The 57,671-nt window shown below is 53.7% G+C and carries 53 protein-coding genes, 1 pseudogene and 1 riboswitch (2 of these 55 cut by a window edge); of the genes and pseudogenes, 47 read left to right on the forward strand and 7 right to left on the reverse strand.

The genetic code is table 11. From position 1 onward, the window contains the following. The 3 genes in view from NYE74_RS16505 to NYE74_RS16515 are tightly spaced (at most 25 nt apart) and all read left to right on the forward strand, a layout consistent with a single transcriptional unit that may run on beyond the window. Positions 1–168, forward strand: the final stretch of a protein-coding gene (locus tag NYE74_RS16505; RefSeq protein WP_227872854.1) for a FecCD family ABC transporter permease. 819 nt of this gene lie to the left of the window's left edge; 168 of the gene's 987 nt are visible here — the last part of the coding sequence; its start codon lies off the left edge, out of view; its stop codon occupies positions 166–168. After that, positions 169–1,182: a FecCD family ABC transporter permease gene (locus NYE74_RS16510; RefSeq protein WP_036622042.1), complete on the forward strand. Its 1,014-nt coding sequence runs from the start codon at positions 169–171 to the stop codon at positions 1,180–1,182. 25 nt (positions 1,183–1,207) lie between these two features. Next, positions 1,208–2,200: an iron-hydroxamate ABC transporter substrate-binding protein gene (locus NYE74_RS16515; RefSeq protein ID WP_036622045.1), complete on the forward strand. Its 993-nt coding sequence runs from the start codon at positions 1,208–1,210 to the stop codon at positions 2,198–2,200. A gap of 253 nt (positions 2,201–2,453) precedes the next feature. Here the strand turns inward: NYE74_RS16515 and NYE74_RS16520 are convergent, their stop codons facing one another. Then, positions 2,454–3,614 (reverse strand): asparaginase, encoded by a 1,161-nt coding sequence (locus NYE74_RS16520; RefSeq protein WP_270619981.1) that lies wholly within the window; start codon positions 3,612–3,614, stop codon positions 2,454–2,456. 449 nt (positions 3,615–4,063) lie between these two features. Between NYE74_RS16520 and NYE74_RS16525 the strand changes: the two genes are divergently transcribed. The 16 genes and pseudogenes from NYE74_RS16525 (at position 4,064) to NYE74_RS16600 (ending at position 16,229) form a co-directional block, all read left to right on the forward strand. Further along, positions 4,064–4,564, forward strand: coding sequence for an RNA polymerase sigma factor (locus NYE74_RS16525; protein WP_227872855.1), 501 nt, complete (start codon positions 4,064–4,066; stop codon positions 4,562–4,564). Continuing rightward, a complete protein-coding gene (locus NYE74_RS16530) occupies positions 4,561–5,004 on the forward strand; it encodes a hypothetical protein (RefSeq protein WP_051985389.1) in 444 nt (147 codons plus the stop codon). The genes NYE74_RS16525 and NYE74_RS16530 overlap by 4 nt, the downstream gene beginning before the upstream one ends. A gap of 31 nt (positions 5,005–5,035) precedes the next feature. Beyond that, positions 5,036–6,127: a hypothetical protein gene (locus NYE74_RS16535; RefSeq protein ID WP_036622052.1), complete on the forward strand. Its 1,092-nt coding sequence runs from the start codon at positions 5,036–5,038 to the stop codon at positions 6,125–6,127. Between the two features lie 109 nt (positions 6,128–6,236). After that, a complete protein-coding gene (locus NYE74_RS16540) occupies positions 6,237–6,932 on the forward strand; it encodes a response regulator transcription factor (RefSeq protein WP_036622054.1) in 696 nt (231 codons plus the stop codon). A gap of 3 nt (positions 6,933–6,935) precedes the next feature. Next, on the forward strand, positions 6,936–7,940 hold the full coding sequence (locus NYE74_RS16545) for a HAMP domain-containing histidine kinase (RefSeq protein WP_051985390.1): 1,005 nt from the start codon (positions 6,936–6,938) through the stop codon (positions 7,938–7,940). Positions 7,941–8,023: 83 nt separating this feature from the next. After that, positions 8,024–8,794 (forward strand): ABC transporter ATP-binding protein, encoded by a 771-nt coding sequence (locus NYE74_RS16550; protein WP_036622055.1) that lies wholly within the window; start codon positions 8,024–8,026, stop codon positions 8,792–8,794. Beyond that, the gene (locus tag NYE74_RS16555; RefSeq protein WP_316561321.1) at positions 8,769–10,739 is read left to right on the forward strand and encodes an ABC transporter permease; all 1,971 of its coding nucleotides are present in this window, start codon (positions 8,769–8,771) and stop codon (positions 10,737–10,739) included. The genes NYE74_RS16550 and NYE74_RS16555 overlap by 26 nt, the downstream gene beginning before the upstream one ends. 46 nt (positions 10,740–10,785) lie before the next feature. Then, complete coding sequence (locus tag NYE74_RS16560; RefSeq protein ID WP_036627974.1) at positions 10,786–11,403, forward strand: DedA family protein; 618 nt, start codon at positions 10,786–10,788, stop codon at positions 11,401–11,403. A gap of 84 nt (positions 11,404–11,487) precedes the next feature. Further along, positions 11,488–12,399 carry an undecaprenyl-diphosphate phosphatase gene (locus tag NYE74_RS16565; protein WP_155620375.1) on the forward strand — a complete coding sequence of 304 codons (912 nt, stop codon included), beginning with the start codon at positions 11,488–11,490 and terminating at the stop codon, positions 12,397–12,399. 277 nt (positions 12,400–12,676) lie between these two features. Next, a pseudogene (locus NYE74_RS16570) lies at positions 12,677–12,865 on the forward strand (alcohol dehydrogenase); the annotation flags it as partial. Between the two features lie 234 nt (positions 12,866–13,099). After that, entirely contained in the window at positions 13,100–13,273 is a 174-nt protein-coding gene (locus NYE74_RS16575; RefSeq protein WP_155620374.1) for a hypothetical protein, read from the forward strand. Positions 13,274–13,310: 37 nt separating this feature from the next. Then, positions 13,311–13,832, forward strand: a complete 522-nt coding sequence (locus NYE74_RS16580) for a GNAT family N-acetyltransferase (protein ID WP_316560749.1) — start codon at positions 13,311–13,313, stop codon at positions 13,830–13,832. Positions 13,833–13,895: 63 nt separating this feature from the next. Then, entirely contained in the window at positions 13,896–14,390 is a 495-nt protein-coding gene (locus NYE74_RS16585; protein ID WP_036622061.1) for a GNAT family N-acetyltransferase, read from the forward strand. A 121-nt stretch (positions 14,391–14,511) separates the two neighbouring features. Beyond that, on the forward strand, positions 14,512–15,018 hold the full coding sequence (locus NYE74_RS16590) for a GNAT family N-acetyltransferase (protein ID WP_036622063.1): 507 nt from the start codon (positions 14,512–14,514) through the stop codon (positions 15,016–15,018). Between the two features lie 24 nt (positions 15,019–15,042). Beyond that, positions 15,043–15,438, forward strand: coding sequence for a zinc ribbon domain-containing protein (locus NYE74_RS16595; RefSeq protein WP_082207740.1), 396 nt, complete (start codon positions 15,043–15,045; stop codon positions 15,436–15,438). 368 nt (positions 15,439–15,806) lie between these two features. Then, positions 15,807–16,229, forward strand: coding sequence for an NUDIX hydrolase (locus NYE74_RS16600; RefSeq protein ID WP_036622065.1), 423 nt, complete (start codon positions 15,807–15,809; stop codon positions 16,227–16,229). A 66-nt stretch (positions 16,230–16,295) separates the two neighbouring features. Here the strand turns inward: NYE74_RS16600 and NYE74_RS16605 are convergent, their stop codons facing one another. After that, the gene (locus NYE74_RS16605; RefSeq protein WP_036622068.1) at positions 16,296–17,576 is read right to left on the reverse strand and encodes an APC family permease; all 1,281 of its coding nucleotides are present in this window, start codon (positions 17,574–17,576) and stop codon (positions 16,296–16,298) included. A gap of 126 nt (positions 17,577–17,702) precedes the next feature. Between NYE74_RS16605 and NYE74_RS16610 the strand changes: the two genes are divergently transcribed. From NYE74_RS16610 to NYE74_RS16670, 13 genes are all read left to right on the forward strand, one after another. Continuing rightward, positions 17,703–18,638 (forward strand): LysR family transcriptional regulator, encoded by a 936-nt coding sequence (locus NYE74_RS16610; RefSeq protein ID WP_036622069.1) that lies wholly within the window; start codon positions 17,703–17,705, stop codon positions 18,636–18,638. Positions 18,639–18,758: 120 nt separating this feature from the next. Beyond that, positions 18,759–20,240, forward strand: coding sequence for an amino acid permease (locus tag NYE74_RS16615; protein WP_036622071.1), 1,482 nt, complete (start codon positions 18,759–18,761; stop codon positions 20,238–20,240). Between the two features lie 157 nt (positions 20,241–20,397). Then, entirely contained in the window at positions 20,398–20,916 is a 519-nt protein-coding gene (locus tag NYE74_RS16620; protein WP_036622073.1) for an HXXEE domain-containing protein, read from the forward strand. Between the two features lie 40 nt (positions 20,917–20,956). Continuing rightward, on the forward strand, positions 20,957–21,571 hold the full coding sequence (locus NYE74_RS16625) for a class I SAM-dependent methyltransferase (RefSeq protein ID WP_036622075.1): 615 nt from the start codon (positions 20,957–20,959) through the stop codon (positions 21,569–21,571). Positions 21,572–21,720: 149 nt separating this feature from the next. Beyond that, the gene (locus tag NYE74_RS16630) at positions 21,721–22,224 is read left to right on the forward strand and encodes a GNAT family N-acetyltransferase (RefSeq protein ID WP_036622077.1); all 504 of its coding nucleotides are present in this window, start codon (positions 21,721–21,723) and stop codon (positions 22,222–22,224) included. Positions 22,225–22,268: 44 nt separating this feature from the next. Next, positions 22,269–22,898, forward strand: a complete 630-nt coding sequence (locus NYE74_RS16635; protein WP_036622079.1) for an NUDIX hydrolase — start codon at positions 22,269–22,271, stop codon at positions 22,896–22,898. 36 nt (positions 22,899–22,934) lie between these two features. Further along, complete coding sequence (locus NYE74_RS16640; RefSeq protein ID WP_036622080.1) at positions 22,935–23,246, forward strand: hypothetical protein; 312 nt, start codon at positions 22,935–22,937, stop codon at positions 23,244–23,246. Positions 23,247–23,273: 27 nt separating this feature from the next. After that, on the forward strand, positions 23,274–23,810 hold the full coding sequence (locus tag NYE74_RS16645; protein ID WP_036622081.1) for a GNAT family N-acetyltransferase: 537 nt from the start codon (positions 23,274–23,276) through the stop codon (positions 23,808–23,810). 507 nt (positions 23,811–24,317) lie between these two features. Next, entirely contained in the window at positions 24,318–25,274 is a 957-nt protein-coding gene (locus tag NYE74_RS16650) for an ABC transporter permease (protein ID WP_423804257.1), read from the forward strand. Positions 25,275–25,315: 41 nt separating this feature from the next. Further along, positions 25,316–26,203 carry a carbohydrate ABC transporter permease gene (locus NYE74_RS16655; RefSeq protein ID WP_036622084.1) on the forward strand — a complete coding sequence of 296 codons (888 nt, stop codon included), beginning with the start codon at positions 25,316–25,318 and terminating at the stop codon, positions 26,201–26,203. Positions 26,204–26,297: 94 nt separating this feature from the next. Beyond that, on the forward strand, positions 26,298–27,968 hold the full coding sequence (locus NYE74_RS16660; RefSeq protein WP_316561669.1) for an extracellular solute-binding protein: 1,671 nt from the start codon (positions 26,298–26,300) through the stop codon (positions 27,966–27,968). 100 nt (positions 27,969–28,068) lie between these two features. After that, positions 28,069–29,979 (forward strand): sensor histidine kinase, encoded by a 1,911-nt coding sequence (locus NYE74_RS16665; protein ID WP_124332685.1) that lies wholly within the window; start codon positions 28,069–28,071, stop codon positions 29,977–29,979. After that, positions 29,954–31,528 (forward strand): response regulator transcription factor, encoded by a 1,575-nt coding sequence (locus NYE74_RS16670; protein WP_124332686.1) that lies wholly within the window; start codon positions 29,954–29,956, stop codon positions 31,526–31,528. Before NYE74_RS16665 ends, NYE74_RS16670 begins: the two co-directional genes overlap by 26 nt. Positions 31,529–31,588: 60 nt before the next feature. Here NYE74_RS16670 and NYE74_RS16675 read toward each other — a convergent pair whose 3' ends face one another. Then, positions 31,589–32,440 (reverse strand): helix-turn-helix transcriptional regulator, encoded by an 852-nt coding sequence (locus NYE74_RS16675; RefSeq protein ID WP_036622090.1) that lies wholly within the window; start codon positions 32,438–32,440, stop codon positions 31,589–31,591. A 127-nt stretch (positions 32,441–32,567) separates the two neighbouring features. On the opposite strand from NYE74_RS16675, the gene fabF reads away from it, so the two are divergent. From fabF to splB, 7 genes are all read left to right on the forward strand, one after another. After that, complete coding sequence (gene fabF, locus NYE74_RS16680) at positions 32,568–33,809, forward strand: beta-ketoacyl-ACP synthase II (RefSeq protein WP_036622091.1); 1,242 nt, start codon at positions 32,568–32,570, stop codon at positions 33,807–33,809. Between the two features lie 537 nt (positions 33,810–34,346). Then, entirely contained in the window at positions 34,347–35,543 is a 1,197-nt protein-coding gene (locus NYE74_RS16685; protein WP_115311341.1) for an IS4 family transposase, read from the forward strand. Between the two features lie 499 nt (positions 35,544–36,042). After that, positions 36,043–37,239 (forward strand): IS4 family transposase, encoded by a 1,197-nt coding sequence (locus NYE74_RS16690; protein ID WP_115311341.1) that lies wholly within the window; start codon positions 36,043–36,045, stop codon positions 37,237–37,239. Between the two features lie 499 nt (positions 37,240–37,738). Continuing rightward, positions 37,739–39,115 (forward strand): DUF4349 domain-containing protein, encoded by a 1,377-nt coding sequence (locus tag NYE74_RS16695; RefSeq protein ID WP_316561563.1) that lies wholly within the window; start codon positions 37,739–37,741, stop codon positions 39,113–39,115. A gap of 213 nt (positions 39,116–39,328) precedes the next feature. Further along, positions 39,329–40,474 (forward strand): VanZ family protein, encoded by a 1,146-nt coding sequence (locus NYE74_RS16700; RefSeq protein WP_051985849.1) that lies wholly within the window; start codon positions 39,329–39,331, stop codon positions 40,472–40,474. Positions 40,475–40,588: 114 nt separating this feature from the next. Next, positions 40,589–40,852: a transcriptional regulator SplA domain-containing protein gene (locus NYE74_RS16705; RefSeq protein WP_036622095.1), complete on the forward strand. Its 264-nt coding sequence runs from the start codon at positions 40,589–40,591 to the stop codon at positions 40,850–40,852. Continuing rightward, complete coding sequence (gene splB / locus NYE74_RS16710) at positions 40,849–41,874, forward strand: spore photoproduct lyase (protein ID WP_124332688.1); 1,026 nt, start codon at positions 40,849–40,851, stop codon at positions 41,872–41,874. Before NYE74_RS16705 ends, splB begins: the two co-directional genes overlap by 4 nt. 38 nt (positions 41,875–41,912) lie before the next feature. Here splB and NYE74_RS16715 read toward each other — a convergent pair whose 3' ends face one another. Continuing rightward, positions 41,913–42,803, reverse strand: coding sequence for a LysR family transcriptional regulator (locus NYE74_RS16715; protein WP_124332689.1), 891 nt, complete (start codon positions 42,801–42,803; stop codon positions 41,913–41,915). Between the two features lie 126 nt (positions 42,804–42,929). Between NYE74_RS16715 and NYE74_RS16720 the strand changes: the two genes are divergently transcribed. From NYE74_RS16720 to NYE74_RS16755, 8 genes are all read left to right on the forward strand, one after another. Beyond that, a complete protein-coding gene (locus tag NYE74_RS16720; RefSeq protein ID WP_036622100.1) occupies positions 42,930–44,312 on the forward strand; it encodes an MFS transporter in 1,383 nt (460 codons plus the stop codon). A gap of 106 nt (positions 44,313–44,418) precedes the next feature. After that, positions 44,419–44,501, forward strand: a riboswitch (cyclic di-GMP riboswitch). 16 nt (positions 44,502–44,517) lie between these two features. Beyond that, on the forward strand, positions 44,518–45,324 hold the full coding sequence (locus NYE74_RS16725) for a transglutaminase-like domain-containing protein (protein ID WP_341004961.1): 807 nt from the start codon (positions 44,518–44,520) through the stop codon (positions 45,322–45,324). Positions 45,325–45,455: 131 nt separating this feature from the next. Beyond that, positions 45,456–46,595 (forward strand): response regulator, encoded by a 1,140-nt coding sequence (locus tag NYE74_RS16730; RefSeq protein ID WP_341004963.1) that lies wholly within the window; start codon positions 45,456–45,458, stop codon positions 46,593–46,595. A gap of 173 nt (positions 46,596–46,768) precedes the next feature. Further along, positions 46,769–47,239, forward strand: coding sequence for a hypothetical protein (locus NYE74_RS16735; RefSeq protein ID WP_124332691.1), 471 nt, complete (start codon positions 46,769–46,771; stop codon positions 47,237–47,239). A gap of 168 nt (positions 47,240–47,407) precedes the next feature. Beyond that, positions 47,408–51,223: a collagen binding domain-containing protein gene (locus tag NYE74_RS16740; RefSeq protein ID WP_341004964.1), complete on the forward strand. Its 3,816-nt coding sequence runs from the start codon at positions 47,408–47,410 to the stop codon at positions 51,221–51,223. A 180-nt stretch (positions 51,224–51,403) separates the two neighbouring features. Continuing rightward, on the forward strand, positions 51,404–52,099 hold the full coding sequence (locus NYE74_RS16745; protein ID WP_036622107.1) for a class D sortase: 696 nt from the start codon (positions 51,404–51,406) through the stop codon (positions 52,097–52,099). Then, positions 52,096–52,761, forward strand: coding sequence for a GGDEF domain-containing protein (locus NYE74_RS16750; protein WP_051985392.1), 666 nt, complete (start codon positions 52,096–52,098; stop codon positions 52,759–52,761). The genes NYE74_RS16745 and NYE74_RS16750 overlap by 4 nt, the downstream gene beginning before the upstream one ends. A 122-nt stretch (positions 52,762–52,883) precedes the next feature. After that, positions 52,884–55,076: an alpha-galactosidase gene (locus NYE74_RS16755; RefSeq protein ID WP_124332693.1), complete on the forward strand. Its 2,193-nt coding sequence runs from the start codon at positions 52,884–52,886 to the stop codon at positions 55,074–55,076. 461 nt (positions 55,077–55,537) lie between these two features. On the opposite strand, the gene NYE74_RS16760 is transcribed toward NYE74_RS16755, so the two are convergent. The 3 genes from NYE74_RS16760 to NYE74_RS16770 form a co-directional block, all read right to left on the reverse strand. Then, complete coding sequence (locus NYE74_RS16760) at positions 55,538–56,452, reverse strand: transposase (protein ID WP_213509534.1); 915 nt, start codon at positions 56,450–56,452, stop codon at positions 55,538–55,540. A 441-nt stretch (positions 56,453–56,893) separates the two neighbouring features. Next, positions 56,894–57,340: a carboxymuconolactone decarboxylase family protein gene (locus tag NYE74_RS16765; protein WP_036622111.1), complete on the reverse strand. Its 447-nt coding sequence runs from the start codon at positions 57,338–57,340 to the stop codon at positions 56,894–56,896. 108 nt (positions 57,341–57,448) lie between these two features. Beyond that, positions 57,449–57,671, reverse strand: partial view of a methyl-accepting chemotaxis protein gene (locus NYE74_RS16770; RefSeq protein ID WP_036622112.1) — the 3' portion only. The gene runs 1,028 nt beyond the window's last position; 223 of the gene's 1,251 nt are visible here — the last part of the coding sequence; the start codon falls outside the window, past its right edge; the stop codon is at positions 57,449–57,451.

Here is a 57,671-nt window from a genome sequence, read left to right on the forward strand (position 1 = left end):
AACATTATCGGGTTATCGGCTTTGCTGGGGCCGGTGCTGCTGCTGTGGGCCGATTTCGGAGCCCGCATGATCAATCCGCCGCGCGAGCTGGCGATCGGTATTCTCGTGGCCATCGTCGGCGTGCCCTTCTTTTTGTACCTCGCCCGGCAGGAAAGGAGGGAGCTGTAAATGGCGGCAAACCGTTTGCGGCGCGCTGTGGCGGCGGGCATCGTTTTATTTGGAATCGCGGCCGCGGTGGTGCTGATCAGCATCAATACCGGAACAATCCGCTTGTCTCCCGCGGCGGTGGCGCGAACGCTGTTTGGAGACGGTACGGCGGAGGAAAATTTGATTCTCTTCGATTACAGGCTGCCGCGAATTATCATCACGATCCTGGCGGGAGCGGGGTTGAGCATTGCGGGGGCCGTTCTGCAGGGGATATCGCGCAATGCGCTGGCCGATCCCGGGATCCTCGGCATTCATTCCGGCGCGGCGTTTGGCCTGATGGTGTTCGTTTCTTTTTTTCGGACGATGGAAGGTCCGTTATCGCTGTTTATTCCGCTGTTTGCCTTCGCCGGCGGCCTGGTCGCCGCGCTGGTCATTTTTGCCGTTGCTTACGACCGGCACCGCGGCATCGTCCCGATCCGCTTGATTTTGGTAGGGATTTGCATCGGCGCGGGGCTCAGCGCTTTAACGCTGATGTTGTCGCTTCATCTGGACGAAACGACTTATGCGTTTGCGGCCCGCTGGCTCGCGGGAAGCGTCTGGGGGAGGGAGTGGGTTCATGTCTGGACCCTGCTGCCCTGGATCGCCGTTTTGACGCCGATCGTATATTTAAACTCCCGTACGATGGATGCGTTTGGGTTGGGAGACGAATTGGCGGTCGGCGTCGGCACGAAGCTGACGTTCAAGCGCATGATGCTCTTGCTGCTGGCGGTCGCTTTATCCAGCATCAGCGTCGCCACGGTAGGCGGTATCGGCTTCATCGGCCTGATCGCCCCGCATATCGCCAAGCGGCTGGCCGGTCCGGCGCACCGACATTTCCTGCCTTTGGCCGCGCTGATCGGCGTCATTATCCTGACCGGCGCCGATACGGCCGGAAGGGCGTTGTTTCAGCCGGTTTCCATTCCGGCGGGCGTGGTCGTTTCGCTGATCGGGGGGCCTTATTTTCTTTATTTGCTGTTTCGTTCCAAACATGAATAGATTTATCGGGAGGTCTTCTTGGAAAATGAAAAAAATGTTCAGTATGCTGCTTGCTTTAATGTTCATCATGGGGGTACTTACGGCCTGCGGCGGTGCCGCCAAATCGGCGGCGCATTTGGAGGGCCAGCCGGCCGCAAACGGTTCGGGCAATCGGACAGGCGGAAATCCGAAAGGGGACGGACCGTCTTCGTCGGGCGCCGATCTCGTCATCGATCCTTCGACCGCCAAGATCGCCTCAATGTCCATCCATATTACCAATAATTTGCTGGCTCTGGGGATTAAACCGGCCGGTTCGGTCATCGGCGGAGATGTGAAGGATTTTCTGCCTCATGTGAAGGAGCGGCTGGAAGGGACGGTTAAATACGGCGTCGTTGCCGACCCGGATATGGAAGCGCTGCTGGCCAGCAAACCGGATTATATTTTCATCGATTCCACGTATTCGGGAGCGGACCTCGCCAAGTTCGAAAAAATCGCGCCTACGATCTCCATCAATCTGGATGAGGGCACCTGGCGCGACCATTTAAAGCAAATTGCCGGATACTTCGGCCGCGAGGCGGAAGCGGAGAGCTTTATCGCCGATTATGACGCCAAAGCGCAGCGGGTAAGCGAAAAGATCAAAGCCAAGCTGGGCGAAAACGCCAAGGTGATGGCCGTTCGAATGACCGCCAAGGAATTGCGCGTGATGAGCACCGCCAGACCGCTCGGTCCGATCTTGTTCAAGGATCTGGGGCTAAGCATGGCGGACGGCGTGGACAAAATTTCCGCAGATGAGCCTTATGAAGTGATTTCCAAAGAGGTGTTGCCCGATTTTGACGCCGACGCGATATTTGTTATCGTCAGCAGCGGCAACGAAGCGGCCGCCAATTTTGCGGAACTGGAAAAAAACGCGGTTTGGCAAAATTTAAAAGCGGTGAAGCAAAAACACGTTTACGTGCTGGACGGCCAAAAATGGTTGGATTACTCGTCCCTCGGCCAGACAATGGCTTTGGATAACGCGGAGCAGCTGTTTAACAAATAGCTCCCGGATTTCGATATCGAACGTTTAAGCCAAAAGACCGCCCCGAACGACTTATCGCGTTCAGGGCGGTTTCGTTTACTTCCGGTTGTGCCGTTCCGTCCGGAGCGAGTCATGGACGGCCGCGGGGAGCAGCAGCGCCGCGGCGAGGCTAACGGCCAGCATGATTTTGAGACGGCTCGATTTTTCCCGGCGCATATAGCGATTCCCTCCTTTACAGGCTGCGCGTTCGCCCTCTTGCAGCGGTATGATCCGGTTATTTTTCCGGAAGTTCGATTTGTCCGTAGCCGATCGTTGTAAACCAGTCTTTGACCGTGTCGAAGTCGCTTGTAAAGGACAGGCAGAGCAAGAGCAGGATGCGGGCGTGCGCCGCGTTCAGGTTGTCGCCGGCGATGATGCCGTCGCCGCTCGAGTAATTGCTGCCCGAGCCGGTGCGGGTCGTCGTGACGAATACGACGCCTTTTTCGATCGCGGCTTTACGCTCTTCGCTCATCGCTTTGGAAATGCCGCCGGCGCCCGTTCCGGCGGTGACGATCCCTTTGGCTCCGCCCGCCACAAAACCGCTGATCGCCCCGGGGCCGGCATCCTGATAGGAGTAGGCGATTTCGACCTTGGCCAGATCGGCTTTGGAGATTTTGCCCGGGTCAAACGGCGTGGCCCATTCGCTTGCCGGCTTCAACGCCCGAAAGGGGGCGCGGTACACGCGGATGTTGTTTTCATCGATATATCCAAGCGCCCCGATCTCCGGTGTTACGAAGGTGTCGGTCCGGTAGGAATTCGTTTTGGTCACGTCGCGGGCGGCATGGAATTCGTCGTTCAGCATCAGCACGGTGCCGAAATATTTCGTTTTCCCGCTGGCCGCGAGCTTGATCGCGTTGTACAGGTTGGCCGGAGCATCCGTGCCGATAACGGTCCACGGTCTCATCGATCCGGTGACGACAACCGGTTTCGGACTGCGTACGGTCAGATCAAGGAAATAGGCGATTTCCTCCATGGTGTCCGTTCCGCTCGTTACGACGACGCCGTCCTGGGTTTTAAGCGCTTCGTCAACTTTTAAGGATAGATCGTATAATTGCTCAATCGTATAGGCGCTGGACCCGGAATTGCCGAATTGATAAGTGGTGACTTCGGCGATTTGCTCTTTATTCGGGAGGGAAGCGACCAGATCGGCGATCGGCAGCGAGCCGGCCTTATAGGTCTGAAAGCTCGTTTTATCCGTGGATAATCCGGCGAGCGTTCCGCCGGTGGCGATCACCTGAACTTTGGGCAGTTCTTTGGCCGCTTCGGTTGCCGCTGTGGCGTTTACGGCCGCTTCGGCGGCGGAAGCGGGAGAAAGGTACAGATTAGGCAGCAGAGCGGTTACGGCAAGTCCGGCAACCAATAAATTTTTTAAATTTCGGGAACTCCATTTCTTCATTCGATCAGCCTCCAAGATGTGTGATCAAGTTAATGGCATGTAATGTATAATGACATAATATGTGTTAACTTGAAACGATTATAGATTTATGTCAGGTTTTTTGACAAACTGCTTATGGTTTGAAGTAAGCGGTTAAAATCCGTATTTTTAAGTTAAATCGGCTAATTTACTTTAATTTATGCATGGAGGAATGAATGGTTCAGTTTTAGGGTCGTTTTTTTATGTTAGATAAACTCACATAATAACTAATGCGAATAAGGTTTATTTAGGAAAATTCTTTTGGGGTGCACAGGATATACCTATAAGATTGTAGAAAATCGGCGTTCTTAAACGTTAATTAAAAAAGAGTGCAGGGGCAGAAAGAACGGCCGACGTCTATTGTTAGGGAGGAGGGGAGAGCGATTGACGAAGCGTCGTTTATTTTAAGATTCCGGCAGGGGGATCGCAGCGTGTTCCGCTGGCTGGTTCAGGAGTATGGAACCTACATCTACCGCGTAACTTACTCGGTGCTGCACGATGCCAAAGAAGCGGAGGATGCCGCTCAGGAGACCTTCCTGCAAATCTATAAATCCCTCCCGGAATACCGGTCCCAGGGGCTTAAAACCTGGATGACGCGCATCGCCGTCAACAAGGCGATCGATCTGAAGCGGCGCCGCGACCGCCGCAAGGAAGAGCACTGGGATCCGGCCGATTTGGCTGTAAAGCTTCCCGTTCAGGATGACGAGATTTTGCTTAAATTAATGGATGCGGAACGAAACCTGGAGCTTCGCCGCAAAATCGCCGAGCTTCCGGAGGGACACCGCGAAATCGTGACGGAGTTTTATTTGAAGGGAAAAAGCCATGAACAAATTGCCGCGGACCTGAGCCTTGCGGTAAAAACGGTGGAATCGAGGCTGTACCGGGCCAGGGCATACATACGCCGGCATTGGACAAGGGAGGGATGGGGATGAGCGTGGAGAAGAAAATGGACCGCCGGCTGTGGATCGATTATGTTCGCGGGAACGTGGAAGCCGGGACGGCGGAGCGGATGGAGGCGCTGCTGCTCGGCGATGAGGCGGCTTTTGCCGCTTATGGGGAAGCTTTGTCATCCCTCGAACAGGAGCTGCCGCAACCTGTGGACGAGCGTGCGTTTATGCGAAGCGTGCTCGCGGCGCTGCCGGAAACGGAGCCGCGGTACATGGATAAGCAAGCCAAACGCTGGAGCAGGCATCCTCTGTTTCATTATATGATCGCCGCGTCCGTGACCGTGCTGCTGCTTAGCGGCGGCTTTTTTGACCGGCTTGCCGCCGGCGCAAACCATATGATGGACTTGAACTGTTCGCAGGACGCTTCGATCAGCCGGCAAATGATGGATGCCGCTTCGGGCTGGCTTGACAAATGGAAACGATAAACATTCAGACAGGTAGAAAGGATGAATACACATGCCGTATGAGCGCAATCGGCTGCTCGGTTTGCTGTTGAATTTTATCCCGGGTTTGGGCCATTTATATTGGGGGAACCGGGGGAGAGGAGTTTTTTATTCAGTTTGCTTTTTTGGAGGATCGCTGTTTGGTTTTACAGTGGCGCTCATGACCGGTGCTGAGGATTTGGCACTGTTAACCTTTGTTTTGACGGTAGTTCTTTGGCTGATTTCGATGGCCGATCTGCTCATTTCCATGCTTCGCGAGCCGGCGGAAGTGAAGGCTTATCGCGATCATATGCGGCAGATGTCCGGAGAAGGGCGGGAGTCGGAAAAATTTTTCACGATTCTGCTGTCGTTCGTACCGGGCTTGGGGCATTTTCAGCTTGGGCTGATGCAGCGGGGTTTGTCGTTTCTGGTCGCTTTTTTCGGATTGATTACGGTCTTGATTTTCGTTACGAGCGTTACCCATGAATCGGGATTTCTGCTGTTTTTGGGCCTATTGCCGATCATCTGGCTTTACGCCATGTTTGATGCGGTGCAGTTGGTGCACCGGAAGCTGGCCGGGGAAATAATCGTCGACCGCACTTTGCTGGATGATTGGGAATCCGGGCGGATCGAAGGGCGCCGCAGCAAAGTGCTGGCCACGCTGCTGTCCGCTTTCCCCGGCGCCGGCCAAATGTACCTGGGCCTGCAAAAACGCGGCCTGCAAATGATGGTGCTGTTCATAGGGAGCTTCTACATCATCGACATACTGCGGTTGTCGGTATTTCTGTTCCTTATTCCGATCATTTGGTTTTATTGCTTTTTTGACGGCCTGCAGCAAACGAGCCGCTACGGCATTTTGCCGATGGAGGACAGGCCGCTTATTGAAACCGGGGGAAATCATCAGCATTTGCTGGGCATCGTTCTAATCGTGCTGGGGATCTATTTTATCGGCATGGAGCTGATCGTACCGGCGATCGACGCCCAGTTCCCCGAGCTTAGGCTTCACAGCCGGATTCGCGAATATTTGCGCCCGCTCGTTGTGGCCGTGGTTCTGATCGGCGGCGGATTGAAACTGCTGCTCAAACCGAAGCGGCGAGACCATCTCTGGAGCGGCGAGGATTTGTGATAGATTAGAGAGATTTTTGCCCTAGTGGCGGGAATCTCTCTATTTTCTTTTCATAGTCCGAATTTGTTACAATGCAAAAGTAGGTCCTGCTAAAAAGGAGAATCGAGCGATGTTTAAAATATTTATCGTCGAGGATGACAAACAGCTTGTAGTCTTGTTGGAGCAATATTTGCACAAGTTCGGCTACGGCACTTTTGCGGTAACGGATTTCGGCGCAGTGAAAGAGGAGTTCGAGCGCTACGCTCCCCATCTCGTGCTGCTGGACGTGAACCTGCCGAAATATGACGGGTATTACTGGTGCCGCCAGTTCCGTAACTTATCCACCTGCCCGATCGTGTTTTTATCGGCGAGAGAAGGAAAAATGGATCAAGTGATGGCGCTGGAAAACGGCGGGGACGACTACATCACCAAACCGTTTGATTACGACATCGTTATCGCCAAAATCAAAAGCCAGCTGCGCCGCGCGTACGGAACGTACGCCGGAAACGGGAATGAACGCCACGTCACGGCGGCAGGGTTGCGCCTGGATCGCGACCGGCTGCAGCTCAGCCTGGGCGAGAACCGGGTGGAGCTCAGTTTGACCGAAATGAAAATATTGAATGAATTGATGAGCAAAAGCGAACAGGTGGTCAGCCGCGACCGGCTGCTAGAGAAGATATGGGACGACCAGGCTTTCGTCGACGACAATACGCTGAACGTTTACGTCACCCGGGTGCGCAAAAAGCTGTCCGCGTTAGGCATCGACGATGCGCTGCGAACCGTGCGCGGCCAAGGCTACCGGCTGGCGCCGAACTGGGGGGAATAGGGAATGCGCCTGTTTATGCGGGAGCAGCGTCCGCTGATCGCGGTATATGCGCTGCAGCTCATCGTAATCACGCTCGTATACTGGCTGGACGGCTACCGCCATTGGACGATCAGCTTGTATGCGGCGCTGCTGAGCACTTGCTTGTTGGCCGCCTACCTCGTTTTCCGCTACGTAACGAACCGGTCGTTTTACCGCCGGTTGGAGGATCCGCGCGCGGCGATTCGCGGGTTTGGCGAAGCAGAGCCGGGCTCGCCGTTGTCCGACAGTTTGCAGCAGCTGCTGAAAACGCAGCACCGTTATTATTTGGCGGAAATCAGTGAACAGCAGAGCAAAATCGAGGGACATCGGCATTTTATCAATCAATGGGTGCATCAGATGAAGACGCCTTTGTCCGTGATTCATTTGATGGTGCAAAACGACGACGACCCCAAAGCGGTGGCGATCGGCGACGAGGTGGACCGGCTGCGCAAAGGCTTGGAGATGGTGCTTTATACCGCCCGTTTGGACACGTTTGAGCATGATTTTCTGGTCGAAACGCTTGATTTGGAGCAGCTTGTGAGGTCGGTGGTTTCAGCGCAAAAACGTCTGTTCATCCGGCGCAAAGTGTTTCCGGTGATCGAGATGGAAAAAACGCTAACGATCGCTTCCGACGAAAAATGGCTGTCGTTCGTGCTGACGCAAATCGTAACGAACGCCGTGCGTTATACGACCGAGGAAAACGGCAAAATCCGCTTCCGCGGGTTTGCCCGGGGGCGCGAGGCGGTGCTGGAAATTGCCGACGAAGGCGTGGGCATACCGGAGAGCGATTTGCCGCGGGTGTTTGACGCCTATTTTACCGGGGAAAACGGACGGAGTTTCCAGGAATCCACCGGGATGGGCCTGTACCTCGTCAAACAGGTTTGCGGCAAATTGGGGCACCGGGTGGAGCTGGAGTCCCGGGCCGGCCGTGGAACGACGGTGCGGATCGTGTTTTTCGGAATCGTTCAATCTTACAACCCTGTAAGGTAACTGTAAGATTGAGCCATGGTGCCGGGCGCGGCCGTCTTTATATAATGGAGACATCCCACCGAAGTAAAGGAGTTTAAGGCCGTATGGCGGTGCTGGAAGTGCATGGACTATCCAAAATATATGAAGGCAAAATCGCCACCAAAGCGCTGGACGGCGTCACCTTCCGGATCGATAAGGGGGAATTTGTCGGCATTATGGGGCCGTCGGGCAGCGGCAAAACGACGCTGCTGAACGTCATCTCCACCATCGACGAGCCGACCTCGGGAGAAGTGATCTTGAACGGGCAGGATCCGCACCGGCTGAACAAGGAGCAGACGGCTTTGTTCCGGCGGCGCGAGCTCGGGTTCATTTTTCAACATTTCAACCTGCTCGACACGCTGACGGCGGAGGAAAACATCGTCCTGCCCTTAACGCTGGACGGGGCGCCCGTCCCGGAAATGAAGGCGAAGGCGCGGGAAATGGCGCGCCGGCTCGGCATCGAAGGCGTTCTAAGCAAGCGTACCTATGAAATGTCGGGCGGGCAAATGCAGCGGACGGCGATTGCCCGCGCGCTGATCCATGAGCCGTCGCTGATTTTGGCCGACGAGCCGACGGGCAATCTCGACTCCAAAGCGTCGCGGGACGTGATGGAGGCGTTCGCCGCCATGAACGGGTCGTACGAAGCGACGATCATGATGGTCACGCATGACGCGCTGGCGGCAAGCTACTGTCACCGGGTTATTTTTATCAAAGACGGCAAGCTGTATAACGAGATCTACCGCGGGGACAACCGTCAGGCTTTTTTCCAGAAAATCATCGACATGCTGTCGCTGCTGGGAGGGGACAGCCATGACCTTTCGTCAATTCGCCTTTAACAACGTGCTCCGCAACAAACGGACGTATGCCGCTTATTTCCTGAGCAGCTCGTTTTCCGTGATGATCTTTTTCGTCTGCGCGCTGTTTCTGTTTCATCCCGGCCTGCGCGGGCAGGTCGTGTACAGCTCGGCGCTGCTCGTGCTCGCTGCGGCGGAAGTGGTCATGTATGTGTTCGCTTTTTTCTTTGTGATCTATTCCGTGGGCTCGTTCCTGCGTTCCCGTAAACGGGATTTCGGGATCATGCTGCTGCATGGAATGACGGAAAGGCAGCTTCGCAAGCTCGTATTTCTGGAAAATATGCTGATCGGCGCAAGCTCGATACTGTGCGGGATCGGCGTAGGGCTGCTGACGGCCAAGCTGTTTTTGCTGGCCGGCTCCGAGCTGCTGGGCGTATCTCCGCTGCCGTTTCACGTTCCCTGGCCCAGCCTGCTGCTGACGGTCGCCGCGTTTTTGCTCTTGTTTCTGCTGATCTCGCTCTGCACGACGCTGCTGCTTGGCTCCCATCGGCTGATCGAGCTGTTTCAGGCCGGGATGAAGCCGGCGGGGCCGCCGCAGACGTCGGCCGCCTTATCGCTGCTCGCGGCCGGGCTGCTTGGCGGCGCATATGCGCTGGCGGCGACGGCGACGGCCTCGAGCGTGCTGGTCCGCATGCTTCCGGTAACGGCGATGACGATCGTGGGAACGTATTTTTTCTATACGCAGCTCAGCGTCTTTTTGATCAGGGCGGCGCAAAAACGGCTGCGTTTTTATTGGAAAAAAACGAATATGGTCACGGTGTCGAGCCTGGCCTACCGGATGAAGGAAAACGCGCGGATGTTTTTTCTCGTCACCATCATCGCGACGATGGCGTTTTGCGCGGTAGGAACTTTTGCCTCGATCAACCGGCTGGCGGACGGGTTTGCGGCGGATTATCCGGCCGATATCGGGTATGTCGCCAAGGCGGGAAGCAGCGTGGAGGAGAACCATCTGCGGCGGATTCGCGGCGAATTGGACGCCAAGGGGGTGGCGTATCGTACGGAAAGTTTGCCGATTTTTTATGCCAAAGTCGTATCTTCGACATCCGATTTTCCCGTAGCGTGGATGCCGCTGATTTCGTTTTCCGGTTATAAACGGGCCGTGACGGCGGCGGGGATCGCTTTTGACGAGAAGGAGCCCGCGGACGGGGAAGCGCTGGTGCTGCTCGGCTCGGAGCGGGAATTTCGCCTGCTGGAGCAGCGAAAAACGGCCGGCTATGTGTTTGCCGGAGGGGCGGTGGGCACCCGGGTCCGGGAAAGCGGACTGACGCGGCATGTGGCGATTCCGGAATCTTTGATCGAGCGGGCGGGGAACGATCTGGAGGGCTCCTTTTCCGGCCTGGTCGTAAGCGACGGACTGCTGAAGCGTCTGGAGGCGGCGGCGAAGGATGGGGAGCGGCGGGTCGACCGATTTACCGGCTTCTATGTTGATAAAGTGGAATCGACGCTCGGCGTAGCGGCGGAGTTGACGGATCACGGAAGAATGCGCTACGACATGGATAAGCCCTATGCCTTGACGGTAAGCGGCACGTTATACGAGGTGCAGCGGACAACGTACCGGGCGCTGCTGCTGTTTGCCCTGCTGGTCGGTACGGTGTTTTTCATCGCGGCGGGAAGCTTCCTTTATTTCCGGCTGTACAGCGATCTGGAGTATGACCGGCGGCAGTATGGGGCGCTGGCGAAGCTGGGGCTGACGGAAAAAGAATTGGCCGGCATCGTCACCAGACAGGTGGGCCTGTTGTTTTTCGTGCCGATCGCGCTGGCGATCGTGCACAGCTTATTCGCGTTCAAGGCGATGCAGAGCTTGTTCAGCTTTTCCGTGGCCTGGCAGACGGTTGCGGTTTTGGCCAGCTTTTTGCTTGCGCAAGCCGCCTATTTTCTGCTGATTCGGGCCCGTTATTTGCGCAATGTGAAAAAAGCGATTCGATAAAACGGTTTGGAGGTACGACGTGGAAAATAATTGGATTACGGATTTTATGGAGCAGTATGGGTATTTCGGTATTTTTCTGCTCATCGCCCTGGAAAATGTATTTCCGCCGATTCCATCGGAAGTGATTTTGACGTTCGGCGGATTTATGACCACTTACACCAGCCTGACTCCGGCCGGTGTCATCCTCGCCTCCACCTTGGGTTCGATCTTGGGGGCGGTGATCCTGTACGGGATCGGCTTGCTGGTTAACGTGGACCGGCTGGAAGGCTGGGTTGAACGCTACGGGCGTTTTCTCCGCCTCAAAAAGGAGGACATCCGCAGAGCGGACGCCTGGTTTGACCGCTACGGCTACTGGACGGTGCTGTTCTGCCGCATGATCCCGCTGATCCGCAGCCTGATTTCCGTGCCGGCGGGGATGGCCAAAATGAAGTTCGGACTGTTCCTGCTGTTTACAACGGTCGGCACGTTGATTTGGAACGTAACCCTCGTATTGGTCGGTGCGGCGGTGGGAGGCAACTGGGGAAAAATCGTCGCGTTTATGGACGTTTATTCCCATATCGCCTACGGAGTGATTGCCGCCGCCGCGGCGGCCGTGCTGGTATTTTGGCTGCGCAAAAGAAGGGGCGGCGGCGCTCGCCGGACGCCGGAGAAGTCGGCGGACTGATGGACGAAATCATAGGCGGAATGGTAGAATGGACGAATGGTAGAATGACGGATGGGATGATTGACTAGCAAAGGAGAAGTTGAAATGATTGATTTTTTGCATCTGATCAAAGCAATTATTCTGGGGATGGTGGAAGGACTTACGGAATTTGCCCCCGTCTCGTCGACAGGGCATATGATCATTGTGGACGATATGTGGCTGCGAACCGAACAACTGCTGGGTTCCAAATACGTAGCCAACACGTTTAAAGTTGTGGTCCAGCTCGGCTCGATTTTGGCCGTGGTAGTCGTGTTCTGGAACCGGTTTATGGAACTGCTCGGACTGTCCCGTTTTATGGGAAAGAAAGGGAGCGCTTCGGCGTGGTCTGACGAGATGATCGTGGCGGAGGACGGGTCGTATCGGCCTCGGCAGCTTAAACATGGCGGCGGATCGCGGCTCAAGCTAACCCAGGTCATTGTCGGGCTGATTCCGGCCGGCGTATTGGGCGTCCTGCTTGAGGATTTTATCGATGAGCATCTGTTCTCGACAGCTACGGTATTGATCGGTTTGGTGGTTGGAGCCTTGCTCATGATTGCGGCCGACCGGTTTGCGCCGAAGGGGGCCAAGGTGGAAACCGTCGACCAAATCACTTACAAGCAGGCGTTTGCGATCGGCCTCTTCCAATGCTTGTCGATTTGGCCGGGCTTCTCCCGTTCGGGATCGACGATTTCCGGCGGGGTGCTGCTGGGCTTAAGCCACAAGGCGGCCGCCGATTTCACCTTCATCATGGCAGTGCCGATTATGGCCGGAGCCAGCGCTCTTTCGCTGGTCAAGAACCTGCAATATTTTACGCCGGATGTACTGCCCTTTTTCATCGCCGGGTTTATAAGCGCATTTGTGTTCGCTTTGCTGTCGATTCGCTTTTTCCTGAAGCTGATCAACCGCGTCAAGCTGGTGCCGTTTGCGGTGTACCGGATTTTGCTGGCGATCGTAATCTATTTCGCGTTTTTCTTCTAAGCCGGCCGGATCCGGATTCAAGCCTTGTGTTAAGGCAACTGCCGCGGCTTATAAAAGCAACAGTAAAGCGCCCTGGTTTTTGGGCGTTTTTTGTTTTTTTGCGCGCTCTTTTTCATGTGAGCTTCGCTGAAGATGGTATAATACGGATAGGTTAACTGGATCCGAATTACCAGGTGGTCCGGAGGATAACTTAGGCTTGCCAAGGAGTTTACATGGAACAGAAATCGCTTATTTTGCTCGGGAAACGGCAGCTGAAATGGATCACAAATGAGCTGCCCTGTTAACCATATTGTCTTGCGATGCGGCCAAAGGTGTTTTAAAGCTTCTTCCGGGGGAAAAAGATAAAGTATTAGTTACCGGTATGGGGACCATGGGGCTATTAAGCGTTTATTTTTTGAAGCAATATATGAGAGTTAAGCAAGTGGATGTTTTAGAGCCTAATTCCTCAAGAGGCGTTTTAGCCAAAATATAGTGCAAAAGTGCAGTTGTTTGGCTTGATATCGGTAAAAAATTAGTAGATTTGTTGTGAATGAGCTGCATTTTTGCACTTCATCAGTCTAGGCAGGGGATTTTGGTCGAATCCAACTTCACTTTCCCCACGCATTTCGCGCGATTTCGGGGGGAGCACGCATGACAGGATATTCAGAAAGTACCGAGAATATAGTTATTCAGAAAACCATTGATGGAGGGTGATCCAAGGATGAATGCCGTTGGACCAAGCTTTGGTATGTTCGAGATTCTACCTGTATTGATGCTGCTGGTATACATTGTAGTTGTTTGTTTAGGGATTTATGCCCTTGTCTTGTTTATCAAGCTCGCCCGCCGGGGAATCGAGGCCTTGGATATTTACCTGTACGAAAAGCGGGGAAGGTAATCGCCGTTGAAATCGAGAACGGAGGAGGGGCCGCCCAATGGATATCCGCATAACGGAAATTCTCCCCGAACAAAAAGAACTTTTTCTAAACCTTTATAACCTCTATTTGTACGATTTATCCGCATTTACGGGCGAGGACCCGGCGGAAGACGGAAGATTCGATACGTCGAACAATGCCCTGTATTTGGAGCGAAACGAATTGTTCCCTTACTTTATATACTGTTCCGGCAAAGTAGCGGGTTTTGTCCTTGTCTGTTCGCCTCCGTTTGTTCCGGATGAGGTCGATTATGCGGTGCAGGAGTTGTTTTTGCTGAAAAAATACCGGGGCCGGCAGATCGCGCAAACGGCGGTGGCGGAAGTCATGGGGCGGTTGACGGGACGGGTGAGGGTAGAGCAGCTTAAGAACAATGCAGCAGCCGCAGCGTTCTGGCGGAGTTTCTACAAGCAGCATTCGATCGTTTATACGGAAACCTCCGAAAGCGTGGAAATCGAGGGTTTGCCCGGGGTTCACGAAATGCTGGCGCAGACGTTTGCGTTGAGTCCAAACTTCCTCAAATAGAGTATAATTATGGGGAACGTGTTGCGTCCGTTCAAATCAAAGTGAAGCCAGACGGAGTTGAATATGAACCTGCCAAATCAAGCAATCAGTCTTAGTTTATACGATCAAAAATACCTCGAGGCGCTAGAACGCTTTGAGCTTCCCGAAAATCAGGCCGGTTTCACCGCTTTGCCTTCCGGGGCGTTGGAAATGTCCGTGAACGATCCGGACCGTTACCCGATAGTTATATTGGCCGATGGGAGGGTGCCGGCCGGATTTTTCGTGCTGCATCGAAACTCGGAGTTCGTCCCCCTGGTCGGGAATCCGCGGGCCCTGCTGCTGCGCGCGCTATCGGTCGATTTCAAGCACCAGGGAAAAGGCTACGCCAAAGCGGCAATGCTGCGGCTGCCTTCGTTTGTGCGGAAGCATTTTCCGGAAGCGGATGAGATCGTGCTGGCCGTCAACCATCAAAATTACGCCGCACAGAAGCTGTATGCCGGGGCGGGCTTTGAAGATCGCGGCTTAACCAAGATGGGCCCCAAAGGCCTGCAGCATATTTATCATTTCCGGGTGAGGTGAGCGGACACTTGAAAATATACCCTTTCGGAATCGAAGCGGGGAAAACGGTTGCTGCGTTTGAAAGCCAAAATTTGATCATGTCTAAAATCTTGAGTCAAATACAAATGGAGGCCCATACAAATTGATTACTTATCGGGAAATTAGGGAAGAGGATGCCGAGCGGCATTTGAATTTATGTTTGAAGCTGGATCAGGAAACGAAATTTATGCTGTTGGAACCGGGAGAACGCAAAACGACCGCGGAGACGCATCAAGAACGGATTCGTTCGATTACCGAATCGCCCAATTCCACGATCATCGTGGCTGAAGCTAATGGGGAGTTGGTCGGCTATCTGGCGGTAAATGGCGGGGGCGCCAACAAGATAAAGCATCTCGGCCACATCGTAATCGGCATTTTGAAGGACTACACCGGGAAAGGCGTCGGAACGGCCCTTTTTCAAGCCGCCGAGGCTTGGCGGACTCGTTCCGGTTCCGGCATCACGAAGTTTGAACTTACGGTCATGGTGCCGAATGAATCGGCCATCGCGCTGTACAAAAAGGTGGGTTTTGAAATCGAAGGGACGAAAAAAAATTCCATTCGGATGGACGGAAACTACGTCGACGAGTATTATATGGGCAAGACGTTTTAGTTCATTCCCCGGAAGGAGGCTCTCATGATTCAATGTCCGTGGTGCGGAGAGCGGGTGGTACTGATTGGCGATGTTTGCCCTGAGTGCAAGCATGAGGTGCTGCCTGAGCATTTGGAAGGTCGGGAAAACGCTGCTGACAAAACGCCGGTTGACGCCGGCGGCGATATGGAGTATTTCGATCTGGAGACAGTGCTGGAAAATCGCTTTAAATGCGTAAAATGCGGCAGCCGGGAAGGTTCGGTTAAGGAAGTGACCATGAGCGGCACCGGGATTAGCAAAATCATGGACATCAATTATAACCACTATCTGTTTGTCTCTTGTTTGAATTGCGGCTACGTGGAAATCTATAATCCGGATGTGCTTAGCGGGCATACATCGGGCAAGTTCTCAACGATCCTGGATCTTTTGTTTGGCCGCTAAAGCTTGGTTAACAAAACAATTGAAAAAGCTTGCTTGCGGGAACCAGGCTGCCCGAGAAACGCTGGCGAGAAAAGATAAGGGCAAAAAAGGGCGTTATTCCGGCGATATCTGTGAATTGTAGAGAAATAGAGGAAATTTATGCCGCTATTTCCCACGTCACAAGAAAATGCCCGCGCTCTGCACCATTTTTGGAAAAATAAGGACAAAAAATGCCGCTAATAGGATGAACATGCCTGGCTACGGCGAATAAGCACAAAAAATGCCGCTATTTTGAAGGCCCAGCGGCCAACGGTTCGTCCATCCCGTATCCGGCTGTCGAGCAACCGATTTCTAAGCGGGGTCATAAATTCGAGGAAAGTTGGCCTGTTATGAAACGAACGGATGTCGTGTACCTGCTGATCACAAACGAGGCGAAGACGCAGGTTTTAATGGTGAAAAACGAAAATGAAGCCTGGACGTTGCCGGGAGGCGCGGTGGAAGCGGGCGAAACGCTCCAGACGGCGGCGATCCGCGAAGCGAAGGAAGAAACCGGGCTGGATGTCGACGTGTTTGGCGTTGTCGCCGTCAATGAATTCGTGCATACGGAAAAAATGGAGCACGTCGTACTGCTGACCTTCCGCGCCGAAATCAAAGGCGGCAGACCGGAGATTACCCGGCCCGAGGAGATCCTGGACATCGCCTGGGTGGACGTGAAGCGAGCCGATAAGCTGATGCCTTATTATCCGGAAGGAATCAGCTCCATTGTCGCCAAAGGCGTGGAGGTTGCTTATTTTGATGAAGGAGAAATTTAAGCAGCCCCGATATAAGAAAAAAGGCCTGCCGGGATGATAAGCCGTCACCGGGAGGCCTTTTTCGATCTAGTGCTCCAATGAAGTTGTTTTGCGCCGGCCGGCGCGCAGCCCGATGACTAGGAACAGCAGCGCGATCAGCAGCGGATACAGCATCGCCCAGCCGGTGAACGGAAAAACGGCGGCCGTGGCGATAAAGGAAATCCAGCTGATGATAACGCCGGCGCGGTTGCCTTTTAGCAGCTTGATGCCGGCCGCGCACCCGCCCATATACGTCAAAATGAACGTGGCGTTCGGGAACTGGATCAGCGTAGCCAAAGAGAGCGCCCCGCCGCCGTACAGCAGGATCACCACCGCAAAGCAGAAGGCGAGGAACAGCAGCGCGCCAACCGGCGTGTGAAACCGGGGGGAAAGGCCGCTCCACCATTTGGGCGCTTTTCCTTCCCGCGCCATGGCGTAAGCGACTCGGGCGGCGGCGCCGGTGTACGCGATAATGCCGGCCATGCAGATGAACAGCCCGGTCACCCCGGCGACGATTCCGCCCCAAGCGCCAAGCGGCTGGCTGATGATCCACACCATCGAAGAATCCGAACCGCTTTTTAAATAGCTTTGCGTCCCGACGGTGGCCAGCGCGGACAGGAAGTACAGGATGCCCACGATGATCGCGGCGGCGGTCACGCCTTTAATCGCCGCTTTTTGCGGATCTTTAAATTCTTCGGACATATGCGATACCGCTTCCCAGCCGATAAAGCACCAGAACAGCATGGACGCCGCTTGACCGACACTAAGCCAGCCATGCGGCAAAAACGGCGTAAAGTGGGCGCTCTCCATCCGCGGCAATGCCGCCGCAAAGGAAAAAACCAGCACGGCGGCGATCGCGATCACGACGGCGATTTGGATTTTGCCGGCAAGCTGCATGCCGATCCAGTTCGTGAACAGCCCGATTGCCAGCATAGCCGCGGCTACGGCGATTTTGGCCCCTTCGCCCCAGCCCAGCGCGGCCGTCAGATAGCCGGCCCCCGTCAGAGCGGCCACGGGCGCCCCGATCGGCACCGACATCAGAAAAAACCACCCGACCAGCGTCCCGGCCCGCTCGCCGTAAGCGAGCTTAACGAAGTGGGAGACGCCGCCGGCGTTCGGATATTTGGCGGACAGCAAGCCCATGGACAAAGCCATCGGCAGAATCAGCAAGATCATAAAGCCCCAAGCGAGCAAGGAGGCCGGGCCGGCCAGTTCGGCCGCCAGGCCGGGAACGATCAGCACGCCCGAGCCCAGCACGGCTCCGATATAAAGGGCGATGGCCTGCGGCAGGCCGATCCCCCGTTGTAGTTTGGTTGAGTCTTCTTTCATTCGAGTTATCCTGCTTTCCTTGTGTTTTTTTCTAGCGTATCAGATAATCTATTCATAGGAAAAACAGAATTATTGAATATTATCCATTCGATTTTTCGATGGTTCGATAGAAGGAGGCCGTTATCTATGGAATCCCGCCATTTATTCACGTTTTTGGTCGTGGTGGAAACCGGCAGCTTTACCCGCGCCGCGCAGAAGCTGGATTACGCGCAGTCCAGCATCACGGCGCAAATTCAGGCGCTGGAGTCCGAACTGGGACTGCCTTTGTTCGACCGGATCGGCAAAAAAATCATGCTGACCGATGCCGGACGCCGGCTGCTGCCGTATGCGCAGGAGATCGCCAAAATTCATTCCATGGCCAAGGATGCCCTGCATGCGGAAGCGGAGGTGTCCGGTTCCCTGAAAATCGGCGCCCCCGAATCGCTGGCCGCTTTTCGCTTGCCGGAGATTATTCGCGATTTCCGCCTCCGGTATCCGGAGGTGCAGATCATTTTGCAGCCGGGACAATGCTTGGAATTAAGGGAGCGGGTGCGCTCGGGGGAATTGGACGTGGCTTTTCTGCTGCAGCCGGAGGTGGAGGACCGGGACCTGCATATCGAGACGCTCGTTCAGGAGCCGATGGCGCTGGTGGCTCCGGCCGATCATCCTCTGCAAACGAAGAAGGAGGTCCAGCCTGCGGACCTGAAAGATCAAACGATTTTGCATACCGAAAGCGGCTGCTCCTACCGGACGTTGTTTGAACATTATTTGAACAGCCACGGCGTTTTTCCCGACCCGAACCTCGAATTTTGGAGTATCGAAGCGATCAAGCAGTGCGTCATTTCGGGCCTTGGTTTATCGTTCCTGCCGCTGATTGCCGTCCGCACCGAGCTGCGCGAGGGCAAGCTGGTCAAGTTAAACTGGGACGACGTATCGCAGCGCGTGGCCACACAGCTTGCCTATCATCAGAAAAAGTGGAGATCCCCGGCGCTCGCGGAGTTTTTGGAGTTAATCCAGAATTACGCGAAGCGGTGGCGGAGCGAGGAAGAGACGGACGCGAAGACGGAAAAAAGAGGCGCATAACCTTTAAGGCCAGACGCCGTACCTCAAAAAGGAAACGTCTAACTTGAGGCGATAACATACTTTTGCTGTAATTCGCAAATACTTCCAGTGATCTTAAGTCGGATGCTGGAGGGAGTTATTATGGCAAAGACGGGCGAAGCCAAGGCAGGCTTAACGACCTTTCATTTAACGATGATGGCGCTGGGAACGGTGGTCGGAGGTTCCTTTTTCCTCGGTTCGGGGGTAGGCATTAAAGCGGCGGGGCCTGCGATCCTGCTTGCTTATCTCATTGGCGGCGTGTTGGTATACATCATCTTGTACGCTTTATCGGAAATGACGGTGGCCGATCCGGTTTCCGGCTCTTTCCGGACGTATGCCGAAAGGAGTTATGGAGCGGGGGCCGGGTTCGTCACCGGTTGGGTGTACTGGATCGGCTTGATCTTTGCGATGTCCAGCGAATCGATCGCGGCTTCGACGTTTCTGCGGGTGTGGTTCCCCAACCTTTCGCCGGGGGTTGCCGGGACGGTGATCATTGTTGGCGTTACGCTGCTCAATTTATTGGGCGCCCAACATTTAAGCAAGCTGGAAAGCAGCCTTGCGGCGGTCAAGCTGATCGCCATCGCCGGGTTTATCGCGATCGGCCTGGCGATTATAGCGGGCCTGATGCCCGGCGCTCCCGCCGTCGGGGCCGGCGAGCTGCGCTCCGAACCGTGGCTGCCCGGAGGAATCGCGGGCATTGCCGGCAGCATGCTCACGGTCGTTCTCACCTATGCCGGCTTTGAGGTGATCGGGCTGGCCGCTTCGGAGGTGCGCAATCCCCGGAAAACAATTCCCCGCGCGATTAATTTGACCTTAATCAGCCTGATCGGCCTTTACGTCGGAGCGATTGCGGTCATTTTGCCGCTGTTTCCGAGCCGGGGAATCATCGCGGACGAAAGCCCGCTCGTGCTCTCCCTAACCCGTTGGGGGATGGGGTGGGCCGGCACGCTGATGAACATCGTCATGATCACCGCCATTTTGTCCACGATGCTGGCAGCGATGTTCGGACTGGGCCGGATGATCCGTTCTCTGGCGGGGGAAGGGCATGCTCCAAATTGGCTAAAAGATGAAACGGATGTTCCTTACCGGGGAATTCTTTTTTCGGGCGCGGCCATGTTGGCCGGCTTGGGTCTCGGCTACCTGCTGCCGCAGCAGGTCTATCTGTTCCTGCTCAGCCTCGGGGGATTTTCGCTCCTGTTTTCCTATTTCATGATCCTTGCTGCCCATTATAAGTGGCGCAGGCGCACCCCCTGCTCCCCGGAAGCCGCCTGTCAGCTCCCGGGTTTTCCTTATACCTCCTGGCTGGGGCTGACCGCCTTGGTTGCGATCATCGCCAGCATGCCTTTTATTCCGGGACAGGGGACCGGCTTGATCATCGGCCTCATTCTGGTTGCTTTGCTGGCGGGAACGTACTACTTGAAAACATGGATTGCCGGCCGGCGAGCCCCGGGCATGGGGCAATATTCCGGCAACGCCCCGGGACGAAAAGGCCGAGTTGGCATGCCGCTGGCGCAAATGGAAGCCGCCGAAGAAGTCGCCAACTCGGATCGGCCCTCCCGAAAGGGTCCGGATGAACCAAAGTAACACCTTTCCAAGCCGGAGGTTCTTCGTTAGTAACAATTTCATAGAACAACACAGCTGCAGATGATATAGTAAAAGTCGTACTATCGTTTGCAGCTTTTTTTGCGGCGGATATTGACGGCAAAGCCCGCGTACATACGGAAAGTGAGGAGGATTTCCAATGGATTCGATAAGTCTGCAAACGTTGGTATGGTTGTTTATCGTCGCTTTTGTCATTCATGATTTGGAAGAAATCATTTGGGTGGAACCATGGATGAAAAAAAACGCGCGCCGGGTGGCGCCTGCCCTGCCGCTCCGCATGAGGCCGGCGTTCGAAAAGATGTCGCGGTTGACCAGCAGCCAATTTGCCGTGGCGGTCCTCATGGAGTTCATCATCTTTATTCCCTTTACGTACATAGCAGCGGAGAAAGGCCGCTTTTTCATGTTTTTGGCGTTTAACACCCTGTTCTTTTTGCATGTGTTTACGCATCTCGGACAGTCGCTTTACTTGAGGAAGTACACACCGGGCGTCGTGACCGCGGTATTGGTCGTTCTTCCCTATACCGTATATCTGTTTTCCCGGCTGCTCGGCGAAAAATGGGTCACTTGGGGAGAGATTTTGTTCAGCGTCCCCGTCGGGTTCATCCTGGCCCCCTGCGTCCTGCTTGGGCATGAGTTAGGGAGAAGGATCGTGAAATAGAAGAAGTCCATAAGAAGTCCATAAGGAGGCCTTTTGAAAAATGCAGGATATCTTCAAACAGATTCCCTTATACCGGTTTTTAATGTACTGTCAGGAGACGGAGATGCCCAGGCGGATATTGGATTGCGGGGCCGGCGGCGATATGCCGCCTTTAAGTTTGTTCCGGTCCTATGGTTACACGACTTACGGTATAGACGCTGACCCGAAGCAATGCGAAATTGCCGGCGATTACGCCAAACAAAGAGGGCTGGAGTTGAACATCCGCCAGGGGGATATGAGACGGTTGGAATTTGCCGATGATTCGATGGGGTTCGTTTACTCCTATAACACGATATTTCATATGCGTAAAAAGGATGTCGAACAAGCTTTGAAGGAAATGAAGCGTGTGCTGATGCCCGGGGGCCTTATGTTCGTTAACTTTCTCACCACGAATGATTTCCGCTGCGGTCAAGGTCCTCATCTGGGAAATCATGAATATGAGCAATTTGACGATGACTTGCCGGTGATTCATTCCTATTACGATCCGCAGGAACCCGACAGTTTGTTCGCCGGTATGGAAATCTTATACAAAGAGGACAGGGTGCTTGAGCGCATTTATGAAGGGGAAAAAATCAGGCAGGGCTTCGTGGATTACATTGTTAAAATGCCTAATTGATTTCATCGGATTGGGGTAGCGTTTACCGTAGGCGGCAGTGTATCATAGTTTTGTAAACATAGGTTAAGGCGTAAGGAGCAACGACCCGGCTGGAGATAGGCTTATCTGTCGGCTGGGTCAAGTTATTTACAGAGAAAGGATTGAAGCAGATGGAGGCATTGCAGATCCGTCCGGCACGGCTAAATGATATCGACGGAATTCGCGAGGTTGCGGTCGAAACCTGGAACAGCACTTATGAAACGATTTATCCGGAGCATTTTATCGCCACATTCCTGAATCACGCCTATTCGAAAAGCAGCCTGGAGCACAGCATCACCCGGGATGAAGCGGACCCGGCCCGAAAGTTTTTGGTCGCTGAGCTGGCTGGGGAAATTGTCGGATTCGGACAATTGAGCGATCCCGTGAACGGGGAAAGCGAGCTGACCCGATTGTATATTTTGAAAGAACATCAAAGGAAAGGAATCGGCAAGGCGCTGCTAGGCGAATTGATCCGTCTCAATGCGTCCCTGAAGGAGATATTTGCTTGGTGCGAACGGGAAAACGGAATCGGCACTTTATTTTATAAATCAAACGGGTTTGCATTTACCGAAGAGAGCGAAAAAGTGGAATTCGGCTACCGCATGACGCTGGCCAAATACGTGAAGAAAATTTAACCCGCCGGCGCGAGGCGGGCCGACCAGAAAGGAAGCGATGGGCGATGGCGGATCATGTACCGCAGCCGTTGTGGCTGGAGTGGGCGAAGCAGATCCAGGCGATTAGCCAGGCGGGCTTGGCTTATTCCAAAGATAAGTACGACCTTGAGCGCTTTGAAATGCTGCGAGACCTCAGCGTGGACATCATGAACCGCTACACCGAGGTGGAGACGGAGAAGATCCGGTCGCTGTTTGCCGCTGAAACCGGGTATGCGACCCCAAAGGTGGACGTCCGCGGCGTCGTGTTTCAGGACGATCGGATTCTGCTCGTTAAGGAGCGGATCGACGGGGCGTGGGCTCTGCCCGGCGGCTGGGCCGACATCGGACTGTCGCCGAAAGAGGTCGCCGTCAAAGAGGTGAAGGAAGAGTCGGGGCTGGATGTCGTGCCGGTCCGCTTGATGGCCGTGTTGGACAAAAAATTCCATCAGCATCCCCCGGAGCCTTGGCATGTATATAAGATGTTTATTTTATGCGAGCAGGTCGGAGGCCGGGCGGAAGCCGGGATGGAGACGCTGCAGGTCGGCTTTTTCGGGGAGGACGAACTGCCGCCGTTATCAACGGAAAGAAACACCTTGGAGCAGATTGGGCGCCTGTTTGCTTTGCGCCATCAGCCGAACGAGGTTTGGTTCGATTAGATTTGCGGATAAGAACCTTGGAAAGGGTGGCGAGGGATGGCCAAACGGAAAACGATGCTTTTTCTCATCTTGTCGCAGATCGTATATGTGTTGTTTATGGCCGTTTGGCTCGTCGTGCTGGGCATTTCCGCGTTTCTGTCCGATTCGCCCGGCTCGGCTGGCGACAGGGGAATGAGGAGCTTTTTATATTACCTTGAGGCTTATCCCGGCGGGCTGCTGCTTGCCCTTATATTAAGCTGGTATTTTTTCGCCAAAGGCAAATGGAAGCGCTCGGTATGGTGGAATATGCTCCCCCTGCTGTGGGTGGTCCCTTATATTGGAATTATGATCTATGCCCAGTTTGCTTAATGTTCGGGAGGAAAGAAGGTTTGGAGTATGCCGCATATTCACGGAAACCGGATCACGTTAAGGGAGTACCGGATGGAGGATCTGCCTTATATCCGGCAATGGGTGAACGATGAGGAAATTACCGGCACGCTGAGCGGTATTTTTACGTTTCCGCATACGCTTCACGAAACCGAGTCTTTTCTGAAAATGACGATGGAAGGGAAAACCGGGAGCAAAGGTTTTGTCATTGCGGAAAAAGATACGCTGGAGTACATCGGTCAAATCGATCTGCATAAAATCGACTGGCAAAACCGTTCGGCCGTGCTTGGCATCGTTATCGGACGCAAGGAGCTGCTGGGACAAGGGTATGGCCGGGAAGCGATCGAGCTGATGAAACGGTTCGTGTTCGAACGGCTGAACTTAAACCGGCTGGAGCTGGAGGTTCTTGATTTTAACGAACGGGCTTACCGTTGTTATCTCGGCTGCGGCTTTAAAGAAGAAGGACGGCTGAGGCAAAAAGAGTTCAAAAACGGAAAATACAGCGATTTGATCATCATGAGCGTGCTGGTGGAGGAATTCCGGTAATAGCCGCTCCATGGAAGAATGACGAAACGGTAACCCCGGATCGTCATTCTTTTTTTTAGCCGAAAAATGGGCTTAACCTAGAAATCAGCTTCATGACGGTCGGCCGCCGGAAAGACCGGTTAGCACGGCCTTCAAATTAGCGACATTTTATGTACTTATTATCCGGAGCCCTGGCATGTACATTTCATTAGCGGCATTTTATGTGCTTATTTTCCTATACATGGTCCAGAACACGGACATTTCCTTGCGACGAGGGAAAATAGATACATAAATTGCCGCTATTTCACTCAAATGAATGGATTTCGCCGGAATAACGACATTTTTGGTTCTTATTTTTTTGGGGCTGATTTGGAGCCGAAAAATGAGACCCCCAATACGAAATCTGAAGCCTTACCCTCGCCCTCATCCCCGTTTACAATAAATACAGGGAATTGGAAGTGCTTACATAACTAGCTTTTGAACAGCATGGAGGTCAGAGGAATGGATATAGAACAGATGACGGAACAGATGGCGGAACCGGCGGCCGCTCCGGAAAGAAACAAGCCGCCATCGGTATGGGGCAAACGGTGGGGGCGCCTGTACGCGCAAAGGCATATTCAAATCATGGCGCTGCTGGGCGTCGCCTGGATGATCGTCTTCAACTACGTGCCGATGTACGGCATTATCATCGCTTTTAAGGAGTACAACATCGTGAGGTCGGTCGCCGAGGCGCCGTGGGTGGGCTTTGACCATTTTAAGGAGTTTTTTCAGGACGACAATTTCGTTAATGTGATGAAAAATACGCTGGGCATCAGCCTGATCAAGCTGATCGTCGGTTTTCCGCTGCCGATCGTCTTCGCGTTGTTTCTGAACGAGATGCGTTCGGTCCGGTTCAAAAAGGCGGTGCAAACGATCTCGTATCTGCCGCACTTTCTGTCCTGGGTCGTCCTCGGCGGGATATTGACCACCTGGCTGTCGGACGTCGGGATTATCAACGATCTTTTGCTGGCTTTGCACTTGATTCAAGAGCCGATTTCGTATCTGGCCGAGCCGAGTTATTTCTGGGGCATCGTCGTCGCTTCGGATGTCTGGAAGGAGCTGGGCTGGTCCGCCATCATTTATTTGGCCGCGATCACGAGCATATCGCCGGAAATGTACGAGGCGGCCACGATCGACGGGGCCGGGAGATTTCAGAAAATGTGGTATATTACCCTGCCTTCCATCAAGGCGACGATTTCGATTTTGTTCATTCTTGCGGTGGGCGGCGTGCTGAACTCCAACTTCGATCAAATCCTGGTGCTGCGCAACGCGCTGAACGAAAGCGCCAGCAACGTCATCGACATCTACGTTTACCAAACCGGGATGTTGTCCGGGCGTTATTCCTATTCGACGGCGGTGGGGCTGTTCAAATCGGTGATCGCGCTCATCCTGCTGCTGCTGGCCAACCGGGTGACGAAGAAGCTGAACGACACGTCCCTGTTTTAGCCGGTGAGGCCAAGTCCAATTCATGAAGGAGCCCTGAGAACATGCTGAATCTAAAAAGAAGAACCAAGGGAGAAGCCTTCTTCGACCTGTGCAACAATATCGGAATGCTGCTGATCTGCTTCGTGACGCTTTATCCGGTCTGGTACGTGCTCGTCAATTCCCTCAACGAGGGGATGGACGGGATGCGCGGCGGGATCTATTGGTGGCCCCGCGCGTTCAGCTTCGAGAACTACGGCGCCGTGTTCCAAAGCCCCGGCATCATGCTGGCGATGGGCATCACCGTGGCCAAGACGCTCGTCGGGACGCTGCTGCACGTGCTGTTCACGGCGATGGTGGCGTACGCTTTCTCCCGCAAAGATTTGATCGGCGGGAAATTATATATCCTGCTCGGCACGGTCACGATGTTTTTCGGCGGCGGGTTGATCCCGACGTACCTGCTGATGAGGGACCTCCACCTGTTGGATAATTTCTTGATCTACATCATTCCCGCGTTGTTCAGCTTTTTCGATCTGATCATCTTTATGACCTTTTTCCGCGAAATCCCGGACGGGCTTGAAGAAGCCGCGAAAATCGACGGCGCCAACGACTGGGCGATCTTCCTCCGCGTGGTACTCCCGGTATCAATGCCGGTGGTGGCGACGATCGCGTTATTCCACGGCGTGTATCAATGGAACGACTATTTTACCGGGGTCATTTACCTTAACAATATGGACCTGCAGCCGATCCAAACTTACTTGTACCGGGTCGTGGCCCAGTCCAGCTCCAACCAGATGGCGGCCCAGGTGCCGGGAGGCATTTCCAAGACGGTGACCTCGCAGTCGATCAAACTGGCGACGATGGTCGTCACGACGCTGCCGATCGTGTTCGTCTACCCGTTTTTGCAGCGTTATTTCGTCAAAGGCATGATGATCGGCTCGATCAAGGGATAAAACGTTTTGCCTAATAAGCAAGGTAGCTGCTTCTTGCCTATCCAGGCAGGGGTTCTATATAATCATATTTCTAAACGAGAAAAGGGGAAAACACATGAGCAAGATGCATAAGCCAAAAAGCCTGCTGCTGTTAATATTCGCGCTGGTCATGGTCTTTACGGCGGCATGTTCGTCCGGCGGCGGCAGCAAGGCATCCGTGAAAGGAGGGGAAGAGCAGCCGGCGGCGGAGGAAGTGAAGCTGACCCGGGACGATCCGGGCTGGAAGGTGGATACCTCCCCGATTACGTTCGACTGGTACATCAACTTTGCCTGGTTTCCGAACAAATGGGGCGAGGACATTACTTCCCAATACGTGACGGAGAAAACCGGCGTGAACCTCAACTTAATCGTACCTGCCGGCAACGAGACCGAGAAGATGAACGCGATGATCGCCTCGGGTTCGCTTCCGGATTTCATCACGATCGCCTGGAGCGAGGACGCGGTCAAAAAAATGATCGAAGGCGGTTTGGTGCTGCCGCTGAACGAACTGGCGGACCAATACGATCCGTATTTCCATAAAGTGACCGATCCGGCCAAGGTGTCGTGGTATACTCAGGAGGACGGCAATATCTACGGCTATCCGAACGCGTCTTCTTCACCGAAGGATTACGAGAAATTCGGCGACAATTTCACGTCCACCCAGACGTTTCTCGTGCGCAAGGATATGTACGAAGCGCTTGGCAAGCCGGATATGCGCACGCCTGAAGGGTTTTTGAAAGCGCTTGAAGACGCGAAGAAAATGTTCCCTGACGTGAACGGGCAGCCGCTGATTCCGTTCGGCCTGCACGATTTCCACGAGAAAGGCAATTACTCGCTCGAAGCCTACATCCAGAACTTCCTGGCGATTCCGCAGGAGAAGGACGGCAAGCTGTACGACCGCACCACCGATCCGGAATACGTCAAGTGGCTGAAAACGCTGCGCCAGGCCAATGAGAAGGGGCTGCTGGCCAAAGATATCTTCGTGGATAAACGTCCGCAGATGGAAGAGAAGATTGCGCAAGGCCGCTACTTCGCGATGCTGTATCAGCGCAGCGACATGGCCAACCAGCAAAACGTGCTCTACGCGAACGATCCGAACTCCGTCTATATCGCGGTTGACGGACCGGCGAACGCCGGGCTGGACCAGCCGACGCTGGCCGGACCGTCCATCTCCGGCTGGACGGTGACGCTGATCTCCAAAAACGTCAAGGACAAAGCGCGGGCGATCCGCTTTCTGAGCTATATGATCTCCGAGGAAGGACAACGCGACACGTACCTGGGCAAGCAAGGCGTCACTTGGGACACGATTGACGGCAAAGACCAGTTCCTTCCTGAAGTTGCGGAGCTGCTCAACAGCGACCGCGGCGCGTTCGACAAAAAGTACGGCGCGTCCCACACCTTCTGGATGCTGATGGATACGAACACGACCCTGGCTTGGGCGCCTCCGGCCGTCGAGCCGTTCAAGCAGACGGAAGATTGGACCCGCGGCAAGTCGCATAGCTTCTCGCAATTCGACCAAATCGATCCGCAAGGCAACTCCGAGGAAGGCGTAATGAATACGAAAATTTTGCAGGAATGGGGCAAAGTGGCGCCTAAGCTGCTGTTGGCGAAATCGGATGCCGAGTTCGATCAGATCTGGAACGATTACTTGAAGAAACGCGATGAGCTCGGATATGCCAAAGTGTGGGAGTACAAACAGAAGAAATACGAGGAGAACATGGCGAAGCTCGCCGAGTTCATCAAATGACTATATAAATGAAGCAGGACAATCCTGGGGTTCCTTGGCTGGCGGCTAACCCGCCCGCGAGGTTCCCCTTTGTCCGCATTCCCCGGGAGAAATCGCAGCGATGAAACGATGGATTCAGTCAACCGCGGATCATTTTCTATACTGGCTTGGACGCAGATCGATGCAAAGCCGGCTTGTGACGGCTTATATCGTTATTTTTTTTATTCCGAGCATTATTGTATCGAACTATCTGTTTAACCAGATTCATCAAAACTATATCGCCGATGCGCTCAAGAAAAGCCAATTCACGATCGAGCTGGAAAGCATTCAAATCCAAAAGCAGATCGAGGCGATGGAGCTGGCGGCCCAAATCTCCATATCCCATCAGGATTTGATGGATTATTTGACTCTGGACCGGGAGCCGGAGACCAGCGAGCTGATCGATTGGAATATGGGGAAGTTCGCCGATTTCGGTCTGATTCAATTAGGCACGCCGCAAATCGTTCACTGGCGGATATTTACGAACAACCCGCTGACCCATGAAATCTGGCCGACCGTGTTCCGGGAGAACCGGATCTCCGCCGAGCCGTGGTACCCTGAGGTCAATGAACGGGATGGCGGACAGCTGTGGGTGCTGCAGCAGACCGACCGCGACATCATGAAAAGGTATACGGCCGAACCCGCGGAAAACCAGCCGAAAATCTCGCTGTTTCAAGAGATCAATTCGGGCGGAGCGCATATCGGGATCATCGGCATCGAAATGCTGCTGAAGGATTTTGCGCCCAGGGTGTATACGGGCATTGCGGACGATGAATCCCAGATGGCTTTGCTTGATGCTCATGGCGCGATATATATGGATCGCGGGCAATCTCTGCTCGGCGGCAGCGGCATTATGCGGCAAAAAGTGCGGGAACTGCTCCGGGAACAGCCCGCGGACGCCGCCTTGCAAACCCAATTCGAACTGGAGGGGGCTGAGTTTTTGCTCATCTCCGCCCCGATCGAGCGGATTGACGCGCACCTGCTGTACGTTGTGTCCCTGGAAGGCGTGCTCGATAACATCCTGCGCTCCAAGCAGCAAATCATGGCCGCCAATATCCTGTTGATCGTGCTTTTGTCGACCATTACCTTTTTGCTGAATTCGATTATCCTGAAAAATTTGCGGCGTTTGACCGAAGCGATGAAAAAAATGCGCAAAGGCGATTTCCATATCGACGTCCCGCGCATTAAAGGGGGAGGGGAAGTCGGGGAGCTGGCGCATCATTTCAGCAAGTTGATCCAGACGATAAACGAACTGATCGCCCAAGGGGTCCGCAAGCAGGCGATGACCAAGGAAGCCGAACTAAGGACATTGCATAGTCAGATCGATTCGCACTTTTTGTACAATACGCTGGAAAATATCAAGATGATGGCCGAGATCGAGGGCCAGCGCACGATTTCCGACGCGCTGACCTCCTTGGGCGGCATGATGCGCTATAACTTCAAATGGTCGGGCGAATACGTCAAGCTGCGCGATGAAATCCGCCATATCGAAAATTATTTGGAGGTCATGAACATCCGCTTTGACGAGCCGGTCGCGCTGATCACGGAGATTAGCGACGGCGATCTGGAGCTGGAGGTGCTGAAAATGTCGCTGCAGCCGATCGTGGAAAACGCGGTGAAGCACGCCTGGACGGGGGAGCCCCCGGGAAAGCGGGAACTTCATATCGGCGCTGTCTGCGAGGAAGACCGGATGCAAATTACGGTTACGGACAACGGCTGCGGCATCGAGGCCGCCATGCTGGCCAGATTGAATGCGGAATTGGCCGCGGCCGGGCTAAGAGAAAGGTTAACGGGCACCTTTGAAACGGGCGTCCGCTCCCGCGGCATCGGTCTGCTGAACGTCCAGGAACGGGTGAGGCTGTTTTTTGGCGCGGCTTATGGTCTGAAAGTAATCAGCGAACCGGGGCGCTATACCCGGGTTGTGATGACGATTCCGCGGATGTTATTGACAGGAGGGATGGGCGAACATGCGAACACTCTTGATCGTGGATGATGAGAAAAATATCCGCTTGGGGTTAAAGACGATGATTGAGCGCGAGTATCCGGGCCGGTACCGGCTGATCACCGCCGGCCAGGGCGGGGAAGCGCTGGAACATTACCGCTCCGAAGGAGCCGATATTGTCATCACGGACATCCGGATGCCGGGGATGGACGGGATCGCCTTGATCGGCAAATTGGCCGAGGAACCCCGCGCTTCGGGACACCCTCAGCCGCTGGTCATCATTCTGAGCGGTTATGAGGATTTCGAATACGCCAAAGCGGCGATCCAATACCAGGTGAAGGACTACTTGCTTAAGCCGATCCGCCGGGACGAGCTGTTTGCGGCTTTGCGCAAATGCGAAGAGCATTTGAACCACCTTTCCCGCATGGAGGAGCAAATGGCGATGTCGGAGATGTACCGCGCCGAACTGCAGTCGAGAAGTTTGCAGGAGCTGCTGCAGATCGGGGAAATAGCCGGGGAGGAAACCGGGAAGCTGGGGCAGGAGATCGGGTTTGACCGTTACGCCGTACCGTTTTCGGCGGCAGTGCTGATGTATAAGTACGATGATGGGCGGTGCATGAACAAGGAAGAGCTGAAAGCGCTGGCGGAACACATGCTGCTAACCGTGAACGGCTGCCTGAACGCCGCGGTGTTCGACCGCGAAGGGCGGGTTGTGCTGATCGGGGGGCCGCAAGCCAATTTTGCCGAACTGTCGCGGCTTGCCGCGGAGAAGGAGCTGGAAGGCCTGCTGATGGGCGTCAGCCGGGAAGGCCGCCTTTTGGAGGATATCCCCCGCTGTTATGCGGAGGCCAAAAGATCATTGGAACACACGTTTATCTATCCGGGCACGAGCCTGATTTGCTACAGTGAGCTGCCGGGCGAAAAACGCGTTTTCCCCGTACCGGAGGAGGAACTCCGCAAGCTGGGCAACATCCTCGGCACGAAGCGGGAAAAGGAGATCGGGGCGCTGCTCCGCACGATCTTCCGCGTCGGCGAACTGCCGGATGTCGATGTTTCCTATCTGGAAACGGTTGGCCGGCGCATGAACGAACAGGTGTTGGACGAAGTGTTCCGGTTGTACGGCGAAGCTTCGGTGGAGGTATTGAAGCTGTACCGCCAGGTGGGGACGATGAACAATTTCCGCCATTTCCACGACTATTTTCGCGCGCTGGAGCAGCTGCTGCTAAGTTTGGACGATTACATCCGGGAAATCCGTTCCGCCCACAGCGAGCACGGGGATATGAAGGAGGCCATCGCCTACATCGAAGAAAATTATCACCGGCCGCTGAACATGGCGATGGTCAGCAACCATGTTTCGCTGAATTACTCGTATTTCAGCGAGGCTTTTAAAGCTTATGCCGGAGAAAGCTTCGTGCTGTACTTAAAAAAGGTGCGCATCCGCAAAGCGAAGCAGTTGATCGGCGCCGGGAGCCTGAAATTGTCGGAAATCGGCGCGGCGGTCGGCTTCGAAAATACGAAGCAGTTTTCCCGCGTCTTCAAAGAGCTGGAAGGAATTTCGCCTTTCGAATACCGCGACAAAATGTTTGCCGGCCAGAGATAAACGTTGGGCCGAGCCGTTTCCTTTTGGGGATGCGGCTCGGCCCGATTGTTTCCGAACATTTCAATGTTTCTGGCCCGCTCCCTCGAGCAGCTTCTTCAATTTCGCCTCCGTGGCCGTGCCTTCGATCGGTGTATAGATGCTGCAGCGCAAATCGGCCTCTCCCTGCACCTGTAATGAGGTCAGGTTAAACAGCATTTTTCCGGCTTTGGCGTGGCGGAATTCGATCAGGACTTCGGGAGCGGCCTTGACTTCGCTTTGCTCCCACAAATCGTGAAAATCGGGGTAGCTCTGCGTCATTTTCTCGATAAACCCGGCATACCACGGATCGGCCACGTATTGGCCGTAATACGCGCGAAAAATCGCCAAAAAACCTTTCACGAAATGCGGCCAGTTGACCGCCAGGCTGCGCAGCTCTTTTTTGGCGAATACGAGGTAGATCAGATTCCGCTCTTCGCCTTTAAGATGCTCGAAGTCGACGAATACGTGGGACGCGGCGGCGTTCCAGCCGACGATATGGCAATGGCGATCGGAAATGATCGTGGGACAAAACTTCAGCTCCTGCAGGATTTTATGCAGCGAAGGGCTGATGGCGGTGTTTGGCTCCTGAGTGAAGGAAGGGTGCAAGCCGCTGTCCATCGCCAGATCAAACAAATATTTGCGTTCATCGGCATTCAGTTTGAGCGCCCCGGCGATGGCGTCCAGGACCGAAGCGGACACCTTGATGTCACGGCCCTGTTCCAGCCAGGTGTACCAGGTTGTGCTGACCCCGGCCAACTGGGCGACTTCTTCGCGCCGCAGTCCAGGCGTCCGGCGGCGCCCGCCCGGCGGCAGTCCGACCGCCTGCGGATTCAGCTTGGCCCGCCGGGTTTTTAAAAATTCGGAGAGCGCTTTAAGCCTCGGTTCCGTACTCACTTTGAGATTCTCCTTTAACGTCGCTTATTGTATTACCTATTATACTAGGATAATTAAAAACTTGTAATAGGATAAGAAGCGGATAAAATAGGGGACAACAGATGTTTTTTTGAAGGAGGATTTTGGTATGGAACGGGTTGTCATTACCGGTATGGGCATTTTGTCTCCGCTGGGCAACGATGTGGATACGTTTTGGAACGGACTTAAGGAAGGGAGATCGGGAATTTCCCGGATCGATCGCTTTGATGTTACGGGATTCGGCACCCAAATCGCCGGCCAGGTGCGGGATTTCGATGCGGAGGGGCTGTTCGGCCGGAAGGAAGCGCGGAAAATGGACCGCTTTTGCCAATACGCGATGTATGCCGCCGAACAGGCGTTGCAGGATGCGAGGCTGCAGCCGGAACGGGTTGACCGGGAACGGTTTGGCGTTTACGTCGGATCTGGCATCGGCGGGATCGAGACGCTGGCCGAAAACATGAGGGTCTTGGATAGCCGCGGACCGGGCCGGGTAAGCCCGAGCCTTGTCCCGATGATGATTTCGAATATGGCGGCGGCGCAAATCAGCATCCGCTACGGCGCGCTTGGGCCCACGCTGTCGCCGGTGACGGCCTGTTCGATCGGCAATACGGCGATCGGGGAAGCGTTCCGGCTGATTAAGAGCGGCGAGGCGGATGTTATGATCGCCGGCGGGACGGAGGCGGCGATTCATCCTTTGGCCTTGGCCAGCTTCGGGAACGCTACGGCGCTGTCGAAGCGGAGCGGCGAGCCGGAGCAGGCCAGCCGCCCGTTTGACGCGGCCCGCGACGGCTTCGTGATGGGCGAAGGCGCCGGCATCGTCATCCTGGAATCGCTGGGGCATGCGCTGCGCAGAGGCGCGCGGATTCATGGCGAGGTGATCGGATACGGGGCCAGTTCGGACGCCTATCACGTGGTCGCTTCCCATCCGGAAGGGGAAGGCGCCGCTCAGGCGATGAAGCGGGCGCTGCGGTCCGCCGGGGTGTCCCCGGAGCAGGTTGACGTGATCAGCGCTCATGCCACAAGCACGGAGGTGGGCGACCGCGGGGAGACCCTGGGGATCAAAAAAGCGTTCGGCGAGCGTGCCTGGCAAATTCCGATCACGGCGAACAAATCGATGATCGGCCATATGTTTGGCGCGGCGGGCGGCGCGGAAGCAATCGCTCTGATGCAGACGCTGAACGAAGGGGTGATCCCGCCGACGATCAACCTGACGAATCCCGATCCCGAATGCGATCTGGATTACGTGCCGAACGCTGCGCGAAAGGCCGCGCTTGACATCGGCTTGTCCAACTCGTTCGGGTTCGGCGGACATAACGCGGTCATAGTGCTGAAGAAATATCATGAATCGTGAATTATGAATTATGAATTATGAGACATTTCATTAAACTTTAAACTGATTTTCATCTTGTTTTAAGTATAGCCTTGTAGTATAAAGCCATCCCCCTTAACCATAGATGCGGAGACCCTGACTGTACAGCAGGGTCTCCGTTGTTTTTTTCATACATATGTGATTGATCGTAGGTTCTCCGGACACAACCTGGACATCTGTGCTCGGCAGCCGGCTGCCGGACGACGAACCGTCGGATGCTGGACGACGAACAGCTGCAGGAACAACGAACCGCAGGCTACAGCAGCGATGAACCGTCCGGCGCAGGAAGCGAACAAGTGGCTACAAGTTCGATGACCGTAGGCTACTTGGACGACCAACCGCCGGCCATGAGAATAGCGGCACTTTATGCACTAGCGTTGCATAAAACCTAACGCGAATAATCAAATATTAGTTAAATATGGGTAATTATGATCATTTTTCATGGAAAAAGCATAAAAAATCTCCTATTGTAAAGAGGTAGGTACGTTGTCCATAACTCTCTACAAAAGGAGACCATCCATGGATAACGTTAAAGCTAAAACGGTCATTCGTCAACTGATTTCCTTACTGCCCATCGATGTGCATCAACGTTTACTCTTCGACCATTACACCAAGAAACTTACCACGATGAAAGCGATCATGCTCTTCATCAATGCTCAGTTGAAACAATGGTCATCTTACGGTGAAATGGAAATTGCACTTCGTGCTGAGCCGAAACTTCAGCAGCTTCTACAGTTGGAGAGTATCAGCGGCTCGCAATTATCCCGAAAACTCGATCAGATCCCAACGGAGCTGTTGGAGTGGATGTTTCAGCATCTGGCATCACAAACACAGCAACGTGCTTGCCACCAGGGCCAGAGCGGGAAATTGCACATCATTGATTCTTCCAGCATTCGACTGCCGCTTCAACTTGGAAGTTGGGCCAAGATGTCAAATAAGAGTAGCGGCGTCAAGATGCATCTGCGCCTCGTTGTTACAGCTCCCGACAAGCTATTTCCTGATGCCATGATCCCCAGTTCGCTCAATGTAGGGGATCGTGCGGGGGCCGTTGAACTGGTCGTCCCCTCGGATGCGATTTATGTGATGGATCGCGGTTATGATGATTATGCCCGGATGGATCAATGGGTCCAGGACAACATCCAGTTTGTGATCCGTATGCGAGATCGCGCGCTTGCCACCGTCATTGAGGAGTATCCTGTTCCGGAAGGCTCGAACATCACGCGGGACGCCAAGGTTTGCGTGGGCAGTTCCTTCCGATCCATGGAACATTCCGTTCGTTTGGTGGAGTTTTATGACGAGCAGGAACGGACTTATCGTATTTTTACATCGGTATGGGATAAGACCGCTGAAGAAATCGCGCAGATCTACAAAAATCGCTGGCTCATCGAGTTGTATTTTAAATGGCTGAAGCAACATTTGCGATTGAAGAAGCTGCACAGTCATAAACCACAGGCTATTTGGAACCAGTTATTCTTGGCTTTAATTACTGCCTTGCTCGTGGAGCACATCCGGCACAGCACCCAAACGGCAAAAACAAACTGGCAAGTGCTCCGGATTCTCCGCGAGTATTTGTACCGTTCATGGCGATCCTTTCGAACCGAACTGGATCGGAAACCCAGTCGAAGTAGTCCGGGGAGACGTCCGGGGTCAGGTCCCAAAGCGTTATCGGTGCGCACAATGGTTGGGATAATTAAGCCAAGCAAGTTCAAGGAATAATATCCATTATATACATTTAATGGGACATCGCGACCTACGCATTAGGTAACCTTGGCTTTTTGGTCTTAAGCTTAAAAAATGACTGTAAAAAAATCCATTTATAGTTTCAATAATCCAAATGTGGGTTTTGCTGAAAATTGATGTTAGTGTTCTTGCAACGCTAGTGCACTTTATGTACTTATTATCCGGACCTAGGGATGTTCATCCCCACTAGCGACATTTTATGTCCTTATTTTCCTATAAGTGGTCCGGAATGTGGGCATCTCCTGGTGATCGGGAAAAATAGCGGCATAAATTGCCTTTATTTCTCCTTGAATGGGGGTTATCGCCGGAATAAGGACATTTTTTGCACTAGCGTTGCATAAAACCTAACGCGAATAATCAAATATTAGTTAAATATGGGTAATTATGATCATTTTTCATGGAAAAAGCATAAAAAATCTCCTATTGTAAAGAGGTAGGTACGTTGTCCATAACTCTCTACAAAAGGAGACCATCCATGGATAACGTTAAAGCTAAAACGGTCATTCGTCAACTGATTTCCTTACTGCCCATCGATGTGCATCAACGTTTACTCTTCGACCATTACACCAAGAAACTTACCACGATGAAAGCGATCATGCTCTTCATCAATGCTCAGTTGAAACAATGGTCATCTTACGGTGAAATGGAAATTGCACTTCGTGCTGAGCCGAAACTTCAGCAGCTTCTACAGTTGGAGAGTATCAGCGGCTCGCAATTATCCCGAAAACTCGATCAGATCCCAACGGAGCTGTTGGAGTGGATGTTTCAGCATCTGGCATCACAAACACAGCAACGTGCTTGCCACCAGGGCCAGAGCGGGAAATTGCACATCATTGATTCTTCCAGCATTCGACTGCCGCTTCAACTTGGAAGTTGGGCCAAGATGTCAAATAAGAGTAGCGGCGTCAAGATGCATCTGCGCCTCGTTGTTACAGCTCCCGACAAGCTATTTCCTGATGCCATGATCCCCAGTTCGCTCAATGTAGGGGATCGTGCGGGGGCCGTTGAACTGGTCGTCCCCTCGGATGCGATTTATGTGATGGATCGCGGTTATGATGATTATGCCCGGATGGATCAATGGGTCCAGGACAACATCCAGTTTGTGATCCGTATGCGAGATCGCGCGCTTGCCACCGTCATTGAGGAGTATCCTGTTCCGGAAGGCTCGAACATCACGCGGGACGCCAAGGTTTGCGTGGGCAGTTCCTTCCGATCCATGGAACATTCCGTTCGTTTGGTGGAGTTTTATGACGAGCAGGAACGGACTTATCGTATTTTTACATCGGTATGGGATAAGACCGCTGAAGAAATCGCGCAGATCTACAAAAATCGCTGGCTCATCGAGTTGTATTTTAAATGGCTGAAGCAACATTTGCGATTGAAGAAGCTGCACAGTCATAAACCACAGGCTATTTGGAACCAATTATTCTTGGCTTTAATTACTGCCTTGCTCGTGGAGCACATCCGGCACAGCACCCAAACGGCAAAAACAAACTGGCAAGTGCTCCGGATTCTCCGCGAGTATTTGTACCGTTCATGGCGATCCTTTCGAACCGAACTGGATCGGAAACCCAGTCGAAGTAGTCCGGGGAGACGTCCGGGGTCAGGTCCCAAAGCGTTATCGGTGCGCACAATGGTTGGGATAATTAAGCCAAGCAAGTTCAAGGAATAATATCCATTATATACATTTAATGGGACATCGCGACCTACGCATTAGGTAACCTTGACTTTTTGGTCTTAAGCTTAAAAAATGACTGTAAAAAAATCCATTTATAGTTTCAATAATCCAAATGTGGGTTTTGCTGAAAATTGATGTTAGTGTTCTTGCAACGCTAGTGCATTTTTTGTTCTTATGTTTTGCGCTATGGGGCAGTTGAGCTTCTCAGACAACCTGGTTACGAAGGTTTTCTCGGCGCTATACAAAAGGGCACCGGGGACTTAACGGCGGATGCTTGCTTTAAATGTTCAGCGGAGTCGCAGCCAAGTTAGGGGGCCTTTGGTCCAAGTGCCACCATGCTGGAAGGTTCGACTATTTTTATTTTTCGAAGACGGCAACCTTCCAGACTTTGGAGGCGTCAAGACAGGTAAGAGACGTTCCGCGATAAAACAGTACAGAGCAGATAAGAAAATGCGGAGCGCTCAAGCCTGTTTATGACAAGGGGGGCATTTCATTGGGGAAATGGTGTAAAAAGATTGCGGTATTAGGAGCGGTCATTTTAGGGTTATGGCTGCTGGGCGGATGCGGGAACGCAAGCGATAATTCGGGCAGCGCATCCCAATCCATGGAAAACGCTTTACCGGCGGCTGACATGGCCGTAGGCGATCAAGCTTCCAATGAGGCCGCCGATGGCGGAATGGGGCTGGGTGGAGCCAGGAGCACGGACAAATCGGTCGCGGAGAAGTCCGATGCGGCCGATGGGACTGAAGAAGCCGAGTCCTCCGGCGGAGGGGCCGGATCTTCGGCGGGAGCGGGGGAAGGCGGACGCACCGCCAATGCCGCTGCGGGAGCGGGGCAAACCTCCCCGGGATTTCAAGGGGCAACAGCGGACACCGGCTTCAACAAGAAGCTGATATACCGGGCCAACGTCGTGATGGAAGTGGAGGATTACGCTAAAGCGCAATCCGAAATCCGCAATCTCGTGGCATTAACGGGCGGCTATATCGTCGAGTTCTCCGAAAATCAGTCCCAGCACGAGCTTGGCGGGAATTTTATCCTAAAGGTGCCGGCCGCCGGGTTTTCTCCGTTCCTGGACAAACTGGAACAGCTCAAGCCCAAATCAATGCAGCGCACCATTCAGGGACAGGACGTTTCCGAGGAGTACGTGGACCTGGAATCACGGCTTAAAGTCAAGGAAGCGATGGAGGCCAGGTACCTTAAATTTGTGGAGGAAGCAACTCAAACGAGCCAACTGGTTAAGTTCGTGAATGAGCTGGAGCGGATTCAGACGGAAATCGAGCAGATCAAAGGCCGGATGCGGTACATCGACAGCAACGTCGCCTATTCCACGGTCGAAATCCGTTTGTATCAACCGGAGCAGGCGGGATCCGCCATGGCAGAGGGCGATGAGACCCCGCTCTTGGAGCGAGCCAAGCAGGCGCTGACGGGAAGCATCGAAGTGCTGTCGCTGATCCTGCAGTGGCTGATCGTCTTGTTGGCGGGGGCGCTGCCGGTGATCGCCATCGCTGCGGTTATCGTGGTGCCGCTTTGGCTTCTGCGCCGCCGTCAGGCGCAGAACAGAGCCGCGCAGGGGGAAGCCTGGAAGCAAGCGAACGGGATGGCCGTGCAGGCTCGTCCCAACGAGGCGCAGGTTCCGCAGGAACCGGCAACGCAGACAGCGCCCGCGCAGACGCCGGCCGAGCAGTCAGCCGGCTCACAGGTGCCGCTGTCGCAGGAGCCTGCCCCGCAAGCGCCGTCCTTGCAGGTGCCGCCGCCGCAGGACCCCGCCCAGCAGGCGTCAGCCTCACAAGTGCGGGCGCCGCAGGAACCGGTCTCCAGGGAAGCGGCCGGCATGGACGTTCCGCCGAAAACGCCGGACAAACCGGAGTAAGTCATTATTCGCTGCAATCCACCAAAACGGCAAAAGCTTTCCCCGTTCCACTAGTTGGAGCGCGGGAAAGCTTTTTGCATAAATTGCCGGACTTTTTGGCTAACTAAAATGCGGCTTCGAACGTCCTATGGTAAGATAGTTAAGATTTTATGAGCAGAAGGGGTTTAAACTTTGAAATTTGAAACGTATTTGTTCCCTATTTCCTATGCCTTTATGGCTTTTCCTTTCGCCGCGCTGCTGTTCACGATGCCTTTTCTCGTCGTCCAGTACCGCCGGCACGGGTATATCAACAAAGTGCGGGCGTTCGTCCTGTACCTGTTACTGCTGTACCTGATGAACGCCGCGTTTCTGATCATGCTGCCCTTTCCTGCCACGCGGCACAATCCGCCGCTCGCCCAATCGCCTGTTCAGCTCGTTCCGTTTCATTTCATCCAGGATATCCTGAAGGAGACCAGCGTCGTTAAAGGAGAGCCTTCAACGTATTGGCGGCTGCTGAAGGAGCGGGCTTTTTTGCAGGTGGCCTTCAACGTCCTGTTGACGGTGCCGTTCGGGATGATCATACGTTACTACTTCCGGTTTGGGCCGATTCGCTGCCTGCTGCTGTCCTTTTTGCTGTCCCTGTTGTTTGAAGTGACGCAGCTGACGGGTATATTCGGCATTTTTGACAACGCCTACCGGGTGTTCGATATCGACGACCTGATGACGAACACGCTTGGCGGAATGATCGGCTTTCTCGCCGCCGAATGGCTGTCGCGCTTTTTGCCCAGGATCGAGCATCTGGACCGGGGTGTGGATTTGTCCGCCAAAAGGGTGAGCTACACCCGCCGCGGTTTGGCCTGGATGTTTGATGTTGTCATTTGCGCGGTGCTGTTGGCCGTCTGCCACGTGCTGCGGATTCCGGCGGCTTATTTCGTCGCGACAGGTCTTTACTTTATGCTGCTTCCATACCTAACCGGCGGCTGCACCTTCGGCAAATGGCTGGTTCGCATCAGGATCGAGGAAGCGGAACCGACGGAAAAGCGGGATGCCGATGCGGGTTACGCAGCCCAATTGACCCGAGGCAGAAATAAGCAAGGTGATGAAGCGCGGCCGGGAACCATGTCGATCATCGTCCGCTACGGCCTGCTTTATTGGGGGATTTTCGGCATGAACCGTTTGGTTGCCTTTCCTTCCGGATCGTTGCCGGAGGGAGCAAGGGCGTTATTGGCCATGCTGGTTCTGCTGATGGATCTGGCGTTTTTCATTCACGTCGTCATTCAAGTATTTCGCAAAAACTCCACGCTGTTCTACGAGAAACTAAGCCGGACACAGCACCGGATATTGTGGAAAAGCGCCGCTTCGAAATCGGAGGGGAAATAAGGTTTTCCTGGGTTGCCTGTTTTTCCACAACGTGGAAAAATAATTGCTCCCGGCCAAGGAAATATTTTAAAGCAAAGGGAAAGCTTCACCATTCCATAAAAAGAAGGGGATTCGATGAAGATGTTAGACGAAGCCCGAACCTTTGCGCCGGGAGATATCGTTTATGTGTTTTACCGCAACCCGCATACCCAGGACGTCGCCAACATCCAGGAGGCCGCGGTGGTCAACAACCCGGAGCGGCCGGGGGAGCTCGCCGTTTTTTTGTACGAAACCTATTACCCGTTGACCAGTGAAATGGCCGTATACGCGTCGGCGGATGAGGCGGAGCAGGCCTACAGCTACTACTTCGGGGACGCCGCCGAGGGGGGCCTGGAATGAAGCCGTTTGTTCCCAAGCTCGTTTACTTTGAGCCGGACGCGCTGGATTATCCGCTCGGTCAAACGCTGTATGACAAATTCAAGGACATGGATCTCGACATCCGGTACACGACTTCCCACAACCAGGTCAGAAACCTGCCGGGCGAAAGCGATCTGCAAAAATACCGGGTGGCCAAGTCCACGCTGGTCGTCGGCATTCGCAAAACGCTGAAATTCGACACATCCAAACCTTCGGCGGAGTACGCCATCCCTTTTGCCACCGGATGCATGGGGCATTGCCATTACTGTTACTTGCAAACGACGATGGGGAGCAAGCCGTATATCCGCACTTATGTCAACGTGGAGGAGATTTTGGACGCCGCCGACCGGTATATGGCCGAACGCGCCCCGGAATACACCCGTTTTGAAGCTTCCTGCACTTCGGATATCGTCGGCATCGACCATCTGACCCATACGCTAAGGCGGGCGATCGAGCACTTTGGACAGTCCGAGTACGGCAAGCTGCGGTTCGTCACGAAGTTTCATCATGTCGATCATTTGCTGGATGCGAGGCATAACGGAAAAACACGGTTCCGGTTCAGCGTCAACGCCGATTACATCATTAAAAACTTCGAACCGGGCACCTCGCCTTTGGAGCAAAGAATCGAAGCCGCGGGGAAGGTGGCCCGGGCCGGATATCCGCTTGGCTTTATCGTCGCGCCCATTTACATTCACGAAGGATGGGAGGACGGGTACCGCCATATGTTCGAACGGCTGGATGCCGAACTGCCGGCCGAGGCGAAAGAGGACCTTACGTTTGAATTCATTCAGCACCGCTTCACGAAACCGGCCAAACGGGTGATCGAGAAAAATTACCCGATGACCAAGCTGGAACTGGATGAAGAAAAACGCAGATACAAATGGGGCAAATACGGCATCGGCAAATATATCTATCCGAAAGAGGAAGAGGAGGATTTGAAAACGCATCTGTTCGGTTATATGAAAGATTTTTTTCCAAAGGCGAAGCTGGAGTATTTTACTTGACCGGCGGCCCGCCGGACGCCGGAGGATGGCGCTGCAGCTTACGGCGCCTGAAGCTCCGCGTAATATTCGGCCAAAAACCGGCCGAAGCTGCGGGCGGCTTTGGGAAGATACCGCCGCTCCAGCCAGGCGATCCGGAAGACGCGCCGGCATACGGGGGTTTCGAGGCGCAGCATTTTATAAGGCGGCGTCTCGTCTTTGCGGCATGCGGGCATAAAAGCTACGCCAAGTCCGGCCTGCACCAGGCTGCCCAAAGCGGACGGTTCGTCCACCTCGCAGACGATGTTCGGCGAAATGCCCGCTTCGCGGCAAAATGACGCGTTTATTTTCCGGAACGGATGGCCAGTTTTATATTCGATGAAAGGCTCGGCCGCCACCTCCTCCAGTCGGATGCTGCTGCGCCGTTCCAAGGGATGGCCGGGCGGCACCGCCAAAAACACCTCGGCGTCCAGCACCGGCTGCTCGCGGATATCCGGATGATCGATGGAAGCGGCGGTAAAACACAGATCCACCTCGCCGTTTTCCAGCAAATTTACCAACTCCTCCATGGAAGCGGGCGGCGTTTGCAAAATGCGGAAATTCACTTCCGGATGCTCAGTCCGGTAGGCGCTTATAGCGGAAGTAATCCGGCCCAGGTTGTTCGTCGCCAGATGAATGCTTCCCCGTTCGGTTCCCGCCAGATCGGCGACTTCCTTCCGACCTTCCTCAAGCACGTTCAACGCGAGATCCACCTTTTTCAAAAACGCTCTGCCGAAGTGGTTGAGCCGGATTTGCCGGCTCTGCCGGTCAAACAGCGGCACGCCCAAATCCTGTTCCAGGCGGGCGATCGTTTTGCTCAGCGCGGGCTGGGCGATATGAAGCTCCTGCGCGGCTTTTGTCATATGCTCCAAGCGGGCGACCGTCTGAAAATATTGCAGCTGCAGCAATTCCATACCGTTCGTTCCTTTCTATTAATATACTGTAGTATATGATTTTATAATTAAATATATATTTTTAATTATCAATATGCAAATATAAAATATCTCATAACAAAGGTTTTTGAGGGGGCATGATTTGTTATGAGAAAGCAGGCAGAGGGCGATTCAGCCGAAAAGCTGATCCGTATTTTGGCGTTTACGATGGTGCTCTCGTCGATGAGCGCTACGATGTTTAATATCGTGCTGCCGGAAATTAAAAACGAGTTCCAATTATCCGTGGCGCAGGTCAGCTGGGTATCCACCATTTATATGCTGATCTATGCGATCGGATCGGTCATCTACGGGAAATTGGCCGACGTATTCAGGTTCAAAAATTTAATCACGTTTGGCTTGGCCGTGTTTTGTCTGGGCTCGCTCGCCGGGCTTGCCGCCCAGGCGTTTTGGATGGTGCTGGCCGGGCGGGTTTTGCAGGCGGCGGGAGCGGCGGTCATTCCGGCGGCGGCGATGATCATTCCCGTCCGCCACTTTCCGCCCGAACGCCGCGGATACGCGCTCGGCATCACGGCAACCGGACTGGCTGTCGGGGGGGCGATCGGACCGGTCGTCTCGGCGCTAATCGTCAGTCTGGTCGATTGGCGTTGGCTGTTTTGCATTCCGATGCTGATGCTTGTCACCTTGCCGTTTTACCGCCGTTATTTAAGCGAGCAGGCGCCCAAATACGCCAAAGTCGATTGGCTGGGGGCCGGTCTGCTGGGCGGTGCGGTTGCGTTGCTGCTGCTGGGCGTTACTTACGGCCGAATTACCTTCTATCTGGGCAGCCTGCTCCTGTTCTTGTTGTTTTTTATCCGCAACCGGACTGCGGCTCACCCGTTCGTGGATCCGCAGCTTTTCCGCAACAGAAGTTATTCCCTGGGGCTGCTCATAGCCATACTGGCGATGGGGATCGGTTACGCGCTCCCGTTCTTGACGCCGCAGCTGCTGGCGGATGTCAACGGGCTTGCCTCGGGCTGGATTGGCTTCGCTATGGTTCCGGGGGCGGCGGTGTCGGCTGTTCTGGGCAGAGCTGGAGGCAAGCTGGCGGATGCCAAGGGCAACCCGTTTGTGTTTTGCAGCGCGTCCATGCTGCTGCTGGTTTGCTTTACCCTGATCTCGATCTTCGCGGGAGCGGCGGTCCCCATCATTGCAATATTATTGATCCTTGGCAACGTCGGACAGATGTTTATGCAAATTGCCTTGACAGGCACGATATCGCGGACGCTGGCCAAGGAACAGACCGGGGTTGGCATGGGGCTGTTGTCGATGTCGAACTTTCTTTCCGGCGCGGTGGCGGCCGGCGTCTACAGCAAGGCTGTGGATCAAGGCGGCAGCGTGCATTGGAACCCGTTAAACCTGTTTGCGAATTCCGGTGTGTACAGTAATATCTATCTCATTCTCGCAGCTTTGGAGATGATTATGGTACTTTTTTATTATTTTTACTTTTTGCGAAATGAACGGCCCCGTCTGCAAAGTTCGTCTATCAACTGAGACTAAAGTCGCAAAAAAATATTAAAAATTTTAGATTTTTTCGTCTTATTGGGCTAATAAATGACGCCAACGCTTCCGATAGAGATAGAGAAGGACATAAAACTTTACACGATAATGGCAAACCTGTCGAAAGGCAGGGACGCAAAGCTACAGGGCCTGTAAATTTTTTACTGGCAGCCAGTTACCGAAGGAGGTTTTATTTTTTATGCGTAAATTGATGTTTGCAACGTTGACCCTTGTACTTTTGTTTGCCGGTTTCGGCGGGACAGGGGCGCGGGCGGCCGAACTTGAGGGCTGGCTCAATAAGGACAACCTGTCTCAGGGAGCGGTGACCATTTATTACGACGTGAAGCTGAATGTCAAGACCAAGCTGGTGATCGAGAAAAGGAACAATAAGTATACCTATAATCTGACCTACGGTGCCCAAGGAGAGACGTTCCCGCTGCAAATGGGCAACGGGGATTACACGATCAGCCTGTTGGAACAGATTAAAGGGACTACGTACCGCCTTGTGCAGAAGGATACGGTGAAGCTTGATTTGCAGGATGAGACGCCGGTCTATCTGAGTTCGACGCAAAATGTGAATTGGAATATAGACGGTCTGGCGGCAAAGAAGGCGGCGGAGCTGACGAAAGATGCGGCTGCCGATGAAGATAAAGTGAAGGCCATTTATAATTACATCATCCGCACCATCAAATACGACGACAGCCTGGCGTTTACCGCTACATCGAATTACCTGCCGAATATCGAGCGTACCTTGACTGCCAAGAAGGACACCTGCTACGGCTTTTCCTCCCTGTTTGCGGGGATGCTGCGCAGCGTTGGGGTTCCGGCCAAGCTGGCGATGGGATCTTCCGACTATGTAAAAACATATCACGCCTGGAATGAAGTTTATATAAACGGACGCTGGGTGGTTATCGACACGACGGCCGATGCCGGCTGGAATGGAACGACGACCGCTTTTACAATGATCAAAGATGCTTCGAAATATAAGGCGGACAAGTTATACTAAGCCAGTTCAATAATAAGACGAATAGGAAAAAAAAGAGCCTTGAACGACTGTTCAAGGCTTCTTTGTTTGGGCGGGATATGCTAATCTTCTTATAAAGGGGAAGAGTATCCAAGCGGGGGAGTCTGGCTCTTATGAGAGTAATACTTGTGGATGATGAACAACTGGCCTTGAATTATATGGAACGGTTATTGCTGAAGCTTGCCGACGTGGAGGTTGTCGGGAAATTTACCGACCCCGTCAAGGGGATGGGCGAAATTCTCCAAGAACGTGTGGATGTGCTGTTTTTGGACATCAGCCTGCCGGAAATCAACGGTATTGAACTGGCGGAACGGATTTTGGAAGCAAGACCGGAGATACATATCGTTTTTGTCACGGCGTATGATGAATATGCCATAAAAGCCTTTGAGTTAAACGCTCTGGATTATGTGCTCAAGCCGATCAGAGCCGAGCGCCTGGCCAAAACCGTGGATCGGATTCAGGAGCGGCTGAAAGCGGGACAGGAGCAAGTCGCCGGTTCCGAACAGGATATCAAAATATGCTTGTTCAAACAGGTAAAGGTGGAGGCGCGGCATGGACAGCCGACCCTCCTGCAGTGGCGCACGACGAAGGCGCAGGAGTTGTTTCTCTATCTCTTGCAGCACCGGGGAAGGTTGGTCCGAAAGTCTACTTTGATCGATGTCTTATGGCCGGAATACGAGACGGACAAGGTCAACTCGCAATTATATACGTCCGTGTACCATATTCGGAAAACACTTAAGCCTTACGGAGACCATTTTCAAATTGTGAATACGATGGAGGGTTACATCCTGAATACCCATCAGGTCCGCTTGGATATCGACGAATGGGAGGCCAAGCTGGCTGCGCTGCCGCCCGTGTCCGGCGATTCGCTGGACGCATATTTGGAGACGATGAAAATCTACACCGGAGATTATCTGCAGGAATACGATTACTGGTGGACGGAAAGCGAGCGCCAGCGGCTCAAGGCCATTTGGCTTCACACTTCGCTGGCGATCGCCGATTGGTACCTCGGGCAAGAGCTTTGGGAGAAGGCGGGAGCTTACTATCACAACATCCGCACCCTTCATCCCCAGGAAGAGGCGCCTTATTTTGCCCTCATGAAAATATACGCACTGCAGCAGAACTTTGCCATGGTGCACCGTCAGTACCGCAAACTCGCAGCCGTACTGAAGGAGGAACTGAACGTGGAGCCCAGCCACTACATAACGGAATGGTATGGACAATTTACGGAGAAAGCGGGGCAGGCACGTTAAGCCGCCCGCTTCCGGCGTTTTTTTATCATAGAACAAGCCATCTTGACCGGCCGTTGGCCGGTTTTTTTGTTCAGAATTTGTATAGATCTTGCGCGTATACTCCGAATGAACCATTTCAGTCGAATTTTCTGCGGCCTTTTCGCAACGTTCGCAATTAAGGGAGTTTTTTGGAGATGAATGTAGTCGGCCATTTCAGGGACGATTCACGGGGGGTGGAACTGCCCTCGCTTACGGAGATCGAATTGACGAAACAAGATAAAAGGAAACGGAGCAGGGGTTTCTATATGGATTACCGGGGGAACCGGGTAGGGATCGTAGCCACGCGGCATGGCCCTGTATTTTTTTGCAACGGTCAGTTTTATCTATTGCAAGAGCGGGAGCGGGACTATCATTTTTCGCTGCAACGCCGGAAGGGCAGAAATTTTTTTCGTTTTGAGTGGCGCGGCGAGGTCAAGCTGAGGTTCGTTTACCCCCAGGTAGTCTATCGGGACGGCCGAAGCCGGGAAACCGACGAAGTTAGCGATTTTTGCCACTGGCTGGTGGAGGCCGTAAAGAAAAAAAATTTCTTTGCGTTTTATACGTTGGGTTTTGAAGCAGGGGATCAGACAACTTTCACAATAGAACTGCGGGAGCTATTAAAATAATCATAATTTTTGTTGAATTTTTTTATAATTTGTTGAGAATTTGTTCAGAACGACGAATTAAGATGAAAGCGTCGCCCAATTACATAAACCGGACGAGGAGGGAATTGGAAAAAAATTAAGATATTATAAATGAACACATTTGAGATAAGGAGGGAGTGCTCTAAAAGCATGAAGAAAAAATGGATGGCTTTACTCATGGCCGGCGCGTTGTTCTTCCAAGGCGTCTTTGGTATGGGAGCGGCGCAGGTCAGCGCAAATCCGGATGAAGCTTCCGGCGGAGAGGCTGCGTACAGTGCGACCGATGCTACGTATGGACTGGCTGCCCCTGCAGGTGCGGCTGCGGCTGCGGCCGAAAATGCAGACAGCATCATTAAGGGAGTCCTAGTTAAGGATGCGAAGGGGACGGTAATCGACGCGGTTTACAATCCCGCCAATCAGCAGCGTTCCAAGTTGGGAGACGCCGTCAGCATCGAATACGAATGGGAGCTGCCGGATGGACATGGCTACACAAACGGCAGCACATTTGAATTCAAAATCCCTAAGGAGTTTAAAATTTTCAACGAGGTAAACGGCAAGTTGACGATCGACGACGGCAGTTCAATCGCCGATTTCACGGTTGGCACGAACGGCGATGTGAAGATCGTGTTCAACGAAAACGTCGACAATTCGAGAGTCTGGGGCACCTTTAAGGTTAATACGGTGCTTAGCGAAGAGATCAAGGGCAGAGCGGATGTGCCGATTTCTTTCCCGATTCAGGGCGGAGAGCAGAATGCTGTGATCAAGCTCGCGCCGAAGGACGGATCGCTCCTGAAAAAGACCGGGATTGCCGACAAGGACAAATCCATCACCTGGACGATCGACGTCAATACCTCGCTCGACAAGATCGACAATGCGAAAGTATCCGACCAGATTCCGCCGGGACTGAAGCTGGATGAAAGCTCGATCAAGGTTTACGAGCTGCTGCCGAATGTCGACAGAGGGCCTGACTTGGGGAATTTGGTCGAACCTGGCTCCACAACCTACGGAACGGCCGTTGAACCGGACGGTTCGGGATTCCAGGTCAATTTTAATCAGCCAAGCATCAATTCGGCTTACCGCATTCAATACACGACTTTGGTAACGGGTGAGGAAGAGACCGAATTTACGAACAGCGCGAAGTTGACCGGAGACAATGGCGTTTCGAAGGCGGATGATGAGACGATTACGATTACCCGCACGCCGCTTTTCACCAAAAAGGACACCTCCTACGATAAAGAGACTCAGACGGTGACCTGGAGAGTGCAATACAATTATGGTGAAAAGACGATAACCCCAGCCGGCGAAAGGCTGATTCATGACCGTTTCAACAACAGCATGGTGCTGGTGGAGGATTCGGTCAAAGTGCTTAAGCCAGGAACGAACGAACCGGCTGACGGCATCACGTACAAAGTAATTCCGGTGACCGATGACAACGGCAAAAACGGGTTCGATTTGCAATTTGAATCAGAGGTTACTACCGCCTATGACATTGAATATCAAACCAAAGCGATAGACCGCATTTATAAGGATACTCCGGTTACTAACGACATCTATGCAACGGTCGACGGCAAGGAGAGAAAGGGTTCCGATTCGTTCACCTTTAAGAGCGGAATTGGGGTAAAATCATTTGGCGGTGTCGATTACAGCGCTAAGATAATCACCTGGAACATCGTCGTCAACGAAGATAAGCAGCCGATGACGAATCTGGTGATCAAGGATACGTTTACGAGCGGCGGTCTGGAATTTATTCCGAGCAGCGTTAAAGTAACCTCACCGGGGAAAACAGTAACCAGTTCCACATACGATTTAGAGGTTGAAGACCCAACCAAAGGGTTTACTTTAACGTTTAACGAAGAAATAACGGATAAGTACACCATTACCTACAGTACGAAGTTTACTCCGGACAAATATCCGTATCTGAACGAGGCAACATTGGATTGGACGGAAAACACGCCTGGAGTTGCGTACCCACTCCAGGCTCCGTTTAAACCGAATACCGAAACACAGCAAAACGGCCGTAAAGTTGGAAAAAGTTATGATCCGAAGACCAAGGTACTCACCTGGGAGATCGTAGCCAACTATAACGGCAACCCGGTCAACAACGCGGTGTTGACCGACAAATTAGAAGCGGATCAAAAACTGCTGAAAGATGAAGTGAAAGTTTATAAAGCGACCATAGGGGCTGATGGTTCGGTAGTTCGGGGAACCGAGGTAACGGATCCCGCCCAAATTACCGAGGCGGCGGATAATACGTTCCGCATCGAACTGGGAGATATCAACTCGCCTTACGTAATCACGTTCAAAACCAAGCTGGAGAACGTGCTGGTCGTCGATAAAGTGCCGAATACGGCGGTTATGACCGGAGGCGACGGTAAACTCTGGAGCTGGCACGCCGACTTGCCGATCCCGCGCGGCGGCGAATACGTCAACAAAAGCGGTACGCAAAACGGCGGCAAAATCGATTGGAAAATCGTGATCAACGGAAGCCAATCCTACGTCGAGAACGCAACCATCATCGATACGCCGAGCCCAAACCAGGTTTTGCTTCCCGACTCCTTCGAACTATACGAAGCGGTCGTGAACTCGGACAAGAGCGTGACTCCGGTCGGGGGGAAGCTGACGAAGGACCAGGATTACTTCCTGACGATCAAGACGGACCCGGAAAACGACAGCCAAGCGTTTGAGCTTAAGTTTGCCGCAGAGTTCATAGAAAACGCCTACGTTCTGCAGTATTCGTCGGAAATCGCGGTCTCTGCCGACCGGGAAGAAGTAACGAATACGGCAAGCTTTGCGGGCGAAGGTATCAAAAACGTTTCCCAGGAGTCTTCGAACAAGATTCAGGTGCGCTTTACCGACGGTTCGGGCACCGGTTCGGGCCTCCGCGGTTCTTTGGAACTAACGAAGGTCGATAAGGCTGATCCAACCCAAAAACTGGCTGGCGCTACCTTTGAACTGCTGGACAGCGACGGTAAGCTGCTCGGAGAGAAGACCACCGATGAGGAAGGCAAACTGACCTTTACCAAGCTGCGGTACGACCAAGTTTACAGCCTGGTGGAAACGGGAGCGCCTGCCGGATATCTTCTCAACGGTACGCCGCTGACCGTTAAGCTTGACGAAAAAGCCAAATCGACCGGCGGTGTCACAAAACTCACGGTAGAAAACGAGAAGCGGACCGGTCCGCCGGTGGACCCGGCAGAGCCGAAAGGCAAGCTGGTCATCACCAAGGTCGATAAAGCCGACCACGCAAAAGTGTTGGCCGGCGCCACCTTCGAGCTTCAGGACGAAGCCCGGTCCAAAGCTCCGATTGCGATGACGACGGATGTATACGGAACAGCGGTATTCACCGATCTTCCGTACGGCAATTACATCCTGAAAGAAACCGCAGCACCGGCAGGTTATCTGATTGAAGGCCAGGCTGAGCGGCTGATCACGATCGACGCTAGCCTTGAACAAACGGATAACACGCTTGCCATTACGGTAGAGAACCGTAAGCGGACGACGAATCCGAGCAACCCGGGAAGTCCGAGCGATCCGAGTGATCCAAGCGATCCAAGCACTCCGGGCACCCCGAGCACTCCAAACGATCCGGCCGACCCGGGTGTACCAACCATTCCGGGTACGGTGATTAATCCGCCGGTGGACAACTCAAACCCGGACGCCGACGATAATGCCGGGGTTCCGGACGGTACGATTCCGGCTGGCGGAACGGATGGCGGCAAGCCGAAGGGCGGCAAGCCAACCGTGGACAAGCCGAAGGATTCGGAGAAACCGACGGACCTGGAGCTTGACGACGAAGGGAATCCGCTGGGTGGAACCCGCGGCGATCGTCCAGCGGGCGAGGAATTCCCGGGAGTCAGCGTCCTGCCGAAAACCGGGGAAGGCAGCCCGTTGCCGTTCCAAGCGGCGGGGGCAGCCCTGATCTTGTTGGGATTGCTGCTGAGAAAGAAATACTTGCAGCGCAAATAGCATAAACGCCGAGGGGGCATCTCCAAGAATCTGAGGACGATTTTTGGGGATTGTCCCCTTTGCTTTTTATGTTCAGAAATTGTTGAGATGCTGCTGATATAATATAATACGTTGTGCAAATTGGAAGTAATTGTATTAAAACGAAGTGGAATACCGGGTTAACGATAAGGAGCCGATCCTATGCGAAAGCTGTCTTATTTATTGATTTTGCTCGGCATTGCCGTGATCGTGGCGCCGATGCTGATGGAATGGCAGGCGGACCGCGAGCAGCAAAGGCTGCTGGCGGAGGCGGAACAGGCGCGGAAACAGCGGGAAGCAGCGGCGATGAGCCGCGAGCTGGCTGCCGGTTTCGAGCGGCTCTCACATTTGCTGGAGGAAGGGTCCTCCGCCGCCGATTCCGAACCGGCCGCCGTCCCGCAGCTTATGACGGTGGACGGGAAAACGTCGATCGCTATGATCGAAATCGCGGCGATCGATGTAAAGCTGCCCGTCTTGGAAGGGGCCACAAAGGCTAACATGAAGCACGCGGCCGCGCATATGACCGAAACGGCGCCGCTCGGCGCGGAGGGGAACGCGGCGATTGCCGCCCACCGGGCGCGTACAAAGGGCCGTTTGTTCAACCGCTTGAACGAAGTCGAGATAGGAGATAAAATCGTCATAACTACCGAATCTGATCGCTACACCTATGAGGTTTATAAAATCTCGATAGTCGAACCGACGGAAGTCTCCGTCCTCAAGCCGAACGGGAAGGATAAAATCCTGACTTTGATCACATGCGATCCTCTGAAAAATCCAACCCATCGTCTTATCGTTCAAGCCAAGATGAAGCAGGTTAATGTGCCATTAAATCGTGATATGGTTGGTGAAAAGGGATGAGTATTACGGGGTCTTATATTATATACGGGGTAGGCTGTGTATTGCTGGCCGGCGCCGTACTCTATTTGCGGTCTTTGTATTCGGAGATTGCCGCGCTCCGGGTGCTGGCCTACCGCGATCCGGTGACGGGTTTGCTGAACCGGAACGGGCTGGATCATTTTTGGACCAAATACAAAGGTAAGGAAAACCTCGCCGTTCTGAATCTCGATCTGGATTGTTTCAAGGAAATCAATGATACATACGGACATCAAGCGGGCGACCAGCTGTTATGGGAAGTAAGCCGATATCTGGAACAGTTGACGAATAAGAACCAACTCGCGTTTCGGATCGGAGGGGACGAGTTTCTGTTTATCATGAAAAATTGCGATCCGAACCAGGTGAAGATTATGGCCGGATTGCTCCTGGGTCAAATCTCCAGGCCTTATTATATTGCAGGAAGGGATATGTCCATTACGGGAAGCATCGGCATCAGCATTTGCCAGGGGCACCGGGCCGAAAAGACGCGCATGATGCAGGAAGCCGACGCCGCGATGTATCATGCCAAACGGCTTGGCAAAAACCGCTATTGCGTTTTCGGCGAGCGGGTGCTCCCGGAAGACCTCGTTCAATCCAACCCCGGCGTTAATAAACCGTGGCGCCAAACACAATTCAATCTCCGATAAAACTCACAAAAATCCATATAGAAGATCACTTTATTATCGTTACTCCTCCCGGATAAGATAGTAGAATGGAAAAAAAGCATACAAGAAAAGTCAGATTAGCACATTTCCAGGAGGACCGCGAAATGCCTATTTTTTTCGATGAAACTAAAGGCCTTTTCCATCTGCAATCCCGCAATACAAGCTACATGATTCAACTGGTCCGGGGGTATGCCGCCCATGCGTATTTCGGCGCCAAGCTGCGCCAGGACAGCAATCTCGATGAACTGTTGACGTTTAAGGAACGGGCTTCCTTCAGCCCGAATCCGCTTCCGGACGACAAAACGATCTCGCTCGATACGCTGCCGCAGGAATATCCGCAATACGGCACCGGCGATTTCCGCAGCCCGGCGTACCAAGTCCGGCTGGCGAACGGCGCCCGGGCGACCGAGCTCTCTTATAAGTCGCACCGGATCATTCCGGGCAAACCGGCGCTGGAGGGGCTGCCGTCCGTCTATGTCGAGCGCGAGAGCGAAGCCGAAACGCTGGAGCTTGAGCTGTTCGACGCGGTGTCCGGGTTGACCGTGTATTTATGCTATACTGTCTTTGAAGATTTTGACGCGATCGCCAGATCGGCCCGGTTCCGCAATGACAGCGGCGAAGCGATACAAATCGAACGCGCGCTGAGCGCCTCGGTGGATTTTGCGGACGCGTCTTACGACGCCTTGTATTTGTCCGGCGCGTGGGCGAGAGAACGCCACGTGCAGCGCAGACGGCTTGCGCCGGGCCTCACCGGCATCAGCAGCCGGAGAGGGGCCAGCTCGCACCAGCAAAATCCGTTTCTCGCGCTGCTGCGGCCGGAAGCCGACGAACGGCAGGGCGAAGTATACGGCTTTAGCCTGATCTACAGCGGCAATTTTACCGCCGAGGCCGAGGTGGAGCAGTTCGGGACGACCCGTGTGTCGCTGGGGATCAATCCGTTTGAATTCAACTGGAAGCTGGCGCCGGGCGAAACGTTCCAGACGCCGGAAGCCGTGCTGGTCTATTCGTCCGAAGGGCTGGGCGGCATGTCGCGCACGTTCCACCGCTTGTACCGGACAAGACTTTGCCGCGGGCAGTTCCGCGACCAGGAGCGTCCGATTCTCGTCAACAACTGGGAAGCGACCTATTTCGATTTCAACGCGGATAAAATCGAAGCGATCGCCAAGGCGGGCAGCGAGCTTGGGATCGAGCTGTTCGTACTGGACGACGGCTGGTTCGGGCACCGGGACAGCGACAACAGCTCGCTTGGCGACTGGTATGAAGACCGCCGCAAGCTGCCGCAAGGGCTTGGCGATTTGGCCCGCCGTGTGAAGGAAACCGGGCTGCAGTTCGGTCTGTGGGTCGAACCGGAGATGGTGTCGCCGGACAGCGAGTTGTATCGGGCCCATCCGGATTGGTGCCTGCACGTGCCGGGACGGCGGCGGACCGAAGCCCGCGATCAGCTCGTGCTCGATATGTCGCGGGAAGATGTGCGGCAGTATTTGTACGAGCGGCTGAGCGATATTTTCTCCAGTGTGCTGGTTTCCTACGTCAAATGGGACATGAACCGGAACATGACGGAGGTCGGTTCGGCGGCCAGCCCGGCGGAGCGGCAAGGGGAAATCGCCCACCGTTACATCCTGGGGCTGTATGAGCTGCTGGAGCGGCTAACGAGCGAGTTCCCGCACATTTTGTTCGAAAGCTGCTCTGGCGGAGGCGGCCGTTTTGATCCGGGCATGCTCTATTACATGCCGCAAACCTGGACGAGCGACGATACGGACGCCGTGGAGCGCCTGAAAATCCAATACGGCACGAGCATCGTTTACCCCGTATCGACGATGGGGGCCCATGTTTCCGCGGTGCCGAACCACCAGGTGGAACGCACGACTTCGCTTAAGTTCCGGGGAGACGTAGCGATGTCCGGCAATTTCGGTTATGAGCTCGACCTGACCAAGTTTACGGACGAAGAGAAGGAAATTGCCAAGGCACAAATCGCCATATATAAGGAAATACGCGGTCTCGTGCAGCAAGGGGAGCTGTACCGCCTGAAAAGTCCGTTTGAAGGCGGCGAAACGGCGTGGATGTTCGTCAGCCCGGACAAAAACGAAGCGCTGCTGTTCTATTTCCGCGTGCTCGCCGAACCGAACGGCCCGCTGCGCAGCGTCAAGCTGGAAGGGCTTGACCCTGCCAAGGACTACGCCGTAGTCGACAACGGCAAAGTGTACGGCGGCGACCGCTTGATGTCGGCGGGGTTGTCCGTCGCGTCGGTGAGCCGCGATTTCAGCAGCATATTGGTGCGGTTGAAAGCCGTGCACTAAATAAAAACCTGAAGGAGGCGAAATGGCTTCCTTCAGGTTTTTTTAGCGAGAATGGAAAACGTTCGGATGATGAGAGGAGTATGTAGATCGGCTTATTCCAAGGTATACCGGGATGCGAAATTTGCTTTCGAAGATCAATACTCGCTGTCCGGACGCTTTGCATGATTATCTCGTTTGATCAGGTAGCAGAGAAATAGACAAGCTTGGGAGAAGAACATATTTTGTGAAGAAGCAGATAGGATCAAGATAAATTAGATGGGCATAGGAGAAGAAAGCAGGTTTTTCGGAGAAGTAAGGCAGATCGAACGGGAGATGAAGGACCAGATGCGGGGGAACGAAAAGACCGTGACATTGCTGTAGCTTGAACTCTTCCGTCAGCAGCAATGCCCCTGCCGATCATGCTAACCCACACCAATCAAGTTGATCCGCATCAAATAACCTCTACCGTTCAAGTGCCACGATCAGGCCGCAGCCGCAAGGGGCTGGTTCGGTTGGCGCGCGATCAGCTTGCGGTAAGGGATCGCCGGAATCGCCACACACATGCACAGTAACTTCTGTCGCATCGTTTCTTCCGCTCCGGGCAGTCCTCCGGACAGGCGCAATCGGCGGCGTCCGGTGTATTCGTTCAGGTACGCCTGCAGATGCTTCAGTCCCAAGGCTCCATACGTACTCTTCAGCGATTCCCACGCCTCTCTCACCACTTTCCGCAAGGGCGCATACAGCCGAAAGGCCTGAGGGAACAACTGTACTGCCGATTTATGGACATCCACATGCCCATTGATAAACGCGGTTAGATCGTGACGGTTTGCCCTTTTTTCGCCTCCCCGCTTATTTGGAACCAGGCGGATTTTGACCTGTTCCGGCTCGCCCGACTCCGTGACCGTGCATCCCGCTACGACCGCCGAGGCGTACGGATGCGAAAGCTGACACCGGGACGGATTACGCCCATACTGATCGCTGTTCACCTTCACGTCTCCGGAGAGCAGCTCCCGGGCATCGAACTCCCCCACGGCATGGCGTATTTTGTGCAGCATCGACCAGGCGGTCTTGTAGGTAACCCGGATCACCTTGCTCAGCCGCAGCGCCGAGATGCCGCCCGGGAGCAGGAATAAATCCAGGGCCTCGAACCACTTGAGCAAGGGCAGATGCGTTCCTTCAAAAATCGTACCGACCAAAGGCGATGTTTGATGCTTGCACTTTCCGCACTCGAACAAAGGGATATGCCGGGAAGTCAGACGGCTGCACCGGGTGTGAGCGCAGCGCGGGCAGACGAAGCCGTTTGGCCATTTCATCGCGATCAGCGCCTCCATGCAGTCCTGCTCGCTGTTAAAACGGCTGCTGAATGGTTGAAGTTCCGTTCCCGCATTGGCTTCCATATCCGCTTACCTCCCGAATCAAGAATACACGAACATAAATTCCATTTATTTCATTATAACAAACGTACGTTCTCTAATCAAGCTAAAAATCTCACCTGAAACGCCTCATTTTTTCCTCATCTTTATTGTTTTTTCTTCTCTTTTTTTTGGAATCCTTGACTTGCTCTAGCCCCACCCCTGCTCCCTGCTCCTGAACGAAGGGGATAATCGTGCAAAGGCAAGCAGCATACAGGGACACCAAGACACGAACCCTATAAACATTGGTTTTAAAGCTGGCCTCTACCGTACCTCACGGTTCCGCAAAATATCACCGGGAATCAGACGGGGAAATGCCCATCACCTACGGCAACTGCTTTTGATTTTTTTAATCTGATGAGGCGATTGAAGCGGAAACGAAAAGCCCTGTTTTCCGCATATGCGCAGATAACAGGGCTTTTTTAATTAATCGCGGCAGCCCGGGAACATCCCCGTAGAAATAGCGATGCGGTTCCAGCAATTGATGACGTTGATCGCAAAGATCAGATCCATCGTTTCTTTTTCGCTGTAGAAGGAGCGGACCCGGTCGAACACGTCCTGGGGGACGCCGCGCTCTGCGATAAGCGTGACCGCTTCCGTCAGTTCCAGCACGGCTTTTTCCTGATCCGTATAGCAGGGCGATTCCCGCCACACGCTGATTAAATTGATGCGCTGTTCGCTTTCTCCAAGCTTGCGCAGCTCCTTCGTATGCATATCGAGGCAAAAAGCGCAGCCGTTGATTTGCGATGCCCGGATTTTCACCAGCTCGTAAATGACGCGGTCCAGCCCGCTTGCGGTCACCTGTTTCTCCAATTGGCTCATCGCCCGGTAAATGTCCGGGTTGGCTGCGTAATGGTCAATTCTTACTTTCATATACATCAACCTCCAAATGATAATGGATAACTGGAACTAGTTATCACAAGTAAGACAAGGGAGGGGGTGTTTTTGTGACAGAAACAAGGTCATACGAGACTTGGGACTTTAAAATTTGAAAATATGTATCGTTTTCTGCAGTTGGAATACGGCGTTTTTCATCGCTTCAATCTCATCGGCCATCGCGCGGATGGAGGTGATCTGCTCGTTCATCGATGCGGACACCTGCTCGGTTCCGGCAGCCGACTGCTGCGTGATGGCGGAGATGTTCTGAATGGCCGAAGAAATGTTGTGCGCGCTATCCAGCATCGCTTCGCTTTCCCGGGCAAAA

Source organism: Paenibacillus sp. FSL P4-0127 (assembly GCF_038007325.1).
In the GTDB taxonomy this organism is placed as follows: domain Bacteria; phylum Bacillota; class Bacilli; order Paenibacillales; family Paenibacillaceae; genus Fontibacillus; species Fontibacillus macerans.

What these genes read in the sequence shown, in the direction of transcription:
- NYE74_RS16510 (WP_036622042.1), top strand. Translation starts at nt 169, where the DNA reads ATGGCGGCAAACCGTTTGCGGCGCGCTGTGGCGGCGGGCATCGTTTTA.
- NYE74_RS16515 (WP_036622045.1), top strand. Translation starts at nt 1,208, where the DNA reads ATGAAAAAAATGTTCAGTATGCTGCTTGCTTTAATGTTCATCATGGGG.
- NYE74_RS16520 (WP_270619981.1), bottom strand. Translation starts at nt 3,614, where the DNA reads ATGAAGAAATGGAGTTCCCGAAATTTAAAAAATTTATTGGTTGCCGGA.
- NYE74_RS16530 (WP_051985389.1), top strand. Translation starts at nt 4,561, where the DNA reads ATGAGCGTGGAGAAGAAAATGGACCGCCGGCTGTGGATCGATTATGTT.
- NYE74_RS16535 (WP_036622052.1), top strand. Translation starts at nt 5,036, where the DNA reads ATGCCGTATGAGCGCAATCGGCTGCTCGGTTTGCTGTTGAATTTTATC.
- NYE74_RS16540 (WP_036622054.1), top strand. Translation starts at nt 6,237, where the DNA reads ATGTTTAAAATATTTATCGTCGAGGATGACAAACAGCTTGTAGTCTTG.
- NYE74_RS16545 (WP_051985390.1), top strand. Translation starts at nt 6,936, where the DNA reads ATGCGCCTGTTTATGCGGGAGCAGCGTCCGCTGATCGCGGTATATGCG.
- NYE74_RS16550 (WP_036622055.1), top strand. Translation starts at nt 8,024, where the DNA reads ATGGCGGTGCTGGAAGTGCATGGACTATCCAAAATATATGAAGGCAAA.
- NYE74_RS16555 (WP_316561321.1), top strand. Translation starts at nt 8,769, where the DNA reads ATGACCTTTCGTCAATTCGCCTTTAACAACGTGCTCCGCAACAAACGG.
- NYE74_RS16560 (WP_036627974.1), top strand. Translation starts at nt 10,786, where the DNA reads ATGGAGCAGTATGGGTATTTCGGTATTTTTCTGCTCATCGCCCTGGAA.
- NYE74_RS16565 (WP_155620375.1), top strand. Translation starts at nt 11,488, where the DNA reads ATGATTGATTTTTTGCATCTGATCAAAGCAATTATTCTGGGGATGGTG.
- NYE74_RS16575 (WP_155620374.1), top strand. Translation starts at nt 13,100, where the DNA reads ATGAATGCCGTTGGACCAAGCTTTGGTATGTTCGAGATTCTACCTGTA.
- NYE74_RS16580 (WP_316560749.1), top strand. Translation starts at nt 13,311, where the DNA reads ATGGATATCCGCATAACGGAAATTCTCCCCGAACAAAAAGAACTTTTT.
- NYE74_RS16585 (WP_036622061.1), top strand. Translation starts at nt 13,896, where the DNA reads ATGAACCTGCCAAATCAAGCAATCAGTCTTAGTTTATACGATCAAAAA.
- NYE74_RS16595 (WP_082207740.1), top strand. Translation starts at nt 15,043, where the DNA reads ATGATTCAATGTCCGTGGTGCGGAGAGCGGGTGGTACTGATTGGCGAT.
- NYE74_RS16600 (WP_036622065.1), top strand. Translation starts at nt 15,807, where the DNA reads ATGAAACGAACGGATGTCGTGTACCTGCTGATCACAAACGAGGCGAAG.
- NYE74_RS16605 (WP_036622068.1), bottom strand. Translation starts at nt 17,576, where the DNA reads ATGAAAGAAGACTCAACCAAACTACAACGGGGGATCGGCCTGCCGCAG.
- NYE74_RS16610 (WP_036622069.1), top strand. Translation starts at nt 17,703, where the DNA reads ATGGAATCCCGCCATTTATTCACGTTTTTGGTCGTGGTGGAAACCGGC.
- NYE74_RS16615 (WP_036622071.1), top strand. Translation starts at nt 18,759, where the DNA reads ATGGCAAAGACGGGCGAAGCCAAGGCAGGCTTAACGACCTTTCATTTA.
- NYE74_RS16620 (WP_036622073.1), top strand. Translation starts at nt 20,398, where the DNA reads ATGGATTCGATAAGTCTGCAAACGTTGGTATGGTTGTTTATCGTCGCT.
- NYE74_RS16625 (WP_036622075.1), top strand. Translation starts at nt 20,957, where the DNA reads ATGCAGGATATCTTCAAACAGATTCCCTTATACCGGTTTTTAATGTAC.
- NYE74_RS16630 (WP_036622077.1), top strand. Translation starts at nt 21,721, where the DNA reads ATGGAGGCATTGCAGATCCGTCCGGCACGGCTAAATGATATCGACGGA.
- NYE74_RS16635 (WP_036622079.1), top strand. Translation starts at nt 22,269, where the DNA reads ATGGCGGATCATGTACCGCAGCCGTTGTGGCTGGAGTGGGCGAAGCAG.
- NYE74_RS16640 (WP_036622080.1), top strand. Translation starts at nt 22,935, where the DNA reads ATGGCCAAACGGAAAACGATGCTTTTTCTCATCTTGTCGCAGATCGTA.
- NYE74_RS16645 (WP_036622081.1), top strand. Translation starts at nt 23,274, where the DNA reads ATGCCGCATATTCACGGAAACCGGATCACGTTAAGGGAGTACCGGATG.
- NYE74_RS16650 (WP_423804257.1), top strand. Translation starts at nt 24,318, where the DNA reads ATGGCGGAACCGGCGGCCGCTCCGGAAAGAAACAAGCCGCCATCGGTA.
- NYE74_RS16655 (WP_036622084.1), top strand. Translation starts at nt 25,316, where the DNA reads ATGCTGAATCTAAAAAGAAGAACCAAGGGAGAAGCCTTCTTCGACCTG.
- NYE74_RS16660 (WP_316561669.1), top strand. Translation starts at nt 26,298, where the DNA reads ATGAGCAAGATGCATAAGCCAAAAAGCCTGCTGCTGTTAATATTCGCG.
- NYE74_RS16665 (WP_124332685.1), top strand. Translation starts at nt 28,069, where the DNA reads ATGAAACGATGGATTCAGTCAACCGCGGATCATTTTCTATACTGGCTT.
- NYE74_RS16670 (WP_124332686.1), top strand. Translation starts at nt 29,954, where the DNA reads ATGCGAACACTCTTGATCGTGGATGATGAGAAAAATATCCGCTTGGGG.
- fabF (WP_036622091.1), top strand. Translation starts at nt 32,568, where the DNA reads ATGGAACGGGTTGTCATTACCGGTATGGGCATTTTGTCTCCGCTGGGC.
- NYE74_RS16685 (WP_115311341.1), top strand. Translation starts at nt 34,347, where the DNA reads ATGGATAACGTTAAAGCTAAAACGGTCATTCGTCAACTGATTTCCTTA.
- NYE74_RS16690 (WP_115311341.1), top strand. Translation starts at nt 36,043, where the DNA reads ATGGATAACGTTAAAGCTAAAACGGTCATTCGTCAACTGATTTCCTTA.
- NYE74_RS16700 (WP_051985849.1), top strand. Translation starts at nt 39,329, where the DNA reads ATGGCTTTTCCTTTCGCCGCGCTGCTGTTCACGATGCCTTTTCTCGTC.
- NYE74_RS16705 (WP_036622095.1), top strand. Translation starts at nt 40,589, where the DNA reads ATGAAGATGTTAGACGAAGCCCGAACCTTTGCGCCGGGAGATATCGTT.
- splB (WP_124332688.1), top strand. Translation starts at nt 40,849, where the DNA reads ATGAAGCCGTTTGTTCCCAAGCTCGTTTACTTTGAGCCGGACGCGCTG.
- NYE74_RS16715 (WP_124332689.1), bottom strand. Translation starts at nt 42,803, where the DNA reads ATGGAATTGCTGCAGCTGCAATATTTTCAGACGGTCGCCCGCTTGGAG.
- NYE74_RS16720 (WP_036622100.1), top strand. Translation starts at nt 42,930, where the DNA reads ATGAGAAAGCAGGCAGAGGGCGATTCAGCCGAAAAGCTGATCCGTATT.
- NYE74_RS16725 (WP_341004961.1), top strand. Translation starts at nt 44,518, where the DNA reads ATGCGTAAATTGATGTTTGCAACGTTGACCCTTGTACTTTTGTTTGCC.
- NYE74_RS16730 (WP_341004963.1), top strand. Translation starts at nt 45,456, where the DNA reads ATGAGAGTAATACTTGTGGATGATGAACAACTGGCCTTGAATTATATG.
- NYE74_RS16735 (WP_124332691.1), top strand. Translation starts at nt 46,769, where the DNA reads ATGAATGTAGTCGGCCATTTCAGGGACGATTCACGGGGGGTGGAACTG.
- NYE74_RS16740 (WP_341004964.1), top strand. Translation starts at nt 47,408, where the DNA reads ATGAAGAAAAAATGGATGGCTTTACTCATGGCCGGCGCGTTGTTCTTC.
- NYE74_RS16745 (WP_036622107.1), top strand. Translation starts at nt 51,404, where the DNA reads ATGCGAAAGCTGTCTTATTTATTGATTTTGCTCGGCATTGCCGTGATC.
- NYE74_RS16750 (WP_051985392.1), top strand. Translation starts at nt 52,096, where the DNA reads ATGAGTATTACGGGGTCTTATATTATATACGGGGTAGGCTGTGTATTG.
- NYE74_RS16755 (WP_124332693.1), top strand. Translation starts at nt 52,884, where the DNA reads ATGCCTATTTTTTTCGATGAAACTAAAGGCCTTTTCCATCTGCAATCC.
- NYE74_RS16760 (WP_213509534.1), bottom strand. Translation starts at nt 56,452, where the DNA reads ATGGAAGCCAATGCGGGAACGGAACTTCAACCATTCAGCAGCCGTTTT.
- NYE74_RS16765 (WP_036622111.1), bottom strand. Translation starts at nt 57,340, where the DNA reads ATGAAAGTAAGAATTGACCATTACGCAGCCAACCCGGACATTTACCGG.